This window comes from Nocardioides luteus (genome assembly GCF_000960475.2).
Classification (GTDB): domain Bacteria; phylum Actinomycetota; class Actinomycetes; order Propionibacteriales; family Nocardioidaceae; genus Nocardioides; species Nocardioides luteus_A.
In genome coordinates, this window is sequence record NZ_JZDQ02000038.1 from 1 (window position 1) to 57671 (window position 57671).

Below are 57671 nucleotides of genomic sequence, written 5' to 3' on the forward strand. Positions count from 1 at the left end.
GGGCGGGGAGAGCCTCTCGGCTCTCCCCGCCCTGTTTCTCGGCGTGTGATCGACTAGAACACCGCGGCCACGGCGCTCGTCACCGAGTCGACGATGTCGCCCAGCAGGCCACCCTCGTCCTCCTCGGCAGGAGCGTCCTCGGTCGCCGCCTCGTCGGTCGGCTCCTCGGTGGTCGGCCGCGCAGCCGGGGACTCCGACTCGCTCGGCGTCGCCTCGGGCTCGGCCGGCTGCTCCTCAGCAGGGGCCTCGGCGGCGTCGTCGCCACCCGGGAGGATGTCGTCCAGACCCGGCAGCAGCGGCGCGTCCTTCTCGGTCGGCTCGTCGGTCGGAGCGTCGCCCGGCACCTCGGCCGGAGCGTCCGGCGTCACCGGCTCGTCGGCCGGAGCGGCGGGCTCGCCCTCGCCCGGGGTGTTCGAGCGGAGAGCGGTGTTGCCCTTGAACTGCTGGGGCTCGGTGCCGTCGGACTTCACCGTGAGCGACCGGCTGGGGGCCGACTCGTTGCCGTCACCGTCGATCGCGGTCACCGTGACCTCGACCGTGTCCCACAGCAGGATGCAGGTCACGTGGAGCGTGGTCTCGCCGGTGGTCGTGCCACCGACGCACACGCCACCGGTGACGCGGACGCGGTAGTCGATCTCCTCAGGAGGCGTGACACCGTCCTCGTCCTTCGACGGGTTCCAGGCGAGGTCGAAGCCGAGCGCACCCTCGTTGCTCGCGTCGAGACCGGTCGGGACCGTCGGCGCGATCTTCGTCGTCGTGCCCGAGACCCCGGCGGAGCGCTTGGACTCGTTGCCGGCACCGTCCACGGCCTGCACGGAGTAGGTGTACTCCGTGCCTGCCTTCAGGCCGGTGTCCTCGAAGGACGTGTCGTTGCCGGACGCGATGAGCTCGCCGTCGCGGTAGAGGTTGTAGGTGACGTCGCCGACGCCGTCCTGGTTGTCCTCGGACCGGGACCAGCTCACGTCGAGCGTGCTGTCGCTCGGGTTGCCCGCCTCGACGGTCAGGTCCGCAGGCACCTCCGGCGCCGTGACGTCCATGACGCAGTCGACCGGGTTGCTGTCCTCGGACTCGTTGCCGGCCTTGTCGGTCGCGGTGACCGAGAAGGTGTAGGTCTCACCCGGCCGCAGGTCGGGGAAGGTCGCCGAGGTCTTGTCGGTGTCACCCGGGTTGCCGGCGTTCGGACGCGACGTCACCGTGTAGTGGTCGATCCCGCTCTTGTCCTTGGCCTCGGACCACTCGATGGTCGCGGAGGAGTTGCTGTTGACGGTGCACTCGTTGACCGAGACTGGGTCAGGAGCGTTGGTGTCCTCCTCCGGGTCACCGGGGCCCGGGTCCTCGGGGCCGGGGTCCTCGGGGCAGAGCAGGTCGAACGGCAGCAGGCAGTCGTCGCCGTCGTCCGGCGGAGTGGTCGGCTCACCGTCACCCGGCGGGGTGGTCGGCGGAGCCGGCGGCTGGCACTGAGCCAGATCGGGCTTGATCTCACAGATGTCCACACCGGCACCCGGCGGACGAGTGTCCTCACAGGCGCTCGGGTCGAGCTCACAGGTGGGCGTGCTGCCCGAGGGCACGTTGCCCGCGGGGATGAAGGTCACGCCGGTGTTGGCGGCCGGGACGATGTCGTCGTCGACGACCTCCGGCTCGTCGGAGTCCTTCTCCGACGGCTTGTCGTCGGGCTCAATGGTGTCCGGATCACTGGGGAGCGAAGACTCCCCGGTGGTCGGATCCTTCTTCGGCGAGCTCTGCGGGTCGCCGTTGACGGTGCACGAGAACAAGACGAGCAGCAGGATCAGAATGATCGCGCCTATGACGATTCCGCCGATGGTGCGGTTTCGCGCAGTGGTTTCCATACCGAGGATGTCCCTCCCAAGATCAACGCCGAGAAGACGGTCCGACTTCGTTACCCGTGAGTCGCCGTCCAGCTAGGGGCATTGAATCGCTTTACCAATGACCGGCACAACGACATAAGCCCGAGTTCGCTATGCCGTGTGCCACAACGTTTTCCGAACCGGGACCATCGGCCTGTCCTCGGCGTGTCGCTCAGCCGATGGAGTTGCCCGCGGAACCCAGATGCTGGGCTCCCTCGACGACCCGAGCGGCCATACCGGCCTCAGCGAGCTTGCCCCACGCGCGAGGATCGTACTGCTTCTTGTTTCCGACCTCGCCGTCGACCTTCAGAACACCGTCGTAGTTGGCGAGCATGTGGCCGGCGACCGGGCGGGTGAAGGCGTACTGGGTGTCGGTGTCGATGTTCATCTTCACCACCCCGTAGGAGACCGCCTCGGCGATCTCCTCGGCGCTCGAGCCCGAGCCTCCGTGGAAGACGAGGTCGAACGGCTTCGAGCCGGCGGGCAGGCCGAGCTTGGCGACGACCGCGTCCTGGGCGTCGCGCAGGATAGAGGGACGGAGCTTGACGTTGCCCGGCTTGTAGACGCCGTGCACGTTGCCGAAGGTGAGCGCGGTCAGGTAGCCCTCGATGCCGAGCGCGTCGGCGGTCGCGATGGCGTCCTCGGGGGTCGAGTAGAGCTTGTCGTCGATCGCGCCGACGATGCCGTCCTCCTCGCCGCCGACCACGCCGACCTCGATCTCGAGCACGATGTGCGCGGCCTTGGCCAGCGCCAGCAGCTCCTCGGCGATCTGCAGGTTCTCGGCCAGCGGCACCGCCGACCCGTCCCACATGTGGCTCTGGAACAGCGGCGCCTCGCCGCGCTGGACGCGCTCGGAGGAGAGCTCGAGCAGGGGACGTACGAAACCGTCGAGCTTGTCCTTGGGGCAGTGGTCGGTGTGCAGCGCGATGTTGACGTCGTAGGACTTGGCGACCTCGGTCGCGTACGCCGCGAAGGCCACCGAGCCGGTCACCATGTTCTTGACCGTGGGGCCGGAGAGGTATTCCGCGCCACCGGTGGAGACCTGGATGATGCCGTCCGAGCCGGCCTCCGCGAAGCCGGCCAGCGCCGCGTTGAGCGTCTGCGACGAGGAGACGTTGATAGCCGGGAAGGCGAACCCCTTCTCCTTCGCGGTCGCGAGCATCTCGGCGTACTTCTCGGGGGTGGCGATGGGCATCTGGAGGTCTCCTTGAAGATCCGTTGTCGACCGGTGCGCTGGTGGCCAGCGTAATGCGCTCCCGCGCCACCCCGCCCAACGCCGGCAGTTGGATCGATCAACCAGGACAACCGATCAGCCATGAGATCCGTATCCACGGGTGAGACTGACCTTGGAGGCACGATGGACTGGCACGACGCCCTGGATCTGGCGATCCCGCACCCACCACCCACGTCCGCGGAACCGGCTGCCCTGGTGGCCGCCGGGAAGAAGGCCGTACGCCGTCGGCGGGCCGTCGCTGCCGGCGGGACCGCACTCCTCGTCGCGGCCGTGATCGGCCTGGGATCCACCTATGCACCGTGGCGTGACCGGGCAGCACCACCGCCACCGATCGCGACCCAGTCGGAGGCCGGCGAGGCGCTCGGCTCCTATCCCACACAGCCGCCGCTGAGCGACGCCTCCCCGCTCAGGTACGACTTCGACACCAACGAGGTGACCCTCCACGACGGCTGGGAGGAGGCAGGACGGATCGAGCGGAAGGAGATCCGCCGGCTCCTCGGACACGACTACTCCCAGCTGTTCCTCGCCGCGACCAACGGCGAGAAGACGGTCTACGCGAACTTCATGAACCCGACCGAGATCGCCTACGCCGACGCGGCTGGGACCAACGGGAAGAGCCTCGGCGAGTGGGCCGAGGACGTGGCCGCGCACCACGTCGAGCCCAGATGGTCGGTCGGCGGATCGATCCGGGTCGGCGACGGCTGGACGATCACCCGCGAGATCGACAACCCGCTCGGCTATGACCTGCCCTGGGACTCCGAGGCAGCCGTCGCCGAGCGCGAGGGCATGGAGGTATGGATCCTCTTCACCGGAAACCGGCCGAAGGGCGGTGGCAGCGGTGAAGGCTACGGGGTGGCGTACGCCGCTCCGGGGCAGACCATCGAGGGATACATCGCGCACCGGGACAAGGAGATCGACAGGGACCTGGCCGCGTCGACGGGCGGCTACAGCGCGAGCATGTCCGAGGCGGTCGAGTTCGGGGACGGATCGGAGCTGGTCCCGGCCGAGGACGGCGTGGAGATCCTCGAGCAGGTTGCCGATCCTGATCTCGGGGAGAAGTTCGCCGACGGCGCCAGCCGGTCCGCGGCCGCACGGATCACCGTCAACGGGAAGGAACAGGTCGCCATCGCTCGCGAGAAGGACGGCCTCACCCTCGTCTACACCGTCGAGGTGGCCGACGGACCCCGATCCGAGGACCGCGACACACGCTCCCTCGAGGACGTCCTGGCCATGGTCAAGGCCAGGGAGACCGACCCGGAGACGGGCGGAGGGCTGTTTCCGTGAGCGCACACGACGAGGCATTCTCCGGGTTCGTCGCCGCACGACGCCCGCACCTGGTGCGAACCGCCTATGCCTTGTGCGGCGACTGGCACCGGGCCGACGACCTGGTGCAGACGGCCCTGCTGAAGCTGTACGCCGCGTGGCGGCGGGTCGAGTCCGGCTCGGAGGAGGCGTACGTCCGGACGATCCTCGTCCGCGCCCACATCGACCAGGCCCGGCGGCCGTGGTGGAAGCGGGAGCGCTTCGGTGACCTGCCGGAGCGGCCCGCCCCCGCGGAGCAGGTCGAGGAGCGGTCCGAGCTCTTCGACGCGCTCCAGGCGCTCCCGGAGATGCAGCGCAAGGTGGTCGTCCTGCGCCACTGGCTGCAGCTGTCGGTCGCCGAGACAGCGCGCGAGCTGCGGATCAGTGAGGGGACGGTGAAGAGCCACTCGTCCCGCGGCCTGGCAGCGCTGCGTACATGTCTGGAGTCGGGGGACGCCTTCCGGGCGTAGCGTCGGGACATGCCCAAGGTCACCTACTTCACCGCCACCTCGCTGGACGGCTACATCGCCGACGAGAACAACTCGCTGGACTGGCTCTTCGACACGCCGCACGGCGACGACGAGACGGCCTGGGAACGGCTGATGGCGGAGTCGGCGGCGCTGGTGATGGGCGGCACGACGTACCGCTGGATGATCGAGCACGCGCCGGAGATGCTGACCGGGCCGGAGAAGTGGCGGGAGTACTACGACGACCGGCCGGTGTGGGTGTTCACCCACGCCACCGACCTGCCGGCGGTCCAGGGCACCGAGGTGCACTTCGTGCAGGGCGAGGTGAGACCTGTCTACGACGAGATCGCGGCCGCCGTCGACGGCGGGATCTGGCTCGTGGGCGGTGGCGACCTGGTCGGTCAGTTCGACGACGCCGGCCTGCTCGACGAGGTCGTCGCGGGGATCTGCCCGGTCACCCTCGGGGCCGGAGCGCCGCTGCTCCCCCGTCGCATCACCAGCGAGCGGATGCGGGTCATCGACGTCCTGCAGTCCGGCGAGCAGGTGCGGATCCGCTATCGGATCGAGAGGTCCTGAAAACCCCCGCTGCCGCCCGGCCCCGAGGCCACGCACCCTAGAAGAAGGGGCACATCCGGGCGACCCAGAAGTTAACTTTAGCGGATCGGGTTCCCACCGTTGACACCGGGTCGTAACCGGGTTACAACCACCCGAATTGACTATGCCCCGCCGGGCATCTCGCTGCGATGATCAGCCCGCCACATCCCACTCATCCGAAAGCACGATCAATGTCTCGTCTTCGTGCCGGCGCCGTCGCGCCCGTGCAGAAGCCGATGATGGTGGCCCTCGTTCTTGGGCTCGTCGTCGGCGTCTTCTCCTTCATCGGACTCACCGCCACCCAGGCCGACGCGGCAGTGCCGCCCAAGCCCACGGTCGGCACCTGCTACAACTACGGCTGGACCGCCTACAGCGGCTGGTCCCAGACCGGCAAGAAGGTCTCGTGCAGCACGGCCCACACCGCGAAGACCATCGCGCTGGGCACCCTCGTCTCGGGTACGACCCGCACCGAGGCGTCCCTCACCCGTGAGGCCAACTACTCCCACATGGTCAAGACGTGCGTCCACGCGCTCCGTGACAAGCTGGGCAGCACCTACTCGAAGCGGAACCAGTCGGCGTACACCACGGCGTTCTTCGTGCCGAACGTCGAGCAGTTCGACGCCGGCCAGCGCTGGTTCCGGTGCGACGTCGTGCTCCCGGGCAAGGACACCCTCAAGAACCTGCCGACCAACCGGGCCAAGTTCCTCGAGGGCGTCTCGCTCACCCAGCGCACCCGCGGCTGCCTCAGCGGCACGTACGTCGGGCCCTACTCGTGCCTGAGCTCGCACACCTACAAGTCGATCTCGGCCTTCAAGAAGGCCGGTACGACCTACCCGTCCACCGACTCGTTCGAGCGGGCCGTCGCGAACAACTGCCCGAGCCGGACCCGGGCCTACAGCAAGCCGAGCCGCTACGAGTGGCAGACCGGCGACCACTGGGTCGTCTGCTACGAGCGGAACACCAACTGATCCGCTGATCGGTCACGACGCGTCGATCCCCCTGGTGCGCCCAGGGGGATCGACGTGCTCTTTGCGCTGATCCGTTCAGCCGCGCCAGGCGTCGTCGGAGGACAGATCGGCGTGCTGGACGACCCAGGAGTGCATCGCGATCGCGGCGGCGGCGGAGGCGTTGATCGACCGCGTCGAGCCGAACTGGGCGATCGAGAAGGTGCCGTCGACGCTCTCCCGGGCCTGCTCGGACAGACCCGGACCCTCCTGCCCGAAGAGGAAGCAGACCGACTTGGGCAGCGCCATCGTCTCCAGGTGGAGCGAGCCGGGCAGGTTGTCGATGCCGAGGAGGCGTATGTCCCGTTCGTGGAGGTACGCCGCGAGCGCCGGCACGTCCGGGTGGTGATGGACGTGCTGGTAGCGGTCGGTGACCATCGCACCGCGACGGTTCCAGCGGCGGTTGCCGACGATGTGCACCTCGGCGGCGAGGAAGGCGTTGGCGGTGCGGACGATGGTGCCGATGTTGAAGTCGTGCTGCCAGTTCTCGATGGCGACGTGGAAGCCGTGGCGGCGCTGGTCGAGGTCGGCGACGATCGCCTCGAGGGTCCAGTAACGGTAACGGTCGACCACGTTGCGGCGGTCGCCGTTGGCCAGCAGGTCCGGGTCCCAGTGGTCCCCCTCGGGCCATTCGCCCTGCCATGGACCCAGGCCGACCTCCGGCTGCCCGTGGGGCATCGGGTCGTACGGAGCTCGGGAATCACCCTCGGACTGACGTGTCTCGTTCATCGACGAGTCAGAATATTCGACAACAAGACTTGTTACCTATGGGTACCGTAGGGCGCGTGACAGGTGCGGGGAATTTTGCGCCGATGATGGCCGGTCTGGACTGGATGAGTCCGGACTTTCTGCTGGCCACTTTCGGTGAGCCGCTGTTCTGGATCAGCCTGATCATCATCTTCATCGAGTGCGGTCTTTTCTTTCCGTTCCTGCCCGGCGACAGCCTGCTGATCGCGCTCGGGATCTTCATCGCGACCGGCAAGATCGACATCTTTCCCGGGCCTCCCGGCGTCGAGATCGTGATCGCGATGCTCTTCTTCCTCGCTGCCGCTTTCGCGGGCAACGTGACCGGATATGAGATCGGGCGAAAGATCGGACCGCGGCTCTATGAACGCGACGGCCGCTTCATCAAGAAGCGACATCTCGAACAGACCCGGGAGTTCTTCGACAAGCACGGCAACAAGGCATTGGTGATCGGGCGTTTCATCGCCTTCGTACGCACCTACGTCACCGTCGTCGCCGGGGTCACCCACATGGACCGGCGGCGGTTCTATTTCTGGAGCTTCGTCGGTGGCGTGCTGTGGGTGCTCGCAGTGACGTTGTTCGGGTTCTTCGTCGGCGCGCGCTGGCCCTGGCTGGCCGACAACGTCGACTACCTGATCCTGCTGCTCTTCGCGCTCGCGTTCCTGCCAGCGATGGTGGAGTGGTGGCGCCGGCGGCGCACCGCGTCGCGGCTGGCCCGCGACCTCGACCACGACGGTCGCCCGGACCGCGACATCATGGGTCTGGCGGTCCACCCGCGCACCCCGGCGGAGGACGAGGCCGACCGCCGGGCGGACCACTAACGCGTCAGGTTCCCGTGGGTGAGGCGCTCCAGCGCCTCCTCGATCACCTCGCGCTGCTTCGTGAAGGTCCACCTCACCAGGTGCTTCCCGGCATCGGTGTCGTAGAACCCCTGCAACGGGATCGCCACGACCCCGGCGCGCTCCGGCAGCGCCCGGCAGAACTCCAGCCCGTCGGCCCAGCCGAGAGGCTCGATGTCGGAGACGGCGAAGTAGGTGCCCTCCGGGATCGTCACGTCCAGGCCGATCTCCTTCAGCCCGCCACAGAGGAGATCGCGCCGCCCCTGCAGGTCGAGGGCGAGCTCCCGGGGCCAGTGGTCGAGATGCTCGAGCGCGTACGCAGCGGCCGGCTGCAGCGGCGCACCGGAGGTGAACGTCAGCCACTGCTTGGCTCCGAGCAGCGCCTGGACCAGGTGTTCGGGGCCGGTCGCCCAGCCGACCTTCCAGCCGGTGAAGGAGTAGGACTTGCCGATGCTCGACAGGGTCAGGGTGCGCTCGCGCATCCCGGGGAGCGTGGCGATCGGGACGTGCGGGGTGTCGTCGAACGTCAGGTGCTCGTAGACCTCGTCCGAGACCACCGTCAGGTCGTGGTCCCTGGCGAAGGCGGCGACCGTCTCCAGCTCCTCGCGGGTCAGCACGGTGCCGGTCGGGTTGTGCGGGGAGTTGAGGAGGAGCACCGTGGTCTTCGCCGAGGCCGCCGCCTCGAGGGCTTCGCGCGGCAGTCTTCCGCCGGGTGCGTCCGGGTCGAGGCTGAGCGTCACCGGGCGACGTACGCCGCCTGCGAACTGCACCATGGCGGGGTAGCTGTCGTAGTAGGGCTCGACCAGGATCACCTCGTCGCCCGGGTCGACCAGGGCGAGGATCGCCGCGGCGATCCCCTCGGTCGCGCCGGTGGTCACCGCGACCTCGCGAGCCGGGTCGAAGGTGAGGCCGTAGTGACGGGCCTGGTGGGCCGCGACGGCTTCTCGCAGTGCGGGGATGCCCGGGCCAGGGGCGTACTGGTTCCGTCCGCCCTCCAGTGCGGCGACGGCTTCCTTGATGATCTCGTCCGGGCCGTCGACGTCGGGGAAGCCCTGGCCGAGGTTGACCGCGCCGGTGGCGACGGCCAGGGCCGACATCTCGGAGAAGATCGTCGGCGGGATGCCGTGGAGTCGTCGAGCAGTCCTTGATGCCGTTCGCTGGCGCTCACTCATGGGACTTAGGCTATTGGGCGTGACCACGGACCAGACCCTTGCTGCCGACATCGACGCCACCTGCCGCCTGCACGGCGAGTTCACGCTCCGCTCGGGGCAGGTCAGCGACACCTACTTCGACAAGTACCTCTTCGAGGCCGACCCGGCGCTCCTGGACCGGGTCGCGGCGCGGATGGTGGAGCTTCTGCCGGAGGGCACCGAGCTGCTCGGCGGTCTGGAGCTCGGCGGCATCCCGATCGTGACCATGGTGTCGGCCAAGACCGGCATCCCGGCGATCTTCATCCGGAAGAAGGCGAAGGAGTACGGCACCGCCAAGCTCGCCGAGGGGCCGTCCTTCTCCGGGAAGCGCGTGACGCTGATCGAGGACGTGATCACCTCCGGTGGCGCCGTGCGCGACGCGGTCAACGCGCTCCGTCCGCTTGGTGCGGTCGTGGACACTGTGGTGTGTGCGATCGACCGGTCGCCCGAGCCCGGTGAGTCGCTGCGTGATGTCTCGCTCGAGATCCGCTCCGTGCTGACCCGGGCCGACCTGGACGCGGTCAACGCCGCCTCCTAGGGACCCACAGCGTGGATTTCAGGTTCGGTCGCTAGGCTTCGCCCGCCCGGCCCACCCACACACTGCGAAGAGAGCCTCATGATCCTCACCGCCACCCAGCCCGAGGAGCTCACCGGCGTCGCCGGCTGGGCGGTCGACCTGATGGACAAGCTCGGCCCGATGGGTGCGGGACTCGGCATCGCGCTGGAGAACCTCTTCCCGCCGCTGCCGTCGGAGATCATCCTGCCGCTGGCCGGCTTCACGGCCGCCCAGGGACGGTTCACGATCGCCGAGGCGCTGATCTGGACCACCCTCGGCTCGGTCGTCGGTGCGCTCGCGCTCTACCTGATCGGTGCGCTGATCGGCCGCGAGCGGGTCTACTGGGTCGGCTCGAAGCTGCCGCTCGTGAAGGTCTCCGACCTGGAGAAGACGGAGGCGTTCTTCGAGAAGTACGGCGCGTGGACGGTCTTCTTCGGCCGCTTCATCCCGATCTTCCGGTCGCTGATCTCGGTGCCCGCCGGCGTCACCCGGATGCCGATCTGGAAGTTCCTGATCCTGACCACCGTCGGCTCGGCGATCTGGAACACCATCTTCGTCGTCGCCGGCTACCAGCTCGGTGACAACTGGGAGAAGGTCGAGCCGATCGTCGGCCGCTTCCAGAACATCGTCATCCTGATCGTGGTCATCGCGGTCGTGGCCTGGATCGGCCTGCGCGTCTACAAGATCGTCCGTGGCTCCGACAACGGGGCCAAGGACGACTCGCTCGTTCCCTAGAACTGCTGGTGGGTCGGCGGTGTCATGCCCGGCACCGCCGTCGGCCGGAGCGGGTCGCCGGGCGTACGCCTGGCGAACCAACTGCCTGCTCTGCCCGAGTAGAGCATCACCAGCACGGCGATGATCAGCGCCGGATAGAGCACCGTGAAGAGCGCGAGCAGCGCGGCGAGCGGACCCACGATCGTGAGCAGCACCCGGGCCACCTTGGACCGGAACAGCACCATGATCCCGAGCGGGATCGCGATCAGGCTGAGCACCCCGCACGTGGCGAACCAGATCACCATCGCCAGCGTCACGCCCTTCTCCGAGGACGACGGGTCGTTGTAGTCGGCGATCCCCGCGGGCACCATGAACAGCGAGATCAGCAGGGCGATCACCGACCCCACGATCGTCAGCACCGACGCCGCGACCACCGTCCCGGGACGGGTGTCGGGATCGGGCTGCGGGTAGTGAGGACGCAGGTACGCCGGGGGCTGCTGACCCATCGCGTACTGGCCGTAGGCCGGCGGCGCCTGACCCCATCCCTGGGGCTGCTGCGGCTGGGTCGGCTGGGTCGGCTGCGGGGTGGCGTACGGCAGGGGTGGGGCGTAGGGCGTCGGGGGCGGCGGCTCCTGCCCCTGGAACGGCGGCTTGCCGCCGTAGGGGTTGTCGAAGGAGCCGTACTGATCTGACATGCCGCGGAGCCTATCCGGCCCGCCGGGTCGGCTGCCTTGCTTTAAGGCTCCGAGCCTCGGGTTCAGCCACGGAACCAAGCCGCGACCTCGGGTCGCAGCAGGAACGAGAAGGTCGCCACCGCGGCGCCGAAGAGGATCACCGCCGGCGGGAAGGCGAGGGCGAAGAGGAGCAGGGAGAGCGCCGAGATGCCGGCGGAGATCATCAGCGCGACCCGGGCCCAGGAGTGGCGGCGGACCGCGAACGCTGCGAACACGGCGGCGGCGACACACACGATCGTCACCAGCACGGCCATGACCCAGGCCGAGGCGATGATGATGTCGGCGGTGTAGAGCCCGGCGACCTCACGCATGTTCGGGTCGCTCTCGGCCTGCTTGCGCACCTGCTCGAGGATCACGTCGGGGTTGGCGGTCGCCGTCACCGCCGAGGCGAGCATCATCAGCGCGGTGAACCCGGACCCGATCCAGGTCAGCACGGCTGCCGCCATCACCGCACCCGGGCGACGCCTGGGTGCGGCCTTCGTCGGGTGCGCCACCGCGCCGGTCCACGGCGGCGGCTGCTGCTCCGCGAGGCGGGCCGGGCCGGTGGTCGTGCCGGGCTGGGTCTCGCCCGGGGTTGCGGTCGGGCTTGCGGTCGGGACTTCGGTCGGGGTCGCGGGCGCGGTCGGGGCGACGTACGAGGTCTGGTCGGGGTCGCCGGTGTCGAGCGCCTCGCGCTTGGCCGGTGTGACCCCGTCGAACCAGTCGCGGGTCGGCGACATCCACAGCAGGATGACGGCGACGGCGGCCAGCGTGGACCAGAACCCACCGCCGAACATCCCCGCGAAGAAGAGCGGCGCTGCGATGACCGTGAGCGCGAGCCGGGCCTGCTTGCTGCGCTGCAGGACGTGCCAGCCGAGGATCACGGCCGCTGCCGCGATCGCGCCGGTGACCAGCGCCATCACGTGCATGAGGTCGAGGATGCTGTCGAGGTCGATCCCCGAGCCGGCCAGCGGCGGCTCGGCCAGCACCTCCTCCACCCGCTCCCGGGTGTCCAGGCTGCGCAGCCCGGCGATCTGGTCCCAGGCCGCCACCACGGTGAACAGCGACGCGAGCACGATGAGCCACCCGGCGAGGGTGGCCTGACCGGGGCGGGGAAGCTTCGTTTCAGACATGTCGGGAATCATTTTCTCATCCCGGCCAACTTCGCCTGCCGAGAGGTCACGCGCGTCGGCCGAGACGTCGCCGGCGCAGGCCGAGACGTCGCTCGCGTCGGCCGAGTGGGCACCGCGATGACGGCTCGGCCGACCGGAGTGACGGCTCGGCCGACCGGAGTGACGCCTCGGCCGACCGGGGTGACGCTTCGGCCGACCGGGGTGACGCCTCGGCCGACCGGGGTGACGCCTCGGCCGACGTACGTGCCTACTCGGCGCGGCCGGCGCGGAGGCGGTCGAAGGCCTTGGGAGCGGTGAGCGCGGGCAGGGCGTGGGCGATCTCCTGCGCGCACGCGGCCGGGGTGGCGGTCGTGGAGTCGACGCGGATGTCGTACGGGTGGGTGTAGACGAGGGTCTGCGATCGGGCGAGGCCGGCGGGCCGGTCGCCGCGGGCGGTCTCCCGGCGTTCGAGCTCCTCGGGCGAGCACCAGACCTCGACGAGGGTGACGTCGTAGCCGTCGAGCACCTCGAGCAGGTCGTCGAGCCGCCAGCTCTCGCTGAGCGGATAGTCCATGATCACGTCGTTGCCGACCGAGGCCAGGGCCTCGACGGCGCGGTGGTAGCCGAGCCGGGTACGCCGCAGCATCTCCGCGATCCCGGCCTCGTCGAGCTCACGCGTGTGCACCGTCGACCGCATCCCGCTGATCCCGTCGACCGGCACCAGGAACCACGGGTCCTCGAGCAGCGGCAACAGCTCCCGCCCGACGCTGCTCTTGCCCGAGCTCGATGCCCCGTTGAGCAGGATGATCCGACCGGTCCGCATGCGTGGAGGCTACCGACCTGCCGAGGCGTCACGTACGTCGGCCGAGTGGGCATCTGAGTGCCCACTCGGCCGACCGGGGTGACGCCTCGCCCGACAGGGCTGACGCCTCGGCGGGTCAGGCCTTCAGGGTCAGGCCATCGCCGTCACGGTCGACGGTGACGTCGCCACCGTCGGAGACCTCACCACCGATGAGCATCCGCGCGAGCGGGTCGCCGATCGCGGACTGGATGAGGCGGCGGAGAGGACGGGCGCCGTACGCCGGGTCGTAGCCGGTCTCGGCCAGCCACTCCCGAGCCTCGGGGGTGACGGAGATCGAGATGCGGCGGGCGGCCAGGCGCTTCTCCAGCAGACCGAGCTGGATGTCGACGATCTTGGTGAGGTCGGCCAGCGAGAGGGCGTCGAACATGACGACCTCGTCGAGGCGGTTGAGGAACTCGGGCTTGAACGATCCCCGGACCACCGCCATGACCGACTCGTGCTTCGCGTGCTCGTCCAGCACCGGGTCGACCAGGAAGTTCGAGCCCAGGTTGGAGGTGAGGATGAGCAGCGTGTTGCGGAAGTCGACCGTGCGGCCCTGGCCGTCGGTCAGGCGACCGTCGTCGAGCACCTGCAGCAGGATGTCGAAGACCTCGGGGTGAGCCTTCTCGACCTCGTCGAGCAGCACCACCGAGTAGGGCCGACGGCGCACCGCCTCGGTCAGCTGACCACCCTCGTCGTAGCCGACGTAGCCCGGAGGCGCTCCGACCAGGCGGGCGACGGAGTGCTTCTCGGAGTACTCGGACATGTCGATGCGTACGATCGCGCGCTCGTCGTCGAAGAGGAAGTCGGCCAGCGACTTGGCGAGCTCGGTCTTACCGGTGCCGGTCGGACCCAGGAACAGGAACGAGCCGGTGGGACGGTTGGGGTCGGCGATGCCGGCACGAGAGCGCCGGACCGCGTCGGCGACCGCCGTGACCGCGGACTTCTGCCCGATCAGCCGGCGTCCGATGACGGACTCCATCTCGAGCAGCTTGGCCTGCTCGCCCTGGAGCATCTTGCCCGTCGGGATGCCGGTCCACGCCTCGACCACCTCGGCGATCTGCTGGGCGGCGACCTCCTCGCCGACCAGCCGGTCGGCGACCTCGTCCTCGGCAGCAGCCGCCGCGGCGATCTGCTCCTCGAGCACCGGGATCTTGCCGTAGAGGATCTCGGACGCCTCGCCCAGCGACCCTTCACGCTGCAGCCGCTCGGCCTCGATGCGAAGCGCGTCGAGCTGCTTGCGCAGCGCACCCTCGCCCTCGAGGGAGGCCTTCTCCCGCTCCCAGCGAGCCTCCAGCCCGCGCAGCTCCTCCTCCTTGTCGGCGAGCTCCTTGCGCAGCGCCGCGTGGCGCTCCAGGGACGCGTCGTCGGACTCCTTGGAGAGCGCGAACTCCTCCATCTTCAGCCGGTCGACGGCACGGCGGAGCTGGTCGATCTCCTCGGGGGACGACTCGATCTCCATCCGCAGCCGGGACGCGGCCTCGTCGATGAGGTCGATCGCCTTGTCGGGCAGCTGACGGCCGGTGATGTAGCGGTCGGACAGGGTCGCGGCGGCCACCAGCGCGGCATCGGTGATGCGGACACCGTGGTGGGCCTCGTACTTCTCCTGGATGCCGCGCAGGATCTGCACGGTGTCCTCGACCGACGGCTCACCGACGAAGACCTGCTGGAAGCGGCGCTCCAGGGCAGGGTCCTTCTCGATGCGCTCCCGGTATTCGTCGAGCGTGGTCGCACCGATCATGTGCAGCTCACCGCGCGCCAGCATCGGCTTGAGCATGTTGCCGGCGTCCATCGCGGAGTCGCCGCCGGCACCCGCGCCGACGACGGTGTGGAGCTCGTCGATGAAGGTGATGACCTGCCCCTCGGCGGCCTTGATCTCCTCCAGGACGGCCTTGAGCCGCTCCTCGAACTGACCGCGGTACTGCGCACCGGCGACCATCGCCGCCAGGTCGAGGCTCAGCACGCGGCGGCCCTTGAGCGAGTCGGGTACGTCACCGGCGATGATCCGCTGGGCGAGCCCCTCGACCACGGCGGTCTTGCCGACGCCGGGCTCACCGATGAGGACCGGATTGTTCTTCGTACGCCGCGAGAGCACCTGGATGACCCGGCGGATCTCGGCGTCACGGCCGATGACCGGATCCAGCTTCCCGCGCTCGGCAGCCTCGGTGAGGTCCTGGGAGTACTTCTCGAGCGCCTCGTAGGAGTCCTCGGCGTCCTGGCTCGTGACCCGACGGTTGCCGCGGACCGCCTTCAGCGACTCGCGCAGCCCCTTCTCGGTGAGACCGGCGCCCTTGAGCACCTTCTGCGCCGACGACTCGACCGTGGCCAGCGAGATCAGCAGGTGCTCGGTGGCGGCGTAGTCGTCCTTCAGCGAGGTGGCCAGCGTGATCGCTCCGGCGAGGACGCGGGTCAGCGCACCCGAGGCAGCAGGCTGCTGCACCGTGGAACCGCTGGCGCGCGGGAGACCGGCGAGGTCGGCAGCCGCCGCTCGCGACAGCTCCTCGGCGTCCACACCGGACTTGGTGACCATCGACGTCGCGGTGCCCTCGTCCTGCTGCAGCAGCGCGACGAGGAGGTGGATCGGCTCGGTCGTGGTGTTGCCCGCCGTCGTGGCGGAGAGCTGCGCGGCCTCGATGGCCTCGCGAGCCTTGGTGGTGAACTTGTCTGCCGAAAACTGGCTCATCTGTCTCTGCACTCCTCCTGGGGACGCGCTCAGTCTGCCGCGAGTGCCTTTCACCCGCATCTATCTCAACACAACCAAAGTTGAGTCTGTTCCACTCAACTTTGACATTTTTCTATGTCGTGGCGGCCACCGGGGCCATCGGGCACACTGCTCCCGTGGACTCCCCAGGCGCCGTACGCGACCAGCTGGCCGCGCGCCAGCGCGAGGTCCTCGACGACCTGCTGGCGGGACGTACGCCGCCGGGGTTCGACGCCGCCGGCACGACCGCGACGACGCGGGTGCTGCACCACAAGCGCTCGTCGGCTGCCCATCACGCCGCCCCCGAGCTCGACCTGCTCCCGGACTGGCGCGCCCGCTTCCATGCCTGGGCGGGGCAGCATCCGCAGCAGGGCTGCGCCCACGACGACGTACGCGCCTTCCTCGCCACCATCGGTGCCGGCTGGGTCCGCCTGCACGAGGTCTATGACGGCCGGCGGCGGCTGGCGCTCACCAGGATCGACGGGCGCCGGGTGCTCACCGTCGGTCTCGGCTCACAGATCTGGCACCTCACCCGCCGCACCTGGAAACGGAGCTCCACGTGAAGACCCTGATCATCCTCGTGATCCTCGGCCTGGTCGTCTACGCACTTACCCAGACCGCACTGAAGGCCGGTCGCACCAACCGCCGCCGCGGCCCGCGCCGAGGAGGCGGGAGCAGCTGCGGCTCGAGCGGCTCCTCGTGCAGCTCCTCCTACGACTCCGGTGGCGGTCACCACCATTCCTGCAACAGCTCCTCCTGCAGCAGCTCCTCCTGCGGCTCGAGCTGCGGTGGTGGGGGCGGCGGCGACTGACCCTCGCCGCCGAGCACGAGCTTCTGTCTCGGGGCATCGCCAAAATGAGTAGTTTGGGGGATTCTCGGCCCGAATCGCACGCAACTCGTCGCGACCGGGGCTCACATGGGGTGGATCGATGACACCACCGCCAACCCCGAGGATGTGACCGAGGATGACCCCGCGACCCGGTCTGCTGCTCAAGGCAGCGGCTCTGCCCGTTGCCGCCGCCACCGCCGTCTGGACGATCTACGCGATCCAGGAGGAGCCTCGGCCCGTCGACGCGCCGGCGATCGTGCGGCAGGCGCCGATCGAGGTGCCGATCCGGGTGCCGGTCCAGGAGCTGCTGCCGCCGGTGAGCGTCTCCGCGGTCGAGCCCATCCCCAGGGCCGTTCCCGCCCTCGCGGCCCAGCCGGCCGGGTTCGCGGCCAAGGCCGCCGCCGGCGTCATCCCCGAGACAGCACTCTCCGCCTACCAGCGCGCCGCGACGGTGCTCGCCGACGCCGACCCCGACTGCCACCTCGACTGGTCCCTGATCGCCGCCATCGGGCGGGTCGAGTCCGACCACGGCCGCGCCGGGGGCAACACGCTGTCCCCATCGGGGGTCGCGACACCCGGGATCTTCGGCGTACCTCTCACCGGGGCCGGCGGCACCGCACGCATCCTCGACACCGACGGTGGCACCTACGACCGTGACCTCGTCCACGACCGCGCGGTCGGGCCGATGCAGTTCCTCCCGTCGACCTGGTCGGATGTCGGGGTCGACGCCGACGGCGACGGCCGCCGGGACCCGCAGGACGTCGACGACGCCGCGCTCGCGGCCGCTGTCTACCTGTGCTCCGGCCCGGCCGACCTGTCCACCGAGGCCGGGCAGCGCTCGGCGGTGCTCCGCTACAACCACAGCGAGGCGTACGTCTCGGCGGTCCTGCAGATCGCCGACGGCTATCGGCTCGGGACCTTCGAGGTGCCCACCGGTGTCGTCCTGCCCGCCGCCCAGATCCCGGACACCTCGCCCGCCGACCGCGAACCGCCCGCCGGCGCCACGCCCAGCGCCCGGCCGCCCCGGTCCTCCGACGGCGCGTCGACCTCGCCGATCTCCTCCTCACCGTCGGGATCCGCCTCCCTCGGCGACGGCGGCTCCCTTGCCCCGTCTCCCGCCTCGGGTCCGTTGTCGACCGAGACACCCACCGAGACACCCACCGAGACACCCACCGAGACACCCACCGAGACGCCGACCCAGACTCCGACGGAGGCACCCTCCGAGGCGGCCGCCGACACCCCGACGGAGGCGCCGACACCGACACCGACGCCGACACCGACGCCGACCGCGACCGAGACGCCCACCGTGGACCCAACACCTGCCGAGACGCCCACTGCGGACCCAACGCCCACCGAGACGCCCACTCCGACACCGACCGAGACCCCATCCCAGATCCCGTCCACGACCGAACCGACCACCGAACCGACGACCGACCCGACCACCGAGCCGGCCGGTGCGGAGACCTCCGCGAGCGCCTCCTGAGACTCGGCCCGAACGTGTTGGCCTCGACACGCCGCCCACGCCCGGCTCGACCACCGCCCTCCCCCGGTTGGTCGAGCAGTCGGAGACGCCCGGTGGAACGTGTCGAGGCCAACACCCATCGCTTTACTTAAATCGGATTACAACCCCGCTCGGGCCGGGCAAACTGTGGCCTGCCGCTTGACTCCCCCACCAGGAGCCGCCTCGGATGCCCACTGATCAAGATCGTCTCGTCGCCCATGTCTCGCGCCTCGGTGAGGAGCACCCACCGATCCCGATGGACTCCGTCGACTTCACCGTGAACGACCCGGCCGGCTTCGGCGCTCGGTTCGGACATGTGCTCGACTACATGGCTCGGGTCGAGCTCGAGGTCGACCGCAACGTACTCGAGATCTCCACCATGCTGCCCAACCCACCCGAGGTCGACAAGCGGTTCTATGCCGAGGTGTGGCAGCCGCAGGAGATCCAGCACGGGCTGATCCTCGACCGGCTCCAGCAGGTCGTCGGGCGACCACCGGCGACCACCGATCTGGACCACGTCGGCCTGAAGCTGAAGGTGCTCGGCCTGCTGGCTCACCTGGAGCCGTTCCAGGACGTGTGCCGCATGCTCTACTACCTGACCGGGATGGCCACCGAGCGTTCCGCGGTGATCGCCTACAACCTGCTCCACGACGGCGTCGTCGAGACCGGCGAGCAGGCCGTCGCCGAGACCGTCATCGCGCCGATCAAGCGTCAGGAGCCGGGTCACTACGCCTTCTACCAGCTCTCCGCCCGCGCCCACTGGGCCACCCTCGCGGCCTGGCAGAGGTGGCTGGTCAGGCGCATGCGCCGGATCTCCTTCGCCCCCGTCGGCGTCAACAACGCGACCCAGCTGGCCGACTTCGGCGACGTCATGGAGACCCTCGGCGTCGACCACGAGGGTCGCGACCTCGCCGCCGACGTGGCCCGGGTCGAGCAGGAGCTCCTCTGGGCCCGCGACCGCGGCCTCCCCGTCCCCGACTACGTCGCCCGCGCCTTCCGCGAGGCCGTCGAGGCAGCTCAGGCGCGATCGACCCGCTGAATGTTCACCGAGGTAGCTCGGTCAGCGCACACCGGCTTCATGGAACTCCACGAAGTCAGCGACCATCCACCGAGTCACCTCGGTGAACATCCGCCCGTCACCCGCGCCACTTCGAGATGAGCATCTCGACCGTCGCACCCTTGATCGCCCGGCTGGCCGGGACGGTGCCCACGACCGTGCCGGCCTTCCAGCGCGACTTCACCCGCTTGCCGACGACCGGCTTGAAACCGGCCGCCTTGAGCCGCGCGGTGGCCTTGGCCACCGAGAGCCCCTCGACCTTCGGGATCTTGATGCCCTTGCCGTTGATGACGCCGGCGCCGGGGCGTACGAAGTTGGCGGAGCCGAGCTTGCCGTCGATCGCCCGCATCGCGTCGGCCCACATCGGGCCGGCGACGGTCGACCCGGAGGCCGAGGCGACGTAGCCGCCACGGAGGCGCTGCCCGTTGAGGGTGACCCAGTGGCCCTCGTAGTCCGCACCGGCGATCATCGACGCGGTCGCGAGCTTGGGCGTGTAGCCGTTGAACCACACCGCGCGGTTGCTGTTGGTGGTCCCGGTCTTACCGGCGGACGGCACGCTCAGCGCGAGCTTCTGCCCGAACCCGCCCGGCTGCAGCACGCCGCGGAGGATGTCGTTCATGGCATCCGCCGTGCCCGTACGCATCACCTGCTGGCACGAGGCCGGGTACTCCTTCATCGTCTTCCCGTCGGGGCCGACGATCTGGGTCACCGGCCGCGAGTCGCAGTGCTTGCCGCGGGCGCCGAACGTGGCGTACGCCTCGGCCATCTCCAGCGGGCTGACGTCGATCGGACCGAGGGTGAACGACGGGAAGCGCTCGTGGGCGGGATCGGTCAGATGGACGCCCATCTTCTTCGCGAGCGCGTAGGGAGCGCAGACGCCGGTGAACTGCTCGAGCTGGACGTAGAAGGTGTTCACCGACTCCCGGGTGCCGGTGTAGAGGTTCTTGTTGCCCGAGGTGGTCGAGTTGCCGACCGGGTAGGGGTTGGGGTTGAAGGTGCCCTCGCCGGGACAGTTGGCGAAGGACGCCTGGTTGAACGTCTTCTTCTCGGGCGACTTGATCTCCTGGCGGAGCGGGAACCCCTTCTCGATCGCCGCGGCACCGACGAAGACCTTGAAGGTCGAGCCGGCCTGGAAGCCGTTGGCGTCGCCGTACTCCTTCGGGACCAGGTAGTTCAGGTAGGACTCGCCCTTCTTGCGGTTCTCCCCCATCGGCCGCGACTGCGCGAGCGCCTTGACCATCCCGGTGCCGGGCTCGACCATCGCCAGGGCGCCGACGGCGTTGTTGGTGGGCGAGACGTGGCGGCTCACCGACTTCTGGGCCGCCTTCTGGAAGCTCGAGTCCAGCGTCGTCCGGATGGTCAGGCCACCGGTCTGCAGCAGCCGCCAGCGCTCGGCCTCGGTCTCGCCCAGCGACTTGTCGGCGAGCAGCCACCGCAGCGCGTAGTCGCAGAAGAACTCCGCGGACGACCCGAAGCAGCCGTTGCGGCTGTCCTGCACGTGGAGCCCGAGCGTGCTCGCCTTGACCTTCTCGGCGTCGGCCCGCGGCAGGTCGCCGACCTGGACCAATCGCTCGAGGACCAGGTTGCGGCGAGCGATCGTGGCATCGGGGAAGTCCGTCGGGTCGTAGCCGGTCGGGTTCTTCACCATCCCGGCCAGCATCGAGGCCTGTCCCCAGGTCAGGTCGGAGGCGTCGGCGCCGAAGTAGTGCTTCGCGGCCGCCTGGACCCCGTAGGCGGAGTCGCCGAAGTAGGCCGCGTTGAGATAGCGCTCGAGGATCCAGTCCTTGTCGTGGTTCTCCTCCAGCCAGATCGCATAGCGGAGCTCGCGGATCTTGCGGGCCGTGGACTTCTCGGTCGCGGCGGCCCGCTCCTCGTCGGTGTCGGCGCTGTAGACGAGGGTCGTCTTGACCAGCTGCTGGGTGATCGAGGAACCGCCCTGCACCGACCCCGACTCCGAGGCCGAGTTGCGCAGCAGCGCCCGCAGCGTGCCCTTGAGGTCCATCGCGCCGTGCTCGTAGAAGCGGCTGTCCTCGATCGCGAGCAGCGCCTTCGGCATGTTGGGCGAGATCTGGTCGAGCGCCTTGTAGGACCGGTTCTGGTCGTAGAGGGTCGTGATCACCTTGCCGTGCACGTCCAGGATCCGCGTGGTCTGCGAGAGCTCGCCCATGTCGAGGTCGAGGGGCAGCTCGTCCATCGCCTCGGCGCCCGACTTGGCCGCGACACCGGTCAGGTGGATGAACGGGATCGCCATGCCGGAGGCCACCAGGCCCGTGACCGCGGCGACGCCGATGAATGCCGCGAACCGCACCACGGCGCGATGAAACGGCAGGGAACGAACGACTTTGCGCGCCAACGTGGGGGCTCCTACACGGGCCTCGCGCCAGGACCGGCGATGGGCTACTGGGTAACGGGAAACGTCATCTCAGACTACCGGACCGGCGAAGGAATTCAGGAGACGGACCACCACCGCCCGGACCACACTTGAGCCATGACGCGACGGGTTCAGGGGACGGCGGTGGCCTGGCGTCCGTCGATCGCCGACCTCCTGACGTCGTACGCATCGGCCGGCCGTCTCGGGTTCACCGAGGTCGTCGCCGAGAACGTCTCCGTGGACCGCCTTCCCGCCGCGTTGACCTCGCTGGGTGTGCCCGTCGTCGTGCACGGCGTCGAGCTGGGTCTCGCCGGTGCCGCGGAGCCGTCGGCCGAGCGCCTCGCTCATCTGGCCGCGCTCGCCGAGGCGCTCGGCAGCCCGGTCGTCTCCGAGCATGCCGCCTTCGTACGCGCCGCCGACTCCCCCTCCGAGCTCCACGGCGACGTCCTGGAAGCCGGCCATCTGCTGCCGCCACCGCGCACCCGGGAGTCGCTGGACGTGCTGTGCGAGAACGTACGCATCGCCCAGTCGTCCCTCCCCGTCCCGCTCGCCGTGGAGAACATCGCGGCCCTCTTCGCCTGGCCCGAGGACACCTACACGGAGCCGGACTTCCTGACCGAGCTCGTCGACCGCACCGGCGTACGGATCGTCCTCGACGTCGCCAACCTGCACGCCTCCGCCACCGCCCGCGGCACCGACCCGGCAGCAGATCTCCGACGCTTTCCGCTGGACGCGGTGGCCTACGTCCACGTGGCCGGCGGCATCGAGCGCGACGGCCTCTACCTCGACACCCACGCCCACCCGATGCCGCCGCCGGTGCTCTCGCTCCTGGAGACCTTGGTCGACGCGTACGCCGGGCGAGACCTGCCGGGCGTCATGCTCGAGCGCGACAGCGACATCTCGCCCGAGACGGTCGCCCCGGAGTTCGAGACGCTGACCAGAGCCGTCAGCCGGGCAGAGTCGCGGAGCTGACATGGACCTGCTCATCGGGCTCGGATTCCTGGGATTCATCGCGACCGTCGTCCTCGTGGTCGCGCTGACGATGGTCTTCAGTCGCAGCAACCTGCGCCGCCACAGCCGGCGCAGACAGCGCAGGCGACGGCACGGCGCACCGGTTCACCGCGGGCACGACGGTGTCACGTGGGGCGCGGATACCAGCTACAGCTGCTCGTGGTTCGGCGCCCAGGGCGGAGACGGTCATTCCGGGGACGGCCACAGCTCGTCCTCGTGCAGCAGCGCATCATGCGGCGGCGGCTCGTCGTGCGGCGGAGGCGGCAACTGAGCACCGCCGTGGTGCTCAGGCCTTCGGCAGATCCGCGCCGCCGGTCACCGGAGCCTGATGCTCCGGGTAGGCGGACTCGGCGGAGTCCTCGTCCACGAGCGTGGTGCGCCCGAAGGCCTCGCCGAACGGCGTCAGGTGCACCGAACGACGCACGATCTTGGCGAACTTCACCGAGTGCAGCGCCTCCAGCACGTCGGGCTGCGCCTCGAGGACCTGGTATTCCAGCGGATCGGGCAGCGGCTCCTTGGAGAACCACACCAGCCCGAGCCGGAACAGGTTGTTGAGATAGGCCGGGACCCGCTCGGGATAGCGCACCCCGCTGCGCCCGGCGATCATGTTGAGCCCCGGCGCGATCATCGTGCTGCCGACGAGACCCGCCGGGCCGCCGGTGCGGATGTCGACCGACGGCTGCGGCCCCGCCTGGAGCAGGTAGAGCAGCATCCGCGCCTCGTCGGGCGCGAGCTCGTCGAGGATCCGGGCGTACGCCGGATGCCCCTGCTCGTCGGCCCAGACGTCGCGGGACCGGTCGAGCAGCTCGGCCCCGCGACGGCGCAGCACCGGCAGCGAGTCCTGGGACGCCTCGGCCTCCCGCGTGCGGGCGAGCACGACCTCCTGACCGGCGGCCTGGTAGTCGGCGTCGGAGAGCTCCATCACCTGGTTGGCGCCGGGCAGGATGATCCGGGCCGCGGTGCCGGCGACGATCCCGACGGCCTCGGCCGTCTCCCGCACCAACCCCACGCGTACGTCCTGGTCGACCATCGCCCGGGCGACCCGGATGCCGGCACGACCGGAGGTGCGCAGCCCCCACCCGGCGGTCTGCCAGGCAGCACCGGCCGCCACCCGGGCCAGACCGGGAGCGGTGCCGGCCACGGCGGAGGCGGTCGGGAGGACCTTGCCCAAGAGGCTCATGTCGGAAAGATTAGAAGGTGAAGGAAGCCGCCCGCGAGCCCCATGATCGCGCCATGGGCGTAGAGCATCCATTCGTCCTCCTTGATCGCTGACCGCATCATGTCTACGAAGTCACCCGGCGGAAGCTCCTTCGTGCGCCGCGCGACCAGGTCGCGGATCTTGTCTGCCTGGTGGCGGCTGAAGCCGGGATCGCGGAACGGCACCAGCGTACGATCCGCCGCCTCGTTGGCGACCGAGGTGCTGATCCGGTCGAACCGCTCCGAGCCGAGCGCGATCCGCACCGCACCCCGGTAGGGCCCGGCCGCCCTGTCCACCGCCGGCATCAGCGCGTTGATCAGGAGCTTGCGGGTCGCGTCGCCGCGCGGACCGTCGAGCAGGAAGTCGCCGATGCGCTCGAGCGTGATCACGTCGGTGGCGATGATGTCGGCGTAGACCTCCGCGGCCTGCTCCTGGCGGCGCGGGAAGAGACCCTGCACCTTGATCCCGAGGATGCGCCGAGGCTCGGCGGGCTCGAAGATCAGCCACATGCCCAGCAGGTTGGTCACCCAGCCGACGACCACGCCGAGAAGCGGGAGCAGCCACCACAGGTGAAAGGTCTGGTCGATCAGTGCCACCGGGATGCCCAGCAGGAACCCGAAGATGAAGCCGAAGGCGACCATCAGGTTGAGCTCGCGCTGCCCGAAGTCGCGGAAGATCCTGACCACGAGGGCAGGGTTCTTGCGGAAGTGGTCGATCACCATCAGCTTCGGGTCGAGCAGCTGGTCGATGTGGACGCCGATGTCGTCGGTGACCTTGTGCACGATGGTCGGGAGCTGGGCCTGGACCCTGGTGACGATCGCGTCCTTGACCGCCCGCGGCAGGTCCCGCCAGAGCCGCGGGTGCTCGCGCATCATGATCTGGTCGACCAGCTCGGGCACCTCCGGACGGAAGGTCTCCACGATGTGCGTGGCGATCTCCGAGGGGCCGAGCTGCTGGTAGAAGTCGCTGGGTGTGCCGAGCTTGGCGATCGCCTTGTCGACGGCGATCGAGCCCATCTTCGCGGCCCGGGCGGGGATGATGCCCTGCCAGCCGAGCCCGCCCTGGGCGAAGCCCGGGACCTCCTGCAGCTTGTGCGGCAGCACCCTGGTCAGCTCACGCAGGCCGGGGACCCGGAACCCCTTGAAGGAGAGCGGGGCGAAGAGCATGTAGAGGCCCGACCAGTTGATCAGCCAGCCGATCACCCCGGTGAAGATCGGGATGGTGATCAACGAGAGCCAGTGGACGTGGGCAGCCCAGTCGTCGAACCAGCTGACCAGCGAGTCCTGCCACTCCGGCGACATCCGAGCTCCTTCCGCCAGAGTTCCAGACCGTCAGTATGCGTACCCTACCCACACGCGAACGCAAACACCCCGAACCGTCTGCTATTCGGTTGAGGCCTCCGTCGCCGCACCGGGCGGGATCTCGTGGCCGGGCAGCCCGTCGAGATCTTCGGCATCGGCGAAGCAGGCCCGGGCGAAGTCCTGCCCGAACGGCGTCAGGTGGATCGAGCGCCGCTTGATCCGGGCACCGCCCTTGGCATGCACAGCCTCGAGTACGTCGGGTTGTGCCTCCACCACCTGATAGCGGATCAGCTCGCTGACCGGCTCCTCGGACTGCCACACCAGGCCGAGCCGGGTCAGGTTGTTGAGGTATTGCGGGACCAGCGACGGATAGCGGACGCTGGCCTGCGCCCCGATCATGGTCAGGCCACGGGCGATCATCGGGGAGCCGCGCAGCTGGCCCATCAGACCGCCCTCGACCACGTCGACCGCCGGCTGCGGGCCGTCCTTGAGCATCAGCACCAGGATGCGGGCCTCGTCGGGAGCCAGCTCGTTGAGGATGCTGACGAAGGCGGGATGGCGCTCGTTCTCGTCCCACACGTCGCGCGAGCGGCGCAGCAGCTCCTCGCCGGTCCGCCGCAGCTGGTCGGGGCCGGTGCCCGGGGTGACACCGTTGACCCGCGCGGCGCGACCCTCCATCGCCGCCCTCGCGCCCTCGGCCGCCGGCAGCGCGAACCGTTCCAGCAGACCCGTGACCGGGTTGCCCGTGGCGACCCGCTTCGCGAGGGCGGTCACCTGGCGGGCGTTGGTCGCCACGTCCTCGGTGAGCCGCACCGCCTCGTCGGGGTCGACGACCGCCTTCGCGACCCGCCCCACGCCCCGGGCGTACGTCCGCAGACCCCAGCCCGCGGTGTGGGCGACCGTGACCGCGGAGATCCTGAGCAGGCCCGGGAGGACGTCCATCGCCTCGTCGACGAGACCGCCGCCCGGGGCGGGGGTGGGCAGGCTGTGCATCCCTTCACGGCCCTGCACGAGCTCCTCCTTCGGCGAGATCGAGGGTCGCCGGGCTCCCGGCTCGGTGTTGATGTGGAGGGCGCTCACAGCACGTTCCACCATTCGAAGACCGCCACGTGCAGGAACCCGCCCGCCAGGCCCATGATCGCCCCGTGGGCGTAGAGCAGCCACTCGTCCTCCTTGATCGCTGCCCGCATCATCTCAACGAAGGTCCTCGGAGGCAGCGCACGGCACCGGTCGGCGATCAGCCGCCGGATGTTGCACGACTGCTGCTGACTGAAGGCGGCGTCGCGCAGCGGGGTGATCGTGTAGTCGACGGCCTGCTCGGCGACGGAGGACCGGATCGCGTCGAACCTCCTGGTCCCGACCGCCACCCGGACGGCACCGTAGGCGGGACCGACCGCCGCGTCGACCGCGGGCTCGAGGGCCGCGGCGAGCATCTGGCGGGTGCGGTCGCCGGAGGGGCCGTTGAGGAGGTGTTCGCCGATGTGCTCGAGCGTGATCACGTCCTGGGCGATGTGCTTGCCGTAGACGTCGGAGGCCTGCCACTGCCGCCGGGCGAAGAGTGCCTGGATCTTGACCGGACCGATCCGTCGGGGCTCGGCGGGCTCGAAGATGAGCAGCATGCCGAGCAGGTTGGTCGTCCACCCGACCAGCACCCCGAGGATCGGCAGCAGCCACCACAGGTGGAAGGTCTGGTCGACGACGGCGACCGGGATGCCGAGCAGGAACCCGAAGACCGCACCGAAGACCACCATCATCCGCAGCTCGCGGGCGCCGAAGTCCTTGAAGATCCGCACGATGATCGAGGGGTCCTTCTCGAAGTTCTCGATCACCATGATCTTCGGGTCGAAGAGCTGGTCGATGTGGTTGCCGATCTCGACGGTCACGTCACGCACGACCGCAGGCAGCCGGTCCTGGACGCGCTGGACCACGACCGTACGCAGCGGCCGCGGCAGGTCACGCCAGAACCGGGGATGCTCGCGCCACATGATCTCGTCGACGAGCAACGGGATCTCCGGACGGAAGACGTCGACGATGTGGGCGGCGATCTTGTCCGGCTCGAGCTGCTCGTAGAAGTCGCGGGCGGTCGCCATCTGCGACAGCGCCCGGTCGACCGCGATCGAGCCCATCTTCGCGGCCCGCGCGGGCACGATCCCCTGCCAGCCGATCCCGCCGCGCAGGATGCCCGGGATCTCCTGGATCCGGCGCGGCAGGGAGCCGGCGGTCTGCTTGAGCCCCGGCACGGTGATGCCGTGGAAGTGGATCGGGGAGAACAGCATCCACAGCCCCGACCAGTTGATCAGCCAGCCGATCAGCGCGGTGAAGAGCGGGACCGACCAGAACTCGAACCAGTTGAAGTCGTCGAACAGGGCCAACGCAGCCGAAATGGTGTGAGACACAAGACCTGACCTTCATTCCCTCATCCACGAGACCGCCCCAGGTGCCAGCAGTGTCGTGGTCTCCCTGGCGCGAAAGGCTAGTCGACTGTTTGACAACTCGGGGCAAAATGTCCACCGATCGCTCAGATATCGGTCCACAGGCCCGCAGGCAGGCACGAGGCACACAGCCTCACCGCGGCGAGCCCGGTTCGACGAGAGCAAGTCGGACGTCGCGGGCAACCGTCCCGTTCCGACCGACGGGGAGCATTCGGAAGACCACCCTGCCATGAACGGCCGCGGCATCGATGAAACCGAAGCTGCGCGAGTCGGTCGAGGCGCCCCAGTTGTCCCCGAGCAGCCAGTAGGCACCCTCCGGCACGGTCATCCACTCCTGCTCCACGGCGGCGTCGGCAGACCAGGCGGGGTTGTCCACCTCGTAGATCTCCTCCTCGCCCGCCGGCTGGACCAGCACCTGTGCCTCGCGGGTCACCGAGACCCGGTCACCGGGCATCCCGATCACACGCTTGAGGATCCGGGCACCCTCCCCCGCCACCGAGCTCGGCGCGTCCGCCTCGACGACGTCGAAGCGCTCGATGTCGTCATGGGTCCAGAACTCGAGGAACATCCGGTCACCGTCGCGCAGCGTCGGCTCCATGCTCGTCCCGGACACGGTGACGGAGAAGGCGAGCGCCGCGACCACGATGGTGAGTGCGGCGAAGGCCGCGACCCCCGCACCGATGCCGCTCGCGGCGAGGACTCTCCTCACGGCTCCTCCACACCGGAGACCGGACCGGAGACCTCGACGAGCTCGGCCCCGCCGTCGTCGAACCCTCCGAACGAGCCGGCCGGCAGCAGCCGCAGCCAGGCCTTGCCGGAGACGTCCGCGACCGGCAGGAAGCCGAAGGCGCGCGAGTCGGTCGAGCCGCCCCAGTTGTCCCCGAGGACCCACAGCGCGTCCTTCGGGACGGTCACCCAGACGCCGGCCGAGGCGTTGCGGTCATACCTACCGCCCCGGTCGCAGCACATGCCGACCTCGGTCCCGACACGGGTACGCCAGGCCGGGTTGACGACACGGAAGACGTCGCCGGAACCGGCAGGGCTCACGTAGACGACCGGCGCCTCGCCGCCGGCGATCGCCACCCGGTCACCGGGCATCCCGATCACCCGCTTGACGACCTGCGCGCCCCCACCGAAGCGTTCGGGGCCCGGCTCGACGCCCTGGACCAGGTCGAAACGTTCGATGGCGTCGTTGTGCAGCGGGTCGAGCAGGATCCGATCACCGGAGAGCAGCGTCGGCTCCATGCTGTGACCCTTCACCGTGAACGAGCCGAACAGAGCGGCCACGACCACGGTCATCGCGAGCAGGAAGGCGATCAGCGCCACCCAGCCGACCGTCGCTGCAGCGAAGCCACGCTTGTCAGCGACAGGGTGATTCAGAGACCGTCCGAACACAACCAGGCTCTCTTTCGGGCAGACCGACGACAGCGCAGCCAAACCCAGGCAGGAATAGCCACACTTCGTAGACATTTAGGGACAAATTGTCCAGATGTGCTTGACCGTAGCACGTGGCGCCCATCACAGTTTGGATGCCGCCCAGGGTATTCATCCGTGCGGGCGGCGCATCTTCTCGGGGTTCATCAGCCCGTGAGGGACGGGCTCAAAGAGGGAGCACACATGAACAAGTTGGGCCATACCAGCCTCGGCCGCTTCGCGGCCGTCACACTGCCGGCGGCGCTCGTCTCCGCCGGTATGGGGTACGCGATGCTGTCCGGCATGGTCGGGGCGGTCATCTCCTCCACCGGCGGATTCAACCTGAACACCAGCCTCACCGCCGACTCGCTGAAGATGCGAACCGGCGCCACTGAGGTCGGCTCGACCGGCAACAACCAGGGCACGATCTACGCTCAGACGCAGGGCTCGGTCGCCAACGGGCTCAACGTCGTGACGCCCAAGGTCGACGTCCTCCCGGGCCTGAGCCTCAACCTGGGGATCACCTCGAGCGACCCGCAGATCAACCTCGGCAACGTGGCCCTGAACGCCGCGTCGCTCAACACCCCGAGCGGCGCCACCATGGCCAACGTCACCCTCGGCCAGTCGCAGGCCGATGCCGGCTTCGACCCGGGCGGTCCGGGTTACGTGGCCGACGGGTTCGCACTCCAGGCCGCACAGACCAGTGGCCGGAGCGGCGAGCAGGTGCTGAACAACCTGTCGGCACAGGCGTACGCGGTGCAGCTCAGCTCGCTGAGCCTCAGCAGCCTGTCGATCAAGCTCAACCCGTAACACCTCCAACCCACCGACCAGCAGCCGTTGGCGGGCGTTCCGGAGCGCCCGCCAACGACTCAGCACCAGCCCCTGCCGGAGATGACATGCCTGACACGACGCCCACCGACACCGGTCCCGACGCGACGCCCGACCCGACCACGAACCCCTCGGCCAACGGCCCCACGCCGCGTGGCTTCAAGCGCTTCCGACGCACCCGTCCCTTCTGGGGCAGCCTGATCCTGCTGTGGTCGTCATGGCTGATCGGGTCCTCGATGCTCTCCAAGAGCCTCGACTTCACGATCTTCGCCGCCTTTGGCGAACAGACCCTGCCGCCGGTCCTGATCTCGTTCTCGATGGCCGCCGCGGCACTGATCGCGATGTTCATCCCGTCGCAGCGTACGTTCCCGGGGATCGTCTCGGTCGCGCTCGCGATCGCGGCCCTCCCGCTTGCCAACCTCGGCGGCCTGATCATCGGCACCGTCGCCGGCGTCACCGGCGGCGCCCTGATCGTCGCCTGGACGCCCTACACCGACAAGCAGCTGACCGATATCGCCGAGAAGGACGCGCGCAAGCGCGCCCGCAAGGAGGCCCGCAAGCCAGCCCGCAAGCAGGCCCAGGACGGAGCGATCGCATGAGTCCCCGTGCCCGCCGCTTCGAGCGCACGGAGCCCTGGGGCCAGGAGACCGGGGTGTCCCACGTCTGGGGCCGGCTGACCGGCCGCCTCTACCGAGCGGCGTACGCGGCCATCGACCACGCCGCGGAGCAGTCGGCGCAGATGAAGGCAGACGCCGAGTCCGTACGCCGCGGCAGCCGCAAACGCTCGCTGCCGCTGATGATCGTCGGGAGTGCCGCGCTGGTGGCCATGTTCGGCGCGGTCTCGCAGAACGCGCTGGCGGTCAACTTCACCACCGGGAACTCGAAGTTCAAGCTCTACTCCAACTACCTCGACGCCGAGCACGCGGCCGGCTATCTCGCCCCGACCAGCCGCCAGGGGTCGACGGACTGCGACGCCGACGTGGCCGACGTACAGGCTCAGTGCGGGGTCACCGAGCTCGGCATCTACCAGGCCAAGCTCGCCGGGCTGTGCGGGATCGCCACCGAGAACATCCCGCTCGTCGGCAACTACTCGCTGATGATCACCGCCGGCGACGACGTCCCGGACAGCTACAGCGGCTCGTCGATCCCGACCGGCACCACGACCGACCCGACCACGGGCAAGCTCGTCAACGGCAGCCTGAGCAACGCGATCTCGGCGACCAACCTGTACCTCAACTCCGACGCGCTCAGCGGCTACGGGAACAAGATCTCCGGCATGAACCTCGGCCAGTCGGCCGAGACCGTCGGCGACTCGGCGGGGCTGACGTTCGAGGGCAACGCCAACCAGATGCCCAAGGCAGGTGCCTTCGGCCTCTACGCCCGCCAGCTCAACGTGGCCGGCCTCAACGGAAACAGCTACGGGCTCAACCTCAAGGGCAACATCACTCTCCCGAAGCTGAGCCTCAGGGTCGTCCCGGGAGCCAAGACACAGGCCGACTGCTCATGACCAACACGCTGACAGACGACCTCGGCTTCTCCTCCGACTCCGGACCGGAGAAGGTTCGCCGGGCCCATCGGCTCGGCACGCTCCTCGCCGCGGGCCGCTCGTGGTTCCGCGCGTGGCGACGTACGCGACCCTTCTGGGGTGCGTTGTGGCTGATCGTGGCCGGCGCCTGGATCATCTACTGGATGTCGTTCGACATCGGGATCGCGCTGACGGGCGGCTGGTCGTACTCGGCCGGCTACGTCATGGGCGGCTCGCTGATCATGTTCGGCCTGGTCACCTGGCTGGCACCGCACTACAAGTCGCTCTCGGGGATCGTCGCGTTCCTGATCGCGCTCGGCGCCTTCCCCACCGCCAACCTGGGCGGCTTCGTGCTGGGCTCCGTCCTCGGCATCATCGGCGGCTCGATGATCTGGTCCTGGGGCGAGAAGAAGCCGCGTCCGTCCGACCGTGTCTCCGGTGGCTGACCCGCCGTGTCCCACGACCTCACCGTCGGCAAGCAGCGCCTCGTCGTCATCACCGCGCTCGCACTCCTCATCATGTCCTCGGCACTGTGGCCCTCGGCCGACGCGAACAGCCAGAACGACAGCTATCAGCCGTTCCGGTGCGACCAGCCCGGCAGCAGCGACCCGCAGCAGCGACGACAGGTCGTGCCGCTCAAGAACGGCGGCGACAACGGCACCTTTCAGAGCCGCCTCTTCGGCACCCGGATGTTCCCCTGTCTGTCGGGTACACGGTGGGTCCTGACCGCGGGCGAGCCGAACGGCAGCAGCACCACCAACGTGGCCGCCGACGTGCACGGCATCTACACCAACACCAGCGGCGGCAACTGCGACAGCAACAAGGGCTACACCTACTACTACGCCGCCACGGGCAACATGTGTCTCTTCCAGATCGCCTTCAGCGACCTGGTCTTCCGCAGCAACGTCGCCTCGTTCGGCGCTCCGGTGCTCACCGCGAGATCGTCGACGGCTCCCGCCCCCACCGCCAAGGTGCCGCACGCCCTCCGCATCGCTCCGGACGGTCCGTTCACCGTCGGCGGGCCCGGGGTGAAGACGAACCTGCTCACCACCGGGGACTCGTGGGTGGCGATCCCGTGGAGAACGGTGACCAACCTGGCGGGCATCCTGATCATCGCCGCCGGCCTGACCACCACGGCCCAGAAGAACACCATCTGCACCGCCGGCTGGAACGGTGACGTGTGCCGGCTGAAGATCCGTACGCTCGCCGGCGACGGGACCGGCGGCTGGAACGACCTGGTCACCGCGATCCTCAGTGGCCTGGCGGCCGGAGGCGACTACAACATCCTCTCGGCGAACCTGGAGTTCTACTACCTGTTCACCCACGACGACAACGCGGCGAACGACCCCTACGTCTACCCGCCGGGCGGCACCACGAACCCGCTCAACTCGATCCAGCTTCCCAACACGACGATCACGGTGACCGCGGAATGAGCACGTACGGCACACGATGGCGCCGCATGATCGCGGCGACGACGGTGGGCTTCGCCCTGCTCGGGTCGATGGTCGCGACGATGGCCTCCTCCGCGTCCGCGGTCTTCAGCCCGACGCTGACGATCAACAACGGCAGCTCGACGTTCTCCTCGACCAACATCCACGCCGCCGACGCGGCGTTCGGCACCGCGCTGGTGCAGACCCAGGCGTCCGCCAGCAGCGGCGGCGACTGGACACCGGTGCTGCGCGCCGGCTTCGCGAGCGCGACGATGAACGGCTTCTGCCTCTCCCGGGTCGAGGAGGTCGGCCCGCTCGGCCGCTACACGATCAGGCTCACCTCCGGGGACGACGACCCGTCGACCAACGAGATCAGCGCCGAGATGGCCGCCTTCGACATCAGCCAGCTCCGCGCCGCGGGCGCCCCCGGGATCAACCTCCAGGGGACCGCCCAGATCGGGCTGGCCACGACCGACCTGACCACCAACCCGGGCACCGCTCCCTACGCAGCCAACCCCATGGGCGTTCCTCAGGCGTTCGACCCGAGCTGGTATCTGTCCAGCGGCAACGGCGGCCACAACAACGGCCAGGGCTTCACCGGCATCGACGCGACCGTCGCCGACCTCAACTCCGTCTACGGGGACGTCCGGCAGGCCCAGATCGAGGGCAAGGTCACCCTGCCGAACCTGGAGATCGACCTGCTCCCGGGTGACCAGTCCTGCAAGGCAGCAGCCCAGGCCGGGAAGTTCCCCAACTGAGCCTGCTCGCCTGAAATTGGAAGGACCCGGTGGGTCCGTCTCGGGTCGGCTCCACCGGGTCCGCCGCGCGTGCCCCGACCATATGGGGGTTGGTCCGACACTCGCGGCTTACTCATCAGTATGCGGGCGTCGGACCAACATCGGTTTTAACCAAAACCCACAACTCGCCAACAAATCTGTCAAGCGATCAGTAGGAAACGTGCTATCCCCGCTGCCGCCGCCAGACCACGACCGCCTGGCCCGGCGGGTCCTGCCGAACCGCAGGAAGCCTGCTGGCGGGGCTCTTCGGTTCCGGTGCGGCGGCCCGTGCCTGGGCGAGCGCCTCGCGGGTCGCGGCCAGCTCGTGCAGCAGCTCCTCGTTGCGCCGGCGCAGGGCGTCGACGTGCTGCTCGAGAGCCAGGATGCGGCGGACGCCCTCGATGCCGATGCCGGCCGCGGTCAGATCGGCGATCGAGCGCAGCAGCTCGATGTCGTGGAACGAGTAGCGGCGCCCGCCACCCCCGGTGCGACCGGGGGTGATCAGGCCCATCCGCTCATAGGTGCGCAGCGTCTGCGGGTGCAGCCCGGTCAGCTCCGCGGCCACGCTGATCACGTAGACCGCGGCATCCGGGGCCGGACTGCCGAATCCGTCGCTCATCATGACTCCTCGAGAAGAGACGTACGCAGGGGCTTGTCGGCCATCGCGGCACGGTAGGCCTCGACGGCGGCCTTGGCGTCGGCGTCGAGCACGGCCGGGATCTGCACCTCGACGGTCGCGAGCAGGTCGCCCACGGTGCCGTCAGGGCGCTTGAACCCCTTGCCACGGACCCGGAACGTACGCCCGTTGGGTGTGCCCGGGGGGATCCGCAGCGTCACCGGCGAGCCGGTCAGCGTCGGCAGCTTGGCCTCGGCGCCGAGCGCCAGCTCGTCGAACCCGACCGGTACGTCGACGGTGAGGTTGTCGTCCTTGCGACCGAAGACGCGGTGGGGCGTGACGTGCACGGTGACGTAGAGGTCACCGGCCGGGCCGCCGTTCTCCCCGGCTGCGCCCTTGCCCTTGAGCCGGATCCGCTGACGGTCCTTGACGCCGGCCGGGATGCGCGCCTGGATGGTGCGCGCCGAGGTGCCGCGGCCGGAGCCGTGGCAGGTCGGGCAGGCCTCGTCGTAGATCAGCTGGCGGCCACCGCAGCGCGGGCAGGTCTCGTTCATCGAGAACGCACCGCCGACGGAGTTGACCACGTAGCCGGCGCCCTCGCACTCCGGGCAGACCCGTGGCCTGGTGCCGGGCTTGCCGCCGGTGCCGTTGCAGTCGGGACAGGCGGCGTCGGAGGTCAGCCGCAGCGAGATGGTGACGCCGTCGAGCGCGTCGGTGAACCCGATCGTGGCGCTCGTCTCGACGTCGGCGCCCTTGATCGGCCGAGCCCTCGGGGCCGTACGCCGCCCACCGAAGCCTCCGCCGGCACCCCCACCGAAGAGGTCGCCGAACATGTCGCCGAGCCCGCCGCCCTGGGCGCCGCCGCCACCGAAGAGGTCCTCGAAGTTGTAGCCGCGGCCACCGCCCGTGCCGAAGCCGCCCGGGAAACCGCCGGTGGCGCCCAGGGTGCGCACCTCGTCGTACTTCTTGCGCTTCTCGGCGTCGCCGATGACGTCGTAGGCCTCGGCGACCTTCTTGAACTTCTCGTGCTTGGCTTCGTCGCCCGGGTTGGAGTCGGGGTGGTTGGCCCGCGCGAGCTTGCGATACGCCTTCTTGATGTCGTCGCTCGAGGCGTCCTTCTTGACACCCAGCTCGGCGTAGTAGTCCTTGTTGATCCAGTCCGGCCGGATCCCGTCGTTCTCAGCCACCTAGCCCCTCCTCCCTTCTTCTCGGTGGTCGAGCCTGCCGGTCTCCCGGCAGGCTCGACCACCCACTGTTGTCACTCCAGGTCACTCCGGGTCGACGACCAGGACCTGCGCGGCCCTGACCACCCGGTCACCGATCATGTAGCCGGCCTTGGCGACCAGCTTGACCGAGGTCTCCTCGACCTCCGGGTCGGTGCCCATGTGGCTGAGCGCCTCGTGACGGGTGGGGTCGAAGATGTCGCCCGGCTCACCGAACTTCTTCAGACCCAGGTTGGTCACGATCTTCTCGAGCTGGTCGGCGACGGCCTTGAAGCCGCCCTCGACCTCGCCGTGCTCGCGGGCACGGTCGATGGTGTCCAGCACGTCCACGATCGGAGAGAGCACCTTGTAGGTCGCGTTCTGCGAGACCAGCTCGCGGTCACGGTCGACCCGCTTCTTGTAGTTGACGTACTCGGCCTGGAGACGCTGCAGGTCGGTGGTCAGCTCGGCGACGCGCTTGTCGACCTCGTCGGCAGCATCGCCCATGAAGTCCACCTCGCTCTCGTCATCGATGACCACGTCTGCCTCGTCCTCGGTCTCGTCGTCGGTCTCGTCCTCGTCGTCGGTCGTCTCCTCGACCGCCTCCTCGTCGGAGGCAGCCTTGTCGGAGCCGGCGTCGACGGAGTCGTCCGAGTCCGAGGTGTCGCCCTCAGGAGCGTCCACCTCGGAGTCCTCGCTCGACTCCTCGCCGGCCTCTGTCACAGGGTCGGTCTCGGACGGCGGGGACTCGGAGGTCGTCTCCTCGACGGCCTCCTCCGCCCCGCCGGGGCGCCGCTTGGTCACTTCTTGTCGCCCTCTTCGCCCTCGACGGGCTCGTCGACGATCTCGGCGTCGACGACGTCGTCGTCGGCCTCGCCGGTGGCACCGGTGGCACCGCCGGCAGCGGACTGCTCGGCCTCGGCCGCGGCGTACATGGCCGCACCCATCTTCTGCGAGGACTCACCGAGCTTGGTGATCGCGGTCTGGATGGCGTCCTTGTCGGCCTCGGTGTCCTCGAGGATCTTCTTGAGCGCGTCCAGGTCGGCCTGCACCTCGGTCTTCACGTCGTCCGGGACCTTGTCGCCGGAGTCGGTGATGAACTTCTCGGTGGTGTAGACGAGGCTGTCACCCTGGTTGCGGATCTCGATGGACTCGCGACGCTTGGCGTCCTCCTCCGCGTACTGCTCCGCCTCCTTGACCATGCGGTCGATGTCCTCCTTCGACAGCGCGGAGCCGCCGGAGATGGTCATGGACTGCTCGCGGCCCGAGGCCTGGTCCTTGGCGGAGACGTGCACGATGCCGTTGGCGTCGATGTCGAAGGTGACCTCGATCTTCGGCACGCCACGCGGCGCCGGCGGGAGACCGGTCAGCTCGAAGTTGCCCAGCGGCTGGTTCTCCGACCACATCGGGCGCTCGCCCTGGGCGACCTTGATCTCGACGCTCGGCTGGTTGTCGTCAGCCGTGGTGAAGATCTCGGAGCGCTTGGTCGGGATGGTGGTGTTGCGCTCGATCAGGGTGGTGAAGACACCGCCCTTGGTCTCGATGCCGAGGCTCAGCGGGGTGACGTCGAGGAGCAGGACGTCCTTGACCTCGCCCTTCAGCACACCGGCCTGCAGCGCGGCACCCACGGCGACGACCTCGTCGGGGTTGACGCCCTTGTTGGGCTCCTTGCCACCGAGCAGGCTCTTGACCAGGTCGGTCACGGCCGGCATCCGGGTCGAACCACCGACCAGGACGACGTGGTCGATGTCCTTGAGGGCGACACCGGCGTCCTTGAGGACCGACTCGAACGGCTTCTTGGTGCGGTCGAGCAGGTCGGCGGTGATCTTCTGGAACTCGGCCCGGGTCAGGGTCTCCTCGAAGTGGAGGGGGCCGGACTCACCGTGGGTGATGTAGGGCAGGTGGATGGAGGTGTTCTGGCTCGAGGAGAGCTCGATCTTCGCCTTCTCGGCGGCCTCCTGGAGACGCTGGGCGGCGATCTTGTCCTTGGACAGGTCGACGCCGTTGGCGGCCTTGAACTTGTCGACCATCCACTTCACGATCGCGTTGTCCCAGTCGTCACCACCGAGGTGGTTGTCACCGGAGGTCGCCTTCACCTCGACGACACCCTCACCGATCTCGAGGAGGGAGACGTCGAACGTACCGCCACCGAGGTCGAAGACGAGGATGGTCTGGTCGTCGCCCTTGTCGAGGCCGTAGGCCAGCGCGGCGGCGGTCGGCTCGTTGACGATGCGGGAGACGTTCAGGCCCGCGATCTCGCCGGCCTCCTTGGTGGCCTGGCGCTGGGCGTCGGAGAAGTAGGCCGGGACGGTGATGACCGCGTCGGTCACCGTCTCACCGAGGTAGGCCTCGGCGTCGCGCTTGAGCTTCTGCAGGACGAACGCGCTGATCTGCTGCGGCGTGAAGTCCTTGTCGTCGATGGTCACCTTCCAGTCGGTGCCCATGTGACGCTTGACCGACTTGATCGTACGGTCGACGTTGGTGACGGCCTGGCGCTTGGCGACCTCGCCGACCAGCACCTCACCGGACTTGCTGAACGCGACCACGGAAGGCGTCGTACGGGCGCCTTCGGCATTCGCGATGACGGTGGGCTCGCCACCCTCCAGAACCGAGACGACCGAGTTGGTGGTCCCGAGGTCGATACCGACGGCACGTGCCATCTTTGCTACCTCCGCTTGTTGAAGCTGTGTGTATGTGGATCCGGGAGCCCCGGAAGGCTGTTGGTCTGCCGCCCAGCGGCTGCTGCCGCCGAGTGTTGCAAACAAGTTGAGTCGAATCAACTCAACTTCGTTCACTGTCCACAACGAAGACCCTACGCCCCCTATTCCAGCCCGCCAGAAATCAGGCCGAGTCGGCTCGTCCTGACCGAAAACCACGCCGAGCCGGCTCGTCGTGACGAGCCGGCTCGGCGGGTGCTTCGGTCAGAATGAAGGGATCCAGTCGAAGGCGTCCGGGTTCGGGCCGGAGCGGCCGGGCTCGCCCTTGTCGAGGGCCGCGAGGGCGGTGACCTGGTCGTCGCTCAGCTCGAAGTCGAAGATCGCCAGGTTCTCCTCGAGCCGCTCGCGGCGTACGGACTTGGGGAAGACGATGTCGCCGCGGTCGATCTGCCAGCGGAGCAGGACCTGGGCGGGCGACCTGCCGTGCGCGGAGGCGATCTCGGTGACCACCGGGTCGGTGAGCTCTCCGCCGCCCTGGCCGAGCGGGGACCACGACTCGACCTTGGCGCCGTGGGCCAGGGTGGCGGAGCGGGCGGCCTCGTTGGTGAAGTAGGGGTGGACCTCGATCTGGTTGACCGCCGGGACGACACCGGTCTCGGCGACGATCTTGTCGAGGTGGTCGGGCTGGAAGTTGGAGACGCCGACGGAGGTGGTCAGGCCGGCGTCGCGGAGGCCGACGAGCGCCTCCCAGGTCTTCGCGTACGTCCCGTCGTACCGCGTCGGGAGCGGCCAGTGGATCAGGAACAGGTCGACCCGGTCCAGGCCGAGCAGCTCCAGGGACCTCTCCAGCGATGCCTTCGCCTTGGCAGGGTCGTGCTGGGAGTTGTTGAGCTTGGTGGTGACGTAGACGTCCTCGCGGTCGAGTCCGGCGCTCTTCAGCGCGGCACCGACACCGGCCTCGTTCTGATACATCTGCGCGGTGTCGATGTGGCGGTAGCCGACCTCGAGGGCCTCACTCACCACCTGCTCGGTCTCGTCCTGGGGGACCTGCCAGACGCCGAGACCGAACTGCGGGATCGACGTGCCGTCGTTGAGCTTGATCGTGGGAACCGTCATACCCCCATACAACCAAGCGACCCAACCCCTGTTCCGTCCGCAGGTGCCATCCTCAGCCGATCGTCACGGTCACCGGGTTGGAGTAGGTGCCGGTGTCGACGTCCCTCACCCGGAACTCGTGCTTGCCGACCCGGCCGGACTGGATCACGGTGGAGAACTGCTCGCCTCTCACCGGGATGTCGGGGATGCCGAAGTCCTCCCACCCCTGACCGTCGTTGCGCTCGAGCCGGAGGATCGCCCCTTCGCCGCCGGGGTAGATCCCGCTGAGATCGATCCGCTCCATCGGCTTCGCCGCGACGGTGCCGGCCTGGAGGGTGATCTCCTTCTTCACCGGCCTGGCCGCGACCGTCTTGGACGCAGACGGGCTGGTGGAGACGGAAGCCCCCTGCTTCTCCGGGGTGCTCGTGGGCGAGGCGTTGAGCGTGATCGCCGGACCGGTCGCGGTCTTGGTCGGCTTGGGCGGCGGTGCGTAGAGCGAGGCCCCCGCGTCGGGGTCGGTGGCCTGGTCGCCGGCAGCTCCTCCGCCGCCGAGACCCATGAGGTTGACGCCGACGAACATCCCGATCCCGACGATCAGTCCCACCCCGACGGCGACCGCCACGAGCGCCGTGACTCCGGCCGCGATCGGGTGCTGCTCGCCCTGCTTCACATCTGCTCCTCGACGTCCGGCCACAACTGTCCCTGACCGACGTGTGGTGATGGTGACAATTCAGCCACACGTTCTCATCGAGCACCACAACATTCAGCTGATCAGCTGCTGGCGGCGCGCGATCGCGGCCGCCTCCGTGCGACTCCCGGCGCCGAGCTTCCCGAGGATGTTGGAAACGTGCACGGAGACCGTCTTGGTGGAGATGAACAGCTGCTTGCCGATCTCGCCGTTGCTCCGCCCCGCCGCGACCAGCGTGAGGATCTCGCTCTCCCGCGGCGTCAGCGCCGTCGACGTCGCCTGCTGCTGCTTGACCGCCGTCGCACCGAGTGACCTCAGCTCGTCGAGCAGCGGCTGCAGGCCGAGCCGCTTCGCGGTCTCCCTGGCCTTGTCGGCGGTCACCCGCGAGCCGGCGACGTCGCCGGTGGCGCGCTGGATGGCTGCGTACGTCGCCCGGACGGACGCCAGACCCGGGACGTCGCCGTAGGCCTCGACCTGCTGCTCGGCGCGCGCCCACGCCGCCAGCAGCGACTCCTGGGGCGGGGCGTCGATGCCGGCCAGCCAATGGACGCGGAGCACCTCCGCCTCGAGCCGCGCGGTCCAGGAGCGGCCCTCAGGCCCCCATTCGCCGGGCTCGTACTGGGCAACCACCTGCTCGCCGTCGCTGCGCAGCCCGTCGACGGCCTCGACCAGCGCCGGCCACTGCGCCGCGGGAAGCGAGGGCAGCAGCTGCGCGATCCCGGAGGCGGCCACGACCGCGAGGCGCACCCGGCCGCCGAACCACTCCGTCCAGAACTGCGAGAGGGTCTCGACCGCGTCGGCGTAGACCCTGAGGACTCCCTCGGCGTCGCCGGCACGGGCGACTGCGATCATCTCCACGATCGAGCCGTAGAGGGCGATCAGGCCCTCCTGGGTCCAGAACGGACGCAGCGCCCTGGCGGCCTCACCGACCGACGCCCCCTGGGCCTGCTCCATCATCATCCGGAGCGAGTCGAGGAGCGCCACCGGGATCGGCGGCGCGTCGGGGAGGTTGCCGCCGGTCAGCGCCAGCGCCTCGTCCCACTCCCCCAGGACCATCTGGATCCGGACGATGTCCGAGCGGGCCGCCGCGGCGTAGGGCGACCACTGCAGCGACTCTCCGCCGGCGTCGTCGATCACCGCGCGGAACCATCTCAGCGCCTCGGGATAGTCGCCTGCTTCGTCGTAGGAGCGGCCGAGCGTGAACAGCCCCCGGCTGACCGCGTACGTCGAGCCGACCCGGCGCGCCTGCTCGATCGTCTCGCGGAGCACCTGCCGGAAGCCCTCGACCTTGTCGCCGCCGCCGCGGCCGGTGCGGACCTTGAGCATGGACAGGCTGGTGGCCATGTCGGAGGCCAGCTTGGAGAGGCTGTGTCGTTCGGCGATCTCGATGCCCTCGAGGCCGACGGCCTCGGCCTCTTCGCTCCGGCGGAAGGTCACCAGGGTGCGGGTGCGGACGGCGAGCACCGCGCACCGCGCCTTCGGCTCGGCGTCGTCGGGCAGGGCGACCATCGCGTCGTGAGAGTGGGTGAGCGGGTCGCCGTTCTCCATGGCGAGGGCCGCCTCGGCCCGGGTCGCCAGCAGCAGCGCACGGCCGACCGACGGCGTGGCCGGGATGGCGTCGAGCCGCTCGGCGAGGATCGCGTCGGCGCGTGAGGGGAGGCCGGCCAGGATGAGCGTGTCGGCGGCACGCTCGTAGACCCGGTCGAGGTTGATCGCGGCGGCCTGGGCGACCTTCGGGTCCGCGGCGAGGCCGAGCGCCTTCTCGTAGTGGTGGGCCGCCTCGCCCACACCGCTGACGCTGCGGGCCTCCTCGGCCGCGGCGATGCGGGCACGCAGCGCGGTCGCGAGGTCGCCGGCGTGCTTGGCGTGCAGCGCGAGCTCGGCGGCGGCGCCGAGCCCGGGCGTCTCCTTCAGCACCTGGGCGAACCGGGCGTGCAGCCGCACCCGCTCGCCGGGCAGCAGGTCGTCGTAGACCGCCTCGGCGAGGAGCGCGTGACGGAACGTGTAGCGCGAGCCGGTCGGCTCGAGCACCTTCTGCTCGACCGCGGTGCGCAGCGCGTCGTCGAGCTCGTCGGTCTTCATCTCGGTCACCGCGGCGAGCAGCTCGTGGGTGACCCGGCGTCCGGCGATCGACGCGGTGCGGACGACACTCCTGGCCGCTCCGTCGAGACGGTCCAGGCGCACCAGGAGCAGGTCGGCGAGGTCGACCGGGAGGTCCTCGTCGCAGCCGGCCTGCACCAGCTCCTCGACGAAGAAGGCGTTGCCCTCGGCGCGGCGGACGACGCGCTCGGCGTCGACCTTTCCGGAGGCCAGCTCGTGGACCAGCCGTCGCACCGAGTCGTCGGTCAGCGGCTCGAGCACCATCCGCTCGACGTCGGGCAGCCGGCCCCACTCGCCCACCTGGCGGCGCAGCGGGTGGCGGCGGTGGATGTCGTCGGCGCGGTAGGAGGCGACCATCGCGACCGGGCCGACGTAGGGGCGGGTGAAGAGGTAGGTCAGCAGGTCGCGGGTGGACTGGTCGGCCCAGTGGGTGTCCTCGACCACGACCAGCAGCGGCGCCTTCTCGGCGGCCGCCTCGAAGAGCGTGTGGACGGCGTCGAAGAGCTGGCCACGGTCGGTGCCGGTCGGCGCGGCCCCCTGGTTGGCGCCCATCACCCGGCGTACGGGCCTCAGCCTGGCCAGCGCCGGATAGTCGGCAGCCACCCGCTCGACGACGTCGGGAAGATCGGCGACTATCCGGTCGAGGATCTCCGAGAACGGCATGTACGCCACGGCGCTCTCGCCGAAGTCGACGCAGTGTCCCGCGTGCACCTGCCAGCCGTCGGACACCGCGCGGTCACGCAGCGCGGTGAGCAGGCGTGTCTTGCCGACGCCGGCGTCTCCGGCGAGGAGGACGTGCTGGCGCCGGGCATCGGTGGCAGCGTCGGTCGAGGCGACTCCGAGCAGCCCGGTCAGGGTCTGCAACTCGGAGTCGCGACCTACGAAGGACCGAGCACTCTGCGCCATGTCCCCTATCATCGCGCCTCCGGGCCCGGGATTCTCCTGCATTACCGTCGTCCGAGGACTCAGTTGTGTATCGAGTCCATCCGGCGCGGACGGCGGCGCTTGACCTGGCGGGCGAGGCGGTCGGCCGCGGTCGCGCGCCGAATGGTCTGCTGGCGGTACGCCACCTCGGCGGCGTAGCTGATCTGGCTGGTGTACGTCATGCATCCAGACTCGGCCCCTGAGGTAGTGCCAGGCATGAGGCGCCTGCCTTAGGTGCAGGTCACGGGTGCCTCATTCCGAAGCCCTACTGCGAGCGCAGTAGGGCGCCTCGCCCGAGCGGTCGATACGGATCCGGTCCGCGACCGGCACACTGGGGTCGTGAACCAGGCGACCGAGGCAAGCCTTCTGGCGCGTGTCCCTGCACCCGTTCGCGAGACCCTCGTCGCACTCTTCGCGGGCCTGGCGTTCTTCGCTCCCATCACCGATGGAGTGGGAGAAGGGCGTACCCCGCTCGGCTATGTCCTGGTCGGGGTGTTCACGGCACTGCTGCTGGTGCGTACCCGGTTCCCGTGGGTCGTCCTGGCCGGGGCCGTCGCACTCCAGTGCGCGCTCGTGCTCACCTTCACCACGACGCCGGTGTCGACCCTCGGCCTCCTGATCGCGGTCTACACGGTCTCGGCACGGAATCCGTGGCGGATCGCGATCAGCATGGGCGTCGTGGTCGCGGCGGCCCTGGTGACCGTGCTCGGCGTGATCATCGGCACCCTCATCGTCCAGTACAGCATCCCGGTGACCGTCCAGGTGGCCTTGGCGGTGGCACTCGGTCAGACCGCCCGGATCCGAGCCGCCTACATCGCGGAGATCACCGATCGCGCACTGCGGGCCGAGGCCACCCGCGAGGCGGAGGCACGCCGCCGGGTCGCCGAGGACCGGCTGCGGATCGCCCGGGACTTGCACGACGCGGTGGCCCACCAGATCACCGTGATCAGCCTGAACGCGGGCGTGGCCTCCTCGGCCATCGCCGACCGGCCCGATGCCGCCCGGGAGGCGCTGCAGACCATCCGGGAGTCGTCACGGCTGGTGCTGCGGGAGATCGGCGACATGCTCGCGACGCTTCGCTCCCCCGAGGAGACGCCCGAGACCCCGTCCGCACGTGGCCTGACCGCCGTGACCGACCTGGTCGAGCAGTTCGAGAGGTCCGGGCTGGCGGTGACGTACGAGATGTCCGGCGACCCCACGCCGATCTCCACGGCTGTCGACATCGTCGCCTACCGGGTGATCCAGGAGGGTCTGACCAACGCGCTGCGACACGGGCCGGGCACCGCCGACCTCGATGTCGAGATCGGACCCAGGAGTGTCTCGATCCGGGTGTCCAACCCGCTCGTCGCGCGGTCCCATGCAGGCACGGGCCACGGGCTGGTGGGGATGGCGGAGCGCGTCGCATCGGTCCGTGGAGCCGTCGAGTACGGCGTGACCGAGGGGTGCTTCGTCGTCTCGGCCACCCTTCCCGTCACCGAGCCAGAAGCCAAGCCAGAAGCCAGGACAGGAGCCGAGGAATGACCGTGACGCTGCTGGTCGCCGACGATCAGGTGCTGATCAGGTCGGCCGTGGTCCAGCTGCTCCGCAGCAGCGGGGAGATCGATGTCGTCGGGGAGGCGGTCAACGGCCGCGAGGCCGTACGTCTCGCCCGCGAGCTCCACCCCGACGTGGTCCTGATGGACATCAGGATGCCGGTGATGGACGGGATCGAGGCGACCTCGACGATCCGTGCCGATCCCGGCCTCGAGGGCACGCGGGTCCTGATCCTCACCACGTTCGAGGAGGACGAGTACCTGCTGGCAGCCCTCCGCGCCGGCGCCGACGGGTTCATCGGCAAGGGTGCCGAGCCCGACGAGATCGTCCGTGGCGTACGCGCCGTGCGGGACGGGGAGTCGCTGCTCTCCCCCGCCGCCACTCGCAGCCTCATCGGCCGCTATCTGAAGATCGACCGGACGGTGGCCCCGACCGGGCGCTACGACGCGCGACGGCTGGAGGAGCTGACGCCCCGGGAGCGGGAGATCCTGGTCCTGGTGGCCGGTGGCCTGTCGAACCAGGAGATCGCCGACGAGCTGGTCATCTCGCCGTTCACCGCGAAGACGCATGTGAACAACATGATGACCAAGCTCGACGCCCCCGGGCGCGCCCAGCTCGTGATCTGGGCCTATGAGTCAGGCCTGGTCACCCCGGGCTCCTGAGAGAGCGGTTCCCTCTCCGCGGACGATGTCGACCTCGACCTCGCTCTCGCCGGGCATGTCCGCGATGGCCGTACGCAGCTCGGCGACCGTCATCGTGCGCCGCCGGGCTCCTTTCGGCTGCCGACGACGCTGACGACGGCGTTCGCGTCGGTCGTGGCGGCCCTCGACGAGCTGGTAGACGGCCGGCACGAGCAGCAGGGTCAGGAACGTGGAGGAGACCAGGCCCCCGATCACCACGATGGCCAGGGACTGCGAGATGAACCCGTTTCCTCCGGTGATCCCGGTGGCCATCGGTACGAGCGCGAAGATCGTCGCCAGCGCGGTCATCACGACGGGCCGTACCCGGCGTCCGGCGCCGTGGTGGATGGCGTCGGCGACGGACTGCCCACGGCGTCGGTACTGGTTGATGAGGTCCATCAGCACGATCGCGTTCGTGACCACGATGCCGATGAGCATCAGCATGCCGATCAGTGCGGAGACGCCGAGCGGGGTGTCGGTGGCGAAGAGCAGGCCCAGCGACCCGATCGCGGCGAACGGGATCGACATCATCAGGATGAGCGGCTGCACCAGCGAGCGCAGGATCCCGACGAGCAGGACGAAGATGAGTCCGACGGCCACCAGCATCGCCAGGCCCAGCTGGCTGAACGCCTCGGACTGCTGCTCCGAGACGCCGCCGACGGAGGTGCTGGCGCCCGCGGGAAGGTCGAGCTCGTCCAGGCGCTCGCCGACCTCGGTCTGGACGGCCCCGAGCTCGCCGTCGGCCGGCGTCAGCGAGACGGTGGCGACCAGGTCCGTGCCGGTCCGGGCCAGGCTCGACGGCCCGGCGACCTCGCTGATCGTGGCGACGTCCTTCAGTCGAAGGCTTCCGGTGCCGAGCGCGAGGTTGCCGACCTCCTCGGTGGTGTTCACCGACGGCCCGGCGACGTAGACCGAGAGCTGCTGGTCGTCGATCGTCATCTCGGTGACGGCCTGCGGCGTCATCGCCGAGGCGACGATCCCGGCGATCGCCTGCTCGGTGAGCCCGTGCTCCGCGGCCTTCGCCCGGTCGACCTGGACGCGCAGGGTGGGCTGCTCCGCGGCCAGGCTGCTGCTGACCTCGGTCGTCTCGGGGACGTCCTCGAGTGCGGCGTACACCTGGTCGGTCGCCTTCTCCACCGTCGCGCGGTCGGTACCGATGACCTCCACGTCGACGGTCGAGCCGCCGACCCCGCCACCGCCGCCAACCCCTACGGTGATCGCGTTCGGGTCGGGCAGCTCCTGGACGGCGTCCTCGACACGGTCGGTGACCGTCGGGACGTCGGCACCGTCGGAGACGGTGACCGTGTACGTCGCGGTGGTGTCGCCCGAGGTGCCCTCGTCCGGACCCCCCATCATCATGTCGCCGGAGCCCGCCAGGCTCGCGGTCACGACGACGTCCTCGACGTCCTCGACCCAGTGCAAGACCTTCTCGGTCTCGGTCACGCGGCTGGTGACCTCGTCGATCGCCAGGCCCGAGTCGAAGGTCTGCGTGACGCTGACGCTGTCGCCGCCGGTGTCGCCGATGAACTCCACCTTGAGCTGCGGGATCAGCGCGAGCGAGCCGCCGAGCAGGAGCACCGCCGCGGTGATCACCGCGACCGGCTTCCGGGTCGTCCAGCGCAGCATCGGCAGGTAGTAGCGCTGCAGGACGTTGGGCTCGGCCTCCTCTCCTTCTTCCAGATCGGAAGCCGGGAGCTCGGCGCCGGCCGGGTGGTCCGGCTTCTTCAGGAACCAGTAGGAGAGCACCGGCACGATCGTCAGTGCGACCAGCAGCGAGGAGACCATCGCGATCGTGACCGTCAGCGCGAACGGCCGGAACAGCTCGCCGACGAAACCGCCGACGACCGCGATCGGGATGAAGACCAGGACGGTGGCGATGGTCGAGGCGGTGACTGCCGAGGCGACCTCCTTGGTGCCATTCAGGATCGCGTCGAGCTTCTCCTCGCCGTAGCCGAGGTGCCGCTTGATGTTCTCGATGACGACGATCGAGTCGTCGACGACACGTCCGATCGCGATCGTCAGCGCGCCGAGGGTGAACATGTTGAGCGAGTAGCCCCACAGCTGGAGCCCGATGAAGGTCACCAGGATCGACAGCGGGATGGAGAGCGCGCTGACCATCGTCGGGCGGCCCGAGCGCAGGAAGATCAGGATGACGATCACGGCCATCGCGAGGCCGAGCAGACCCTCGATCGCGAGGTGTTCGATCGAGTCGGCGATGAACGGGGCCTGGTCGCTGACGACGGTGATCTCGGCGCCGTCGCCGAGACGCTTCTCCAAGCCGTCCAGCTTGTCCTCGACGTCGGCCGACAGGGACACCAGATCGGCGTCGTCGGTGGCGGTGATCGACAGCGAGACGGCGGGCTTCCCATTGACGCGGGTGAGGGAGGTGACGGGGTCGTCGGTGATCTCGACGTTCGCGACGTCACCGAGCTTCACCGGCGGTGCGTTCGGCTGCGCCGATCCTTGGGCGTCGGCACCCTGAGGCGCCGTCTGCTGGCCGCCCACTGGCCGGCCGCCCTGGGCGGTTCCGCCGGACGTACCTGCCGAGGCGGTGAGCGGGAGGCTCTTGACGTCGTCGACCGAGGTCAGCTGGTCGCCGACCTGGACGGAGACGGTGTCGCCGTCCTCGACGACGCTGCCGGCCGGGGTGGTCGACCCGTTCGCGGTCAGCGCCTGGGAGACGGCGTCCGCGGTCAAGCCATGAGCCCTCAGCTCGTCGGCGTCGGGGGTGACCGTGATCCGCTGGCCGGTGACGCCGCTGACCGACACGTCGCGTACGCCCTCGACGGTGCGCAGCTCGGGGACCGCGACGTCGTTCAGTCGCTCACCCAGCTTCTGCTCGGAGGCGTCCGACGAGACCGTCAACGTCATCGCCGGGAGATCCCCGAAGCCACCGCTGGAGACCTCCGGCTCGGCACCTTCGGGCAGCTGAACGGACCCGATCGCCTCCTGGGCGTCGGCGACCACCTGGTCCTGGTCGACGCCGAAGTCGGTCGTCAGTGAGATCACCGAGACCCCGCTGGACGACGTCGAGGTCACCTCGTCGACGTCGTCGACCTGCTCCAAGGCCCTGACCAGAGGTACGGTGACCTGCTCGTCGACCACCTCGGTGCCGGTGCCGGGGACCACGGTCATCACCGTCGTCTGTGGCTGCTCGAAGTCGGGGAACAGCTCCTGCTTCAAGGAGGTCAGGGACAGCACGCCGGCGGCGGCTATCAGGAGTGTCAGCAGAGCGACGACCGCTCTGTTCGCCAAGCTGGCGCTGGTGAGTTTGAACAACGAAGGGCTCCCGCGAAGAACGGACACGGATGGGACCCTTCGATGCTCGCCAACTCCGGCGCTGTGGACATCGGCTGGACGCACCGAGTCCGTCTACTGCGGATGGACGAGTTCTCCGACCAGCTCAGTCCACCAGTCCGCGGCGCCGCCCGATCGCCGCCGCCTCGGTGCGCCCGGAGGCGCCGAGCTTGGCCAGGATGTTGGAGACGTGGACCGAGACGGTCTTGGTCGAGATGAACAGCTGCTTGCCGATCTCGCCGTTGCTCCGCCCGGCCGCGACGAGGGCGAGGATCTCCGCCTCGCGGGCGGTGAGCTGGCTGGAGGGACCGGCCGCCGACCGCTGCGGCGTGGTGCCGAGGGTGAGCAGGTGGTCGAGCAGCGGCTGGGCACCGAGCAGCTTGGCAGCGGCTCGGGCCTGATCGGCCAGCTCACGCGCTCCGGCGGTGTCGCCGCCGGCCCGGAGGACCTCGGCGAGCCGGACCCGGGACCAGGCCAGCTCGTGGACGTGCGGGAAGGCCTCGAAGGCGGCCACGGTCTCCCGCCACGCCTCGATGAGGTCGTCCTGCTCGGGCACGGAGACGCCGGCCAGCCAATGGGCCCGGAGCCCCTCGGCCCGCAGCCGCGCCGACCACGCCTGACCTTCCAGTCCCCAGGGCTGCTTCGACCCGGCGGGCCGCGTGCCCTGGCCGATGATGCGGTCCACCTCCGCCATCACGTCCGGTCGCTCCCCGACGGGGAGTGCCGGGATCGCCCCGGCGATCGCACCGACGGCGATCGCCGAGAGCCGCGCACGGACGCCGAACCACTTCCCCCAGCCGACGGTGAGGGCGGTGACGCCCGCGTCGTAGGCCTCGATCGCCCCGTCGATGTCCCCACGGGCCGCGGCCGCTCTGATCTCGACCGGCGCGGACTCGCTGGCGGTCGCCACCTCCTGCTTCCATGAGGGTCGCAGCCGCCGGGCCTCCGCCCCGACATCGGCACCGCGGGCCTGCTCGATCATCAGCCGCTTGGACTCCAGCCACGGCCACAGCGCCGACGGGATGCCGTACGCATCGGTGAGCGCGAGCGCCTCGTCCCATCGGCCGGTGATGTGGAGATGGTCGAGCCAGGCGATCCGGGCGTCGAACGCGTACGGCGCCCACGGGACGCCCCGCTTCACGCCGAGCTCGAAGGCGCAGCGGTAGTTCTCGCCGGCCTCGTCGAGACGGTCGGCGGCGTCGAGGGCGAAGCCGAGCTGGATCCGGGCGCGCAGCTCCGGGTGTAGCGCGCCGACCTTGGCCGCCCTGGCCACGGCCTCGCGCAGCGGCTCGATCCAGTCCTGCGGCGGGCGACCCCACGACCCGGCCAGCGTCGCGGCCACCTCCGCGGCGAGACCGGTCCGGCCGAGCTCCTCGGCCAGCGCCAGCGCCTCCCGGCCGGCCCGCTCGGCGTCGTCGTAGCGGCGGTAGATCATCAACGCCCGGGCGTACGCCGCGAGCAGCCGTGCGCGGACCAAGGGCGGGGCATCCTCGGGCAGCTCGGCCACCGCCGCATCGGCGAGCGCCCGCACGCTGACGTCGTTGACGTAGGCGAAGCTGGTCTCGATCTCGACCGTCATCAGCTGGGCGCGCCACAGACCCGGGGCGTCGGCCGGGAGAGACTCGCGCTGCTCACGAGCCAGCTTCCCGGCCCGGTCGGCGTGCCCGGCGGCCACCATCGCATCGCTGGCCTTGACCACCAGGTCGACCAGACGCTGGGTGTCCTGGCCCGAGCCGGCACGGCCGGCGAGCTGGGCGATCGCCTGCTGATAGTGCTGGGAGGCCTCGTCGGGACCACCGGCGGCCGCCGCCTCGTCCCCGGCCGCGATCCCGGCCCGGAGGGCGGTCTCATGGTCGCCGGCAAGACGGGCGTGGCGCGCGAGTCCGGCCGCGCTGCCGGTGGCGAGGTCGCCGCTCAGCGCCTGGACGTAGCGCTGATGGAGCCGGACCCGCTCCCCCGGCAGCAGGTCGTCGTAGACCGCCTCACCGAGCAGCGCGTGCCGGAAGACGTAGTAGCCGTCCTCGCGCGGGACCAGGATCGCGCGCTCGATCGCCTGCCTCAGCCCGGCGTCGAGGGTCGGACGGTCGAGGCCGGCGACGGCCTCGAGGAGCTCGTCGCTGACGTCGCGGCCGGCGGCGCTGGCGGTGTCGACCACCTCGCGCGCGGTCGCGTCGAGCTGCTCCAGCCTGATCAGGAGCAGGTCGGCGAGGTCCCAGGGCAGCTCGTCGGCACCCGCGGCCTGCACCAGCTCCTCGACGAAGAAGGCGTTGCCGTCGGCGCGGCGTACGACGCTCTCGACGTCGATCCCCGCATCCGGGTCGCCGGCGAGCTCAGCGACCAGGACGCGTACGTCGTCGTCCGAGAGCCGGCCGAGGTGGAACCGCTCGACCGAGGGCAGCCGGCTCCACTCGGCGAGCTGGCGGCGCAGCGGGTGACGGCGGTGGAGGTCGTCGGCGCGGTAGGACGCGACGATCGTGACCGGGCCGTCGAAGGGCCGGGTGAACAGGAAGGTCAGCAGGTCACGCGTCGACTGGTCGGCCCAGTGGGTGTCCTCGACCACGACCAGCACCGGCGCCTTCTCGGCCGCGTGCTCCAGGAGCGCGTGGATCGCGGCGAAGAGATTCCCCCGGTCGAGCGCCTCCTGCACGGCGGTGTCAGCCCCGCCGAGCGCACGGGCGACGGGCGCCATCCGCAGGAGCCCCGGATGTACGTCGGCGACCTGGGCGACCACGTCGGGCAGTGCCGTGGTGATGCTGTCGAGGATCTCGGTGAAGGGCAGATAGGCCTCGGCGCTGTCGCCGAAGTCGAGGCAGTGCCCGACCAGCGCCTGCCTGCCGTCCGCGGCGGCTCGGCCCCTGAGCTCGCGCAGGATCCGGGTCTTCCCGACCCCGGCGTCGCCGGCGAGGAGGACATGCCTGCCCCCGCCCGGGCGCGCGCTGCCGTCCGGACCGACCAGCCCCACCAGGCTCGTCAACGTCTCCAGGTCGGCGTCACGCCCGACCAGCCTCTCGGCACTCTGCGCCATGGGCGCAATCATCGCCCTATCGGACACCACCGGGTCTGTTTTTCCGTGCCCCGGACATGGAACAACGCCGAGCGGGATCTCTCCTGCTCGGCGTTGTTGGTCCCGCGCCCGCATCTCAGCGGGTGCGGTTGCGTCGGGTCTGACGGGCCGCAGCAGCCTGCTGGCGCTTGCCCAGGTCCTTCTGGATCTGCTGGCGGCGGTACTTGACCTCTGCTTCGTAACCTACGGTGGTGTACATCTCGATCTCCTGGTTCTGTGTTCTGCTGACATCGAGAAGACTCCTCCGCTGAGGTAGGTGCCCGGATCGGTCGCGCGCCTTACTTTCCGACCTCGGTCCCGGCCTGAGCGCCTTAGACGGGACACTGGGCCTATGGAGTTCTCCGAGGTCGTACGCCGCCGCAAGATGGTCCGCAGCTACACCGGCGACCCGGTGGCCCCTGAGGTGATCGACAGGATCCTGCACAACGCCACCCGGGCGCCGTCGGCGGGCTTCTCCCAGGGCTGGGCGTTCCTCGTGCTCGACACCCCCGAGGACGTACGCCGCTACTGGGAGGCCACGGCCGACGTGGACGATCCCGACCGGTGGCTGACCGGGATGATGACGGCCCCGGTGATCGTGATCCCGTGCTCCTCCAAGGCCGCCTATCTGGACCGCTACGCCCAGCCCGACAAGGGCTGGACCGACCGCGACGAGGCCCGCTGGCCGATGCCGTTCTGGCACATGGACACCGCGATGGCGACGATGCTGATCCTGCAGACCGTGGTCGACGAGGGCCTCGGCGCGCTCTACTTCGGCATCCCGCCGGAGTCCGACGCCGCGGTCCGCAAGGCGTTCGACATCCCCGACACCTTCGACCCCATCGGGGCCGTCACCATCGGCCACCCCGCCACCGGCGGCGCCAAGGGCTCCCCGACCCGCCGCAAGCGTGCCCCGCTCGAGGAGGTCGTCCACCGCGGCCGCTGGTGACTCAGTCCCCGGCCCGGGCCGCCCCTCGGGCGGCTGCCGAGTCCGGGGTGCGGGCGTGGGAGACCGCCATGGCGAGATCGGCCAGTCGGGGCGCGACGATGTTGAGGATCTCGAAGACGGAGCCGAAGGCGCCGTCGACCGTCACCGGCCGGTCCTCGAGCGCCCGCACGACCCGCTCGGCGCACTCCTCGGGACTCTCGCCACGGCCCTCGTACTCCGCGGTCGGGGCGATCATCGGCGTCCGCACGATGGCGATGCGCATGTTGGTGCAGGTCACGTTCTCGAAGTAGGCCTCGCGGCTCAGGATCCGCCCGAACACGTCGAGCGCCGACTTCGCGGCGATGTAGGCCGCGAACTTCGGCGCCTTGATCTGGTTGCCCCAGGTGACGATGTTGACCACGTGGCCGAACCGCTGGGCGCGCATCGCCGGCAGCAGGCCCATCGTGAGCCGCACCGCGCCGAAGTAGTTGACCGCCATCATCCGCTCGAAGTCGTGGAAGCGGTCGTGGGTCAGCTCGAGCGAGCGCCGGATCGACCGGCCGGCGTTGTTGACGAGGTAGTCGACCGCCCCGTGCTCGGTCAGCAGCCGCTCCACCAGCGCGTCGATCGAGTCGCCGTCGGCCATGTCGACGAGGTAGGTCGACGCCTGCCCGCCGCTCTCCTCGATGCTCTTCCGCACCCGCTCGAGCTCCTCCGAGCGCCGCGCGGCGAGGAGCACGTGCGCGCCGCGTCGGGCCGCGGCGTACGCCGTCGCCTCACCGATCCCCGAGCTGGCGCCGGTGATCAGCACGGTCCGCCCGGCCAGGGGGCCGGGACGGCCGGTCACCGCCCTGAGCGTGCGCGCGACCCGGGCGCGAGGTGTCTGCAGGAGCGGGAGCGAGAGGAGGCTGACCACGTCAGCACCCTAGTGGCGGCTCCCCTCACTTCTCCTTGGCGTGCAGCTTCAGCCTCGAGATCTGGTTCTTCAGCTCGTCGAGGAAGAGCGACCGGATGCTCTCGGTGTCCAGGGCTCCGTTGACACCGCGCAGCTTGCCCTCGCCGAGCTTGATGCAGACGGCCGACCAGGCGGCGCCGATGGCGCCGGTGAAACCGGCGGCGACGGTGGCGTTGATCGCGCCACCACCGACGGTGCCGAAGCCGGGGACCAGCTTGAGCAGGTTGCCGGCCACGGTGCGCCCGGCCTGGGTGGCGGCGGCGGTGGCCGCGATGGAGGCCATCGCGGCCTTGTCGACCTCGATGCCGTAGATCGCGGAGATGCGGGCCATCATCCCGAGCTGGATCGGCACCAGGACGACCGCGTCGGAGAACGGGATCGGGGTGGCGCCGGCCGCCCCGGCCGCGGTCGCGGCACCCGCGATCACGGTGTTCGCCTGCTCCTGCTTCCGCTTGAGATCCACCCTCTGCGCCGCGGTGAGGGCCTCCTCGACGCCTGCAGGCGCGCATCGAAAGGTGGCATCAACAAGTTCCTGCAGGCCGTGGACCTGCTGGCCCGAGAAGTCGTCGGCCTTGGCGTTGGTCAGGTAGACCCTCGCCCCGTGCACGGGCAGCCCGCGCGCGTCGATCTGCTGGGCGAACTCGACCGCGTCCGGGTGGTAGGCGCCGGTCGGCGACGTCGGCACCTGGGTCATCACCAGCACGACCGGCAGGCCCAGGTCGGCGAGCTTCTGGACGAACGCGGCCTCGGTGTCCTCGAAGCGGCGGTCGGCGAAACGTACGGCGTACCAGGCGACGTGGATCTGCTCCGACTGCGGCTTGCGGCGCCGCTCCTGGATGAGCTTCGCCAGGTCGCGGATCACCCGGTCGCCCTCGATCCCGATCTCCAGGCCCTGGGTGTCGAGCAGCCCGAAGAAGCCGCTGGTGTGCAGGTAGAGCGTCGACTCCTTGGTCACCGGCTCACCGATCCCGGTCCTGGCCACCTCCGCCCCGAAGACCGCGTTGACCAGCGTCGACTTGCCGACGCCGGTCTTCCCGAAGACGGCGAGGTTGAACCGGCCGATCTCCTTGGCCGACTCGGCGTACCTCTTGTGGAACTCGTCCTTGAACCAGCCGTCGGATGCGAAGTTGTTCACGTCGATCAAGGATGCCAGCAGGCACCGACGAATTGTCGTGGCCGCGCGCTCCGCGGAGGAATAGCGTTCCGACATGAGATCTCGGTCCCGCCTCGCGTACGTTGCCGCCCTCGCCGCCGCAACCGTCCTGGTCGCACCCACGACTCCGGTCCAGGCGACCGAGCCTGAGACCCAGCCCACCGACATCACCCTCACCCGCTGGAACAGCCTCGAGGACTTCGCGAAGGGCCGGTCCAGCAACCTGCGCCCGGACCGGCACGGCACCCTCCTGATCGGCCATGGCAGCGAGACGACGACCTACACCGACCCGTTCGGTGACGGCTCGGCGAAGACGTACGAGTACGGCAGCTGGACCTCGCCCGTGGTCACGACCGGATATCCGATCGACGAGTCGGTCACCTCGTGGGACGTCGACACCCCGACCGGCACGTGGGCCGAGATCCGGTTCCGCGGCCGCAAGGCGGACGGCACCTGGACGAAGTGGTTCGTGATGGGCCGGTGGACGGCCGGCGACGACTTCGCGGCCGGCGACATCCACCGCACCTCCGTCGACGGGCAGAGCGACACCGACGCGGGGCTCTACACCGACACGTACGTCGCCCGGACCGGCAAGGAGCCCGAGGCGTTCCAGACCCGGGTCACCCTGCTGCGGCCCGAGGGCGCGACCGTCTCGCCCAGCCTGCGGTCGGTCGCGACGCTGACCAACGAATACCTGCCCGACTCCGCCTACCCGGGCACCAGCACGCCGACGCTCGACCACGCGATCGACCTCGGCGTCCCGCCGTTCAGCCAGAACATCCACCGCGGCGAATACCCGGAGTTCGGTGGCGGCGGCCAGGTCTGGTGCTCACCGACGTCGACGACGATGGTGCAGTACCACTGGGGTCACGAGGTCCCGGCGAGCGAGCTGGAGGGCATCGAGGCCCCCAACGGTGACCCGCAGGTCGCCTACGCCGCGATCAACACCTGGGACTACGCCTACGAGGGCGCCGGCAACTGGCCGTTCAACACCGCCTACGCCGGCCGCTGGGGCCTGGACGGCGTCGTGACCCGGCTGCGTTCGCTGGCCGAGGCCGAGACCCTGGTGGCGGCCGGCTTCCCGCTGGTCGTCTCGGCGAACTGGGAGCGCTCGGAGATGCCCGAGGCGGGCTACGACACCGACGGCCACCTGCTCGTCATCGGCGGCTTCACCGCCGAGGGCGATCCGATCCTCTACGACCCCAACCATCCGTCCGACGACGAGGTCCGCAACGTCTACACCCGCGAGAACTTCGAGCGGGTCTGGCAGACCTCGACCGACGGGATCACCTACGTCATCCACCCGCGCGACGTGCAGCTGCCCGGGAGCGCCACAAACTGGTGACGGAGTCGCCAACAGGGTGATCCGCCTCACGGTGGGCGGGTTAGGTTTCGGCCATGACACTCGACCCCGTCGCCGCTCTTCAGGCCGCACTTCGGGCGCCGACCGTCAACGACGGCTCGGGCGCGGAGGATGCGGCGTTCGAGCAGCTCCACGCGGCGCTGCGCGAGCACTTCCCGCTGCTGCACGCGACCCTCGAGCTCACCCCCGTCGGCGGCCACGGGCTCCTCTTCCGCTGGCCCGGCGCCTCGGCCGAGAAGCCGATCGTGCTGATGGCCCACCAGGACGTCGTCCCGATCGCAGGCGAGTGGACCCATGACCCGTTCGGCGGCGAGATCGTCGACGGGGTGATCCACGGGCGCGGCACGCTCGACGACAAGGGCCAGCTGGTGGCGATCTGCGCCGCGGTCGAGGAGCTCCTCGCGGCCGGGTTCGAGCCGGCGTACGACGTGTGGTTGTCGTTCGGCTCCGACGAGGAGACGACCGGCGAGGCCGCGCGGGCGGCGGTCGAGGAGCTGCGGGCCCGGGGAGTCACGCCCTGGTTCGTGCTCGACGAGGGCGGCGCGGTCGCGTTCGACGCCTTCCCCGGTGTCGCCGCTCCGGTCGGGGTCGTCGGCGTCGCCGAGAAGGGCACCACCGACGTACGCCTCCGGGTGACCGGCGACGGCGGCCACTCCTCCACCCCGCGACAGAACGGGCCGACCGCGCGGCTGGCCCGAGCGATCACGCGGCTCGACCGGATGTCGATGCCGGTGCAGCTGCCGGCGCCGACGGTCGAGATGTTCGAGCAGATCGCCCCGTACGCCGCCAAGCCCCTGCGGCCGGTGCTGGCCAACGCCGGTAGGCTGGCGCCCGCGTTGGCCCGGCTGCTGCCGCGGCTCGGGCCCGAGCCGGCCGCGCTGACCCGCACCACGGTGGCGATCACGACGCTCGAGGGCAGCCCGGCGGCCAACGTCATCGCCTCGGCGGCCTCGGCCGGGGTCAACCTGCGGATCATGATCGGCGAGACGGTCGCCGAGGTCGTCGAACGGCTGCGGGCCGCGATCGGTGACAAGCAGGTCGAGATCGAGGTCGTCCGGGCCGGGGAGCCGTCGCCGGTCTCGCCTCGCGACGAGGCGTTCTCCCTGATCACCGAGGCCATCGCGGAGGTCTTCCCCGAGGCCGTGCCGGCTCCCTACACCGTCATGGCCGCCACCGACTCGCGCTTCTTCTACGAGATCAGCGACCGGGTCTACCGGTTCGCGCCGTTCCGGATGACCGCCGCCCAGCGTGCCACCATCCACGCCGCCGACGAGAACATCGGGGTCGATGACTACCTCGACGGGATCCGCTTCTACCGAAGGTTGATCGAGTCGCTGTGACCACCGAACGCCAGTCCACCGGCCTCGAGAAGGCCGCCCGCGGGATCTGGGTGATCGTCGGCTTCCTGGTGGCCGTCGAGTTCGCCAGCGGCATCCTGCAGGGCTACTACACCCCGATCTTCTCCGACCTCGCCGACCACCTCGGGGTCTCCGACGCCGACCTCAACTGGCTCGAGGCCGGGCAGCTGATCGTCTCCGCGCTGTGCGTGCCGCCGCTCGCCCGGCTCGGTGACCTGATCGGCCACAAGAAGGTGCTCCTGCTGGCGACCGGGATCACCGCGCTCGCCACCTGGTGGACGGTGGTCGCTCCCGACTTCGGTTCGTTCCTGGTCGCCTGGGCGGTCCAGGGCGCCTACGTCATCTGGCTGCCGCTCGAGGTCGCCATCGTCCACAAGCGCACCGGAGGCGACTCCGCGCTGACCCGGCGGGCCGCCGGCGTGCTGGTCGGCGCGCTGCAGCTCTCGGTGATCATCGGCGCGATCGCGGCCGGTGCGCTCGTCGGCGTGCTCCCGATGACCGCGATCCTGGCCTTCCCCGCCGTGGCGGTCA

The 57671-nt window shown here is 69.7% G+C and carries 53 protein-coding genes (1 of these 53 running past the window's edge); 25 read left to right on the plus strand and 28 right to left on the minus strand.

Translation table 11 applies throughout. The annotated features are described in order from the left end of the window. Positions 1-53: 53 nt before the first annotated feature. Positions 54-1847, minus strand: coding sequence for a fibronectin type III domain-containing protein (locus tag UG56_RS22480; RefSeq protein WP_045548731.1), 1794 nt, complete (start codon positions 1845-1847; stop codon positions 54-56). Positions 1848-2037: 190 nt separating this feature from the next. After that, positions 2038-3060, minus strand: coding sequence for a class II fructose-bisphosphate aldolase (gene fbaA / locus UG56_RS22485; RefSeq protein ID WP_045548730.1), 1023 nt, complete (start codon positions 3058-3060; stop codon positions 2038-2040). Between the two features lie 162 nt (positions 3061-3222). Here fbaA and UG56_RS22490 point away from each other — a divergent pair, with 162 nt between their 5' ends. The 4 genes from UG56_RS22490 (at position 3223) to UG56_RS22505 (ending at position 6430) form a co-directional block, all read left to right on the plus strand. Then, complete coding sequence (locus tag UG56_RS22490; RefSeq protein WP_045548729.1) at positions 3223-4383, plus strand: hypothetical protein; 1161 nt, start codon at positions 3223-3225, stop codon at positions 4381-4383. Further along, positions 4380-4871, plus strand: a complete 492-nt coding sequence (locus tag UG56_RS22495) for a SigE family RNA polymerase sigma factor (RefSeq protein ID WP_045548728.1) — start codon at positions 4380-4382, stop codon at positions 4869-4871. Before UG56_RS22490 ends, UG56_RS22495 begins: the two co-directional genes overlap by 4 nt. Positions 4872-4880: 9 nt before the next feature. Beyond that, positions 4881-5444 carry a dihydrofolate reductase family protein gene (locus UG56_RS22500; RefSeq protein WP_045548727.1) on the plus strand — a complete coding sequence of 188 codons (564 nt, stop codon included), beginning with the start codon at positions 4881-4883 and terminating at the stop codon, positions 5442-5444. Positions 5445-5653: 209 nt separating this feature from the next. After that, positions 5654-6430: a septum formation family protein gene (locus UG56_RS22505; protein ID WP_045548726.1), complete on the plus strand. Its 777-nt coding sequence runs from the start codon at positions 5654-5656 to the stop codon at positions 6428-6430. Between the two features lie 75 nt (positions 6431-6505). Here the strand turns inward: UG56_RS22505 and UG56_RS22510 are convergent, their stop codons facing one another. Next, positions 6506-7195 (minus strand): TrmH family RNA methyltransferase, encoded by a 690-nt coding sequence (locus tag UG56_RS22510; RefSeq protein WP_045548725.1) that lies wholly within the window; start codon positions 7193-7195, stop codon positions 6506-6508. Here UG56_RS22510 and UG56_RS22515 point away from each other — a divergent pair. Then, the gene (locus UG56_RS22515) at positions 7183-8031 is read left to right on the plus strand and encodes a DedA family protein (protein WP_256206838.1); all 849 of its coding nucleotides are present in this window, start codon (positions 7183-7185) and stop codon (positions 8029-8031) included. The genes UG56_RS22510 and UG56_RS22515 overlap by 13 nt on opposite strands. On the opposite strand, the gene UG56_RS22520 is transcribed toward UG56_RS22515, so the two are convergent. Further along, entirely contained in the window at positions 8028-9221 is a 1194-nt protein-coding gene (locus UG56_RS22520) for an aminotransferase class I/II-fold pyridoxal phosphate-dependent enzyme (RefSeq protein ID WP_045548723.1), read from the minus strand. The genes UG56_RS22515 and UG56_RS22520 overlap by 4 nt on opposite strands. A gap of 19 nt (positions 9222-9240) precedes the next feature. On the opposite strand from UG56_RS22520, the gene pyrE reads away from it, so the two are divergent. Together pyrE and UG56_RS22530 are read left to right on the plus strand one after the other, a co-directional pair. Continuing rightward, the gene (pyrE, locus tag UG56_RS22525; RefSeq protein WP_084101445.1) at positions 9241-9777 is read left to right on the plus strand and encodes an orotate phosphoribosyltransferase; all 537 of its coding nucleotides are present in this window, start codon (positions 9241-9243) and stop codon (positions 9775-9777) included. Between the two features lie 78 nt (positions 9778-9855). Then, positions 9856-10530: a DedA family protein gene (locus tag UG56_RS22530; protein WP_045548721.1), complete on the plus strand. Its 675-nt coding sequence runs from the start codon at positions 9856-9858 to the stop codon at positions 10528-10530. Here UG56_RS22530 and UG56_RS22535 read toward each other — a convergent pair. The 4 genes from UG56_RS22535 to clpB form a co-directional block, all read right to left on the minus strand. Next, a complete protein-coding gene (locus UG56_RS22535; protein ID WP_045548720.1) occupies positions 10527-11204 on the minus strand; it encodes a hypothetical protein in 678 nt (225 codons plus the stop codon). The genes UG56_RS22530 and UG56_RS22535 overlap by 4 nt on opposite strands. 62 nt (positions 11205-11266) lie before the next feature. Further along, positions 11267-12355: a hypothetical protein gene (locus tag UG56_RS22540; protein ID WP_045548719.1), complete on the minus strand. Its 1089-nt coding sequence runs from the start codon at positions 12353-12355 to the stop codon at positions 11267-11269. Between the two features lie 247 nt (positions 12356-12602). Beyond that, on the minus strand, positions 12603-13157 hold the full coding sequence (locus UG56_RS22545) for a chloramphenicol phosphotransferase CPT family protein (RefSeq protein WP_045548718.1): 555 nt from the start codon (positions 13155-13157) through the stop codon (positions 12603-12605). Between the two features lie 115 nt (positions 13158-13272). Next, entirely contained in the window at positions 13273-15858 is a 2586-nt protein-coding gene (clpB, locus tag UG56_RS22550) for an ATP-dependent chaperone ClpB (RefSeq protein ID WP_045548717.1), read from the minus strand. A gap of 155 nt (positions 15859-16013) precedes the next feature. On the opposite strand from clpB, the gene UG56_RS22555 reads away from it, so the two are divergent. The 4 genes from UG56_RS22555 to UG56_RS22570 all read left to right on the plus strand — a co-directional run bounded on the left by UG56_RS22555 (position 16014) and on the right by UG56_RS22570 (position 19245). Next, a complete protein-coding gene (locus UG56_RS22555) occupies positions 16014-16439 on the plus strand; it encodes a hypothetical protein (RefSeq protein WP_143055152.1) in 426 nt (141 codons plus the stop codon). Further along, positions 16436-16687, plus strand: a complete 252-nt coding sequence (locus UG56_RS22560) for a hypothetical protein (RefSeq protein WP_052693524.1) — start codon at positions 16436-16438, stop codon at positions 16685-16687. The genes UG56_RS22555 and UG56_RS22560 overlap by 4 nt, the downstream gene beginning before the upstream one ends. Positions 16688-16841: 154 nt before the next feature. Then, the gene (locus UG56_RS22565) at positions 16842-18188 is read left to right on the plus strand and encodes a lytic transglycosylase domain-containing protein (RefSeq protein ID WP_084101448.1); all 1347 of its coding nucleotides are present in this window, start codon (positions 16842-16844) and stop codon (positions 18186-18188) included. A gap of 205 nt (positions 18189-18393) precedes the next feature. Beyond that, the gene (locus tag UG56_RS22570; RefSeq protein WP_045549448.1) at positions 18394-19245 is read left to right on the plus strand and encodes a hypothetical protein; all 852 of its coding nucleotides are present in this window, start codon (positions 18394-18396) and stop codon (positions 19243-19245) included. 97 nt (positions 19246-19342) lie between these two features. On the opposite strand, the gene UG56_RS22575 is transcribed toward UG56_RS22570, so the two are convergent. Then, positions 19343-21571 (minus strand): transglycosylase domain-containing protein, encoded by a 2229-nt coding sequence (locus UG56_RS22575; RefSeq protein ID WP_256206839.1) that lies wholly within the window; start codon positions 21569-21571, stop codon positions 19343-19345. 180 nt (positions 21572-21751) lie between these two features. Here UG56_RS22575 and UG56_RS22580 point away from each other — a divergent pair, with 180 nt between their 5' ends. Further along, positions 21752-22606, plus strand: coding sequence for a multinuclear nonheme iron-dependent oxidase (locus UG56_RS22580; protein ID WP_045549446.1), 855 nt, complete (start codon positions 21752-21754; stop codon positions 22604-22606). A gap of 1 nt (position 22607) precedes the next feature. Beyond that, on the plus strand, positions 22608-22916 hold the full coding sequence (locus UG56_RS22585; RefSeq protein WP_052693692.1) for a hypothetical protein: 309 nt from the start codon (positions 22608-22610) through the stop codon (positions 22914-22916). Positions 22917-22931: 15 nt separating this feature from the next. On the opposite strand, the gene UG56_RS27660 is transcribed toward UG56_RS22585, so the two are convergent. From UG56_RS27660 to lepB (UG56_RS22615), 6 genes are all read right to left on the minus strand, one after another. Continuing rightward, complete coding sequence (locus UG56_RS27660) at positions 22932-23825, minus strand: Abi-alpha family protein (protein ID WP_218145266.1); 894 nt, start codon at positions 23823-23825, stop codon at positions 22932-22934. Then, positions 23822-25144: a hypothetical protein gene (locus tag UG56_RS22595; protein ID WP_045549445.1), complete on the minus strand. Its 1323-nt coding sequence runs from the start codon at positions 25142-25144 to the stop codon at positions 23822-23824. Before UG56_RS22595 ends, UG56_RS27660 begins: the two co-directional genes overlap by 4 nt. Before the next feature lie 81 nt (positions 25145-25225). Beyond that, entirely contained in the window at positions 25226-26224 is a 999-nt protein-coding gene (locus UG56_RS22600) for an Abi-alpha family protein (RefSeq protein ID WP_071327266.1), read from the minus strand. Continuing rightward, positions 26221-27540 carry a TIGR03750 family conjugal transfer protein gene (locus UG56_RS22605; protein ID WP_218145267.1) on the minus strand — a complete coding sequence of 440 codons (1320 nt, stop codon included), beginning with the start codon at positions 27538-27540 and terminating at the stop codon, positions 26221-26223. The genes UG56_RS22600 and UG56_RS22605 overlap by 4 nt, the downstream gene beginning before the upstream one ends. A 169-nt stretch (positions 27541-27709) precedes the next feature. Then, entirely contained in the window at positions 27710-28285 is a 576-nt protein-coding gene (gene lepB, locus UG56_RS22610; protein WP_045549444.1) for a signal peptidase I, read from the minus strand. Next, the gene (gene lepB, locus UG56_RS22615) at positions 28282-28902 is read right to left on the minus strand and encodes a signal peptidase I (RefSeq protein ID WP_177191530.1); all 621 of its coding nucleotides are present in this window, start codon (positions 28900-28902) and stop codon (positions 28282-28284) included. Before lepB (UG56_RS22615) ends, lepB (UG56_RS22610) begins: the two co-directional genes overlap by 4 nt. A gap of 291 nt (positions 28903-29193) precedes the next feature. Here lepB (UG56_RS22615) and UG56_RS22620 point away from each other — a divergent pair, with 291 nt between their 5' ends. From UG56_RS22620 to UG56_RS22645, 6 genes are all read left to right on the plus strand, one after another. Beyond that, positions 29194-29799 carry a DUF6230 family protein gene (locus UG56_RS22620; protein ID WP_045549443.1) on the plus strand — a complete coding sequence of 202 codons (606 nt, stop codon included), beginning with the start codon at positions 29194-29196 and terminating at the stop codon, positions 29797-29799. A gap of 86 nt (positions 29800-29885) precedes the next feature. Further along, positions 29886-30416 (plus strand): DUF6114 domain-containing protein, encoded by a 531-nt coding sequence (locus tag UG56_RS22625; RefSeq protein WP_045549442.1) that lies wholly within the window; start codon positions 29886-29888, stop codon positions 30414-30416. Further along, positions 30413-31324, plus strand: a complete 912-nt coding sequence (locus UG56_RS22630) for a DUF6230 family protein (RefSeq protein WP_045549441.1) — start codon at positions 30413-30415, stop codon at positions 31322-31324. The genes UG56_RS22625 and UG56_RS22630 overlap by 4 nt, the downstream gene beginning before the upstream one ends. Next, the gene (locus UG56_RS22635) at positions 31321-31788 is read left to right on the plus strand and encodes a DUF6114 domain-containing protein (RefSeq protein WP_045549440.1); all 468 of its coding nucleotides are present in this window, start codon (positions 31321-31323) and stop codon (positions 31786-31788) included. Before UG56_RS22630 ends, UG56_RS22635 begins: the two co-directional genes overlap by 4 nt. Before the next feature lie 6 nt (positions 31789-31794). Further along, entirely contained in the window at positions 31795-32775 is a 981-nt protein-coding gene (locus UG56_RS22640; protein WP_045549439.1) for a hypothetical protein, read from the plus strand. A 26-nt stretch (positions 32776-32801) separates the two neighbouring features. Continuing rightward, entirely contained in the window at positions 32802-33530 is a 729-nt protein-coding gene (locus UG56_RS22645) for a DUF6230 family protein (protein WP_045549438.1), read from the plus strand. A gap of 202 nt (positions 33531-33732) precedes the next feature. On the opposite strand, the gene UG56_RS22650 is transcribed toward UG56_RS22645, so the two are convergent. From UG56_RS22650 to UG56_RS28495, 8 genes are all read right to left on the minus strand, one after another. Then, entirely contained in the window at positions 33733-34167 is a 435-nt protein-coding gene (locus UG56_RS22650) for a heat shock protein transcriptional repressor HspR (RefSeq protein WP_045549437.1), read from the minus strand. Beyond that, positions 34167-35351, minus strand: coding sequence for a DnaJ C-terminal domain-containing protein (locus tag UG56_RS22655; RefSeq protein ID WP_084101455.1), 1185 nt, complete (start codon positions 35349-35351; stop codon positions 34167-34169). The genes UG56_RS22650 and UG56_RS22655 overlap by 1 nt, the downstream gene beginning before the upstream one ends. Before the next feature lie 81 nt (positions 35352-35432). Continuing rightward, on the minus strand, positions 35433-36170 hold the full coding sequence (gene grpE / locus UG56_RS22660) for a nucleotide exchange factor GrpE (RefSeq protein ID WP_052693686.1): 738 nt from the start codon (positions 36168-36170) through the stop codon (positions 35433-35435). After that, positions 36167-38026, minus strand: coding sequence for a molecular chaperone DnaK (gene dnaK, locus UG56_RS22665; RefSeq protein ID WP_045549436.1), 1860 nt, complete (start codon positions 38024-38026; stop codon positions 36167-36169). Before dnaK ends, grpE begins: the two co-directional genes overlap by 4 nt. Positions 38027-38287: 261 nt before the next feature. Then, positions 38288-39139: an aldo/keto reductase gene (locus UG56_RS22670; RefSeq protein WP_045549435.1), complete on the minus strand. Its 852-nt coding sequence runs from the start codon at positions 39137-39139 to the stop codon at positions 38288-38290. Positions 39140-39191: 52 nt separating this feature from the next. Beyond that, on the minus strand, positions 39192-39788 hold the full coding sequence (locus UG56_RS22675; protein ID WP_045549434.1) for a hypothetical protein: 597 nt from the start codon (positions 39786-39788) through the stop codon (positions 39192-39194). 93 nt (positions 39789-39881) lie between these two features. Next, positions 39882-42812, minus strand: coding sequence for a helix-turn-helix transcriptional regulator (locus UG56_RS29060; RefSeq protein ID WP_177191531.1), 2931 nt, complete (start codon positions 42810-42812; stop codon positions 39882-39884). Positions 42813-42871: 59 nt separating this feature from the next. Beyond that, positions 42872-43012 carry a hypothetical protein gene (locus UG56_RS28495; protein WP_177191532.1) on the minus strand — a complete coding sequence of 47 codons (141 nt, stop codon included), beginning with the start codon at positions 43010-43012 and terminating at the stop codon, positions 42872-42874. 157 nt (positions 43013-43169) lie between these two features. Between UG56_RS28495 and UG56_RS22685 the strand changes: the two genes are divergently transcribed. Both UG56_RS22685 and UG56_RS22690 read left to right on the plus strand, forming a co-directional pair. Then, positions 43170-44351 carry a sensor histidine kinase gene (locus UG56_RS22685; RefSeq protein WP_052694146.1) on the plus strand — a complete coding sequence of 394 codons (1182 nt, stop codon included), beginning with the start codon at positions 43170-43172 and terminating at the stop codon, positions 44349-44351. Beyond that, positions 44348-45025: a response regulator gene (locus tag UG56_RS22690; protein WP_045551475.1), complete on the plus strand. Its 678-nt coding sequence runs from the start codon at positions 44348-44350 to the stop codon at positions 45023-45025. The genes UG56_RS22685 and UG56_RS22690 overlap by 4 nt, the downstream gene beginning before the upstream one ends. Here UG56_RS22690 and UG56_RS22695 read toward each other — a convergent pair. The 3 genes from UG56_RS22695 to UG56_RS28950 all read right to left on the minus strand — a co-directional run bounded on the left by UG56_RS22695 (position 44999) and on the right by UG56_RS28950 (position 51603). Then, positions 44999-48298, minus strand: coding sequence for an efflux RND transporter permease subunit (locus UG56_RS22695; protein WP_177191533.1), 3300 nt, complete (start codon positions 48296-48298; stop codon positions 44999-45001). The two genes, UG56_RS22690 and UG56_RS22695, sit on opposite strands and share 27 nt — an antisense overlap. A 148-nt stretch (positions 48299-48446) precedes the next feature. Beyond that, positions 48447-51365, minus strand: coding sequence for a helix-turn-helix transcriptional regulator (locus tag UG56_RS29065; RefSeq protein ID WP_071327267.1), 2919 nt, complete (start codon positions 51363-51365; stop codon positions 48447-48449). A 115-nt stretch (positions 51366-51480) separates the two neighbouring features. Beyond that, positions 51481-51603 (minus strand): hypothetical protein, encoded by a 123-nt coding sequence (locus UG56_RS28950; protein WP_256206842.1) that lies wholly within the window; start codon positions 51601-51603, stop codon positions 51481-51483. Between the two features lie 132 nt (positions 51604-51735). Between UG56_RS28950 and UG56_RS22705 the strand changes: the two genes are divergently transcribed. Then, positions 51736-52332 (plus strand): nitroreductase family protein, encoded by a 597-nt coding sequence (locus UG56_RS22705; RefSeq protein ID WP_045551198.1) that lies wholly within the window; start codon positions 51736-51738, stop codon positions 52330-52332. A 1-nt stretch (position 52333) separates the two neighbouring features. On the opposite strand, the gene UG56_RS22710 is transcribed toward UG56_RS22705, so the two are convergent. Further along, positions 52334-53227, minus strand: coding sequence for an SDR family NAD(P)-dependent oxidoreductase (locus UG56_RS22710; protein WP_045551199.1), 894 nt, complete (start codon positions 53225-53227; stop codon positions 52334-52336). 25 nt (positions 53228-53252) lie between these two features. Continuing rightward, positions 53253-54401, minus strand: a complete 1149-nt coding sequence (locus UG56_RS22715; protein ID WP_045551203.1) for a GTPase family protein — start codon at positions 54399-54401, stop codon at positions 53253-53255. 73 nt (positions 54402-54474) lie between these two features. Between UG56_RS22715 and UG56_RS22720 the strand changes: the two genes are divergently transcribed. The 3 genes in view from UG56_RS22720 to UG56_RS22730 are tightly spaced (at most 53 nt apart) and all read left to right on the plus strand, a layout consistent with a single transcriptional unit that may run on beyond the window. Beyond that, complete coding sequence (locus tag UG56_RS22720) at positions 54475-55764, plus strand: C39 family peptidase (protein ID WP_045551200.1); 1290 nt, start codon at positions 54475-54477, stop codon at positions 55762-55764. 53 nt (positions 55765-55817) lie between these two features. Continuing rightward, on the plus strand, positions 55818-57122 hold the full coding sequence (locus tag UG56_RS22725) for a M20/M25/M40 family metallo-hydrolase (RefSeq protein WP_045551201.1): 1305 nt from the start codon (positions 55818-55820) through the stop codon (positions 57120-57122). Beyond that, positions 57119-57671: the 5' portion of an MFS transporter gene (locus tag UG56_RS22730; protein WP_045551202.1), read on the plus strand. Its footprint extends 887 nt past the window's final position; only the first 553 of its 1440 coding nucleotides appear in the window; its start codon is at positions 57119-57121; its stop codon lies off the right edge, out of view. Before UG56_RS22725 ends, UG56_RS22730 begins: the two co-directional genes overlap by 4 nt.

Bases quoted from the DNA above. Each gene is read 5' to 3' on its own strand.
- UG56_RS22480 (WP_045548731.1), bottom strand. From the start codon at position 1,847: ATGGAAACCACTGCGCGAAACCGCACCATCGGCGGAATCGTCATAGGC.
- fbaA (WP_045548730.1), bottom strand. From the start codon at position 3,060: ATGCCCATCGCCACCCCCGAGAAGTACGCCGAGATGCTCGCGACCGCG.
- UG56_RS22490 (WP_045548729.1), top strand. From the start codon at position 3,223: ATGGACTGGCACGACGCCCTGGATCTGGCGATCCCGCACCCACCACCC.
- UG56_RS22500 (WP_045548727.1), top strand. From the start codon at position 4,881: ATGCCCAAGGTCACCTACTTCACCGCCACCTCGCTGGACGGCTACATC.
- UG56_RS22505 (WP_045548726.1), top strand. From the start codon at position 5,654: ATGTCTCGTCTTCGTGCCGGCGCCGTCGCGCCCGTGCAGAAGCCGATG.
- UG56_RS22510 (WP_045548725.1), bottom strand. From the start codon at position 7,195: ATGAACGAGACACGTCAGTCCGAGGGTGATTCCCGAGCTCCGTACGAC.
- UG56_RS22520 (WP_045548723.1), bottom strand. From the start codon at position 9,221: ATGAGTGAGCGCCAGCGAACGGCATCAAGGACTGCTCGACGACTCCAC.
- UG56_RS22530 (WP_045548721.1), top strand. From the start codon at position 9,856: ATGATCCTCACCGCCACCCAGCCCGAGGAGCTCACCGGCGTCGCCGGC.
- UG56_RS22535 (WP_045548720.1), bottom strand. From the start codon at position 11,204: ATGTCAGATCAGTACGGCTCCTTCGACAACCCCTACGGCGGCAAGCCG.
- UG56_RS22540 (WP_045548719.1), bottom strand. From the start codon at position 12,355: ATGTCTGAAACGAAGCTTCCCCGCCCCGGTCAGGCCACCCTCGCCGGG.
- UG56_RS22545 (WP_045548718.1), bottom strand. From the start codon at position 13,157: ATGCGGACCGGTCGGATCATCCTGCTCAACGGGGCATCGAGCTCGGGC.
- clpB (WP_045548717.1), bottom strand. From the start codon at position 15,858: ATGAGCCAGTTTTCGGCAGACAAGTTCACCACCAAGGCTCGCGAGGCC.
- UG56_RS22565 (WP_084101448.1), top strand. From the start codon at position 16,842: ATGACCCCGCGACCCGGTCTGCTGCTCAAGGCAGCGGCTCTGCCCGTT.
- UG56_RS22570 (WP_045549448.1), top strand. From the start codon at position 18,394: ATGCCCACTGATCAAGATCGTCTCGTCGCCCATGTCTCGCGCCTCGGT.
- UG56_RS22580 (WP_045549446.1), top strand. From the start codon at position 21,752: ATGACGCGACGGGTTCAGGGGACGGCGGTGGCCTGGCGTCCGTCGATC.
- UG56_RS22585 (WP_052693692.1), top strand. From the start codon at position 22,608: ATGGACCTGCTCATCGGGCTCGGATTCCTGGGATTCATCGCGACCGTC.
- UG56_RS27660 (WP_218145266.1), bottom strand. From the start codon at position 23,825: ATGAGCCTCTTGGGCAAGGTCCTCCCGACCGCCTCCGCCGTGGCCGGC.
- UG56_RS22595 (WP_045549445.1), bottom strand. From the start codon at position 25,144: ATGTCGCCGGAGTGGCAGGACTCGCTGGTCAGCTGGTTCGACGACTGG.
- UG56_RS22620 (WP_045549443.1), top strand. From the start codon at position 29,194: ATGAACAAGTTGGGCCATACCAGCCTCGGCCGCTTCGCGGCCGTCACA.
- UG56_RS22625 (WP_045549442.1), top strand. From the start codon at position 29,886: ATGCCTGACACGACGCCCACCGACACCGGTCCCGACGCGACGCCCGAC.
- UG56_RS22630 (WP_045549441.1), top strand. From the start codon at position 30,413: ATGAGTCCCCGTGCCCGCCGCTTCGAGCGCACGGAGCCCTGGGGCCAG.
- UG56_RS22635 (WP_045549440.1), top strand. From the start codon at position 31,321: ATGACCAACACGCTGACAGACGACCTCGGCTTCTCCTCCGACTCCGGA.
- UG56_RS22645 (WP_045549438.1), top strand. From the start codon at position 32,802: ATGATCGCGGCGACGACGGTGGGCTTCGCCCTGCTCGGGTCGATGGTC.
- UG56_RS22650 (WP_045549437.1), bottom strand. From the start codon at position 34,167: ATGAGCGACGGATTCGGCAGTCCGGCCCCGGATGCCGCGGTCTACGTG.
- dnaK (WP_045549436.1), bottom strand. From the start codon at position 38,026: ATGGCACGTGCCGTCGGTATCGACCTCGGGACCACCAACTCGGTCGTC.
- UG56_RS22670 (WP_045549435.1), bottom strand. From the start codon at position 39,139: ATGACGGTTCCCACGATCAAGCTCAACGACGGCACGTCGATCCCGCAG.
- UG56_RS29060 (WP_177191531.1), bottom strand. From the start codon at position 42,812: ATGGCGCAGAGTGCTCGGTCCTTCGTAGGTCGCGACTCCGAGTTGCAG.
- UG56_RS28495 (WP_177191532.1), bottom strand. From the start codon at position 43,012: ATGACGTACACCAGCCAGATCAGCTACGCCGCCGAGGTGGCGTACCGC.
- UG56_RS22690 (WP_045551475.1), top strand. From the start codon at position 44,348: ATGACCGTGACGCTGCTGGTCGCCGACGATCAGGTGCTGATCAGGTCG.
- UG56_RS29065 (WP_071327267.1), bottom strand. From the start codon at position 51,365: ATGGCGCAGAGTGCCGAGAGGCTGGTCGGGCGTGACGCCGACCTGGAG.
- UG56_RS28950 (WP_256206842.1), bottom strand. From the start codon at position 51,603: ATGTACACCACCGTAGGTTACGAAGCAGAGGTCAAGTACCGCCGCCAG.
- UG56_RS22705 (WP_045551198.1), top strand. From the start codon at position 51,736: ATGGAGTTCTCCGAGGTCGTACGCCGCCGCAAGATGGTCCGCAGCTAC.
- UG56_RS22720 (WP_045551200.1), top strand. From the start codon at position 54,475: ATGAGATCTCGGTCCCGCCTCGCGTACGTTGCCGCCCTCGCCGCCGCA.
- UG56_RS22725 (WP_045551201.1), top strand. From the start codon at position 55,818: ATGACACTCGACCCCGTCGCCGCTCTTCAGGCCGCACTTCGGGCGCCG.